Here is a 56,777-nt window from a genome sequence, read left to right on the forward strand (position 1 = left end):
GAAGACGGCCAAGACGCACCACCGGCCAGTCAGCGCATTCCTTCTAACCTACCCGATATACTGCGACGCAAGCTGGCAAAGCACACCGTGAATGGCGGACAGTACATTGAATTGCGCACCCAGCGAGCCTTGTCGGTGGCTTCTACCACCGATGGTCGTTATTACTTGCGAGTAGCCGATCAAAGCAAACCCGTGACCGGTGATGATGTGATGCGCTTAGCCAGCGAACGTTCTGCTTTGCCCTGGGAAACGCACACCACCCTGAACGTGCCGCGCACCGAAGCAGATGAAACCAAACTCGGCAAGTGGTTACAGGCTCTTCGCATATCTGACCGGGTTAAGGCCTCCGTCAAAGAAAAAACCAACGATGAACTGCTCGATCACTATCAGCTCACGCATGGGACACTGCTGACTAACCTGGGCTTTCTATATCAGCGCATCGGCAGGGAAATTCACCCCAAGCAGGTCAGGCGCGCACTGGAAAGCCTCATCGAGCGCGGTGAAGTCCGCTTTGAAGGCGACAACCGCTGGCGGCGATACTGGGCGATATCATGACCGCGCTATCGAACCTATCGAACCTTATCGACCTTCACTGGGCGATAGAAAATGGGCGATACGCCGGCTCGAGCCCAATGAATCAAAGGGTTCTATCGGCCACGGGCGATAACCACTTGGCGATAGAACCAACCCTTAGCGCGGGTATGGCTTTGGCACCAGACCGAGCCTATCTGCCGGGATTGCGCAAACGACTGACTAACCCCTGCTCATTGGCCCACGGCCAAAACTACAGCACTTCGAAGCTATCGAATTCGAGAAGGAAACACAGGATATGAACAAGCAACAACTGGCCGCCAAAATCTGGGAATCCGCCAACCAGATGCGCTCCAAAATTGAAGCAAACGAATACAAAGACTACATACTCGGCTTTATTTTTTACAAATACCTTAGCGACCAATTAGTGCAGTTTGTCACCAAAGAAGGCATGACCGCAGAAGACATTAAAGCCCTAAGCGAAGAAGACCCTGAAGCCGTCGAATTTATCCAAAGCAATTTGGGTTATTTTATTAGCTACGACAATTTATTTTCAACATGGGTAGACCCTAAATCAGACTTTGACGAATCTAACGTGCGCGATGCGCTCTCAGCCTTTAGCCGCTTAATTTCACCCACTTACAAAAAATTATTTGAAGGAATTTTCACCACGCTGGAAACAGGCCTGAGCAAACTCGGTGAAAGCGCAGGCAAACGCACCAAAGCCATTAGCGACTTACTACACCTGATTAAAAGCATTCCCATGAACAATAACCAAGGTTATGACGTACTGGGTTACATCTACGAATACTTAATTGAAAAATTTGCAGCCAATGCCGGTAAAAAGGCGGGTGAATTTTATACCCCGCACGAAGTCTCGGTACTCATGTCGCACATCATCGCTCACGAGTTAAAATACAAAGACACCCTCGAAATTTACGACCCTACCAGCGGCTCTGGTTCTTTGCTCATCAACATTGGCGAAGCCGTGGCGCAATACGCCAAAAGCAAAGACAACATCACATATTATGCCCAAGAGTTAAAAGCCAACACCTACAACCTAACGCGCATGAACCTAATCATGCGTGGCATTAAAGCCAGCAACATCAAAACCCGCAATGGCGATACTTTAGAAGACGACTGGCCCTACTTTGATGAAAGCGACCCACAAGGCTCCTACAACGCTTTATATGTCGATGCCGTAGTGTCTAACCCGCCTTACTCACAAGGCTGGGATTCCGCCCATAAAGAGAGCGACCCGCGCTACTCGCGTTTTGGCCTGGCCCCAAAAACCAAAGCCGATTTTGCCTTTTTGCTGCACGACCTTTACCACCTAAAGCCCGATGGCATTATGACCATTGTATTGCCCCACGGCGTGTTATTCCGTGGCGGTGAAGAAGGGCAAATTCGCAAGCAGTTAATTGAGAGCGACCACATAGACGCCATTATCGGCCTGCCCGCTAATATCTTTTTTGGCACTGGCATTCCTACCGTTATTTTGGTACTCAAGCAAAAAAGAAAAAATAACGATGTATTGGTGGTCGATGCCTCCAAACACTTTATAAAAGAAGGCAAAAACAACAAGCTGCAAGCAAGCGACATTAAACGCATTGTTGATGCGGTGATTCACCGTGAAAATATCGATAAATTCTCTCAAGTGGTTGAAAAGCAAATCCTGCGTGACAACGGCTACAACCTGAATATTCCCCGCTATGTGGATTCTTCCGCTGCCGCCGAAAGCTGGGATTTACACGCCACCATGTTAGGCGGCATTCCCAACAGCGAAATCGCAAGCCTTAAAAACTACTGGCAAGCCCTGCCACAACTGCACGCAGCCCTGTTCACGCCCAAATCCGCCGCTTACAGTGAATTGGCCATAAAAAAAGAGGCGGTGAATGCCACTATTACCCAGCACCCACAAGTGGCTGCGTTTATTAATACTTACAACCAAGCCTTTAAGGGTTTTGACGATTATTTAAACACTACCCTTATTCAAGGCTGGGCGGCCGTTAACCGCAACCAGCAAGAAGCACAATTAAGTGCCGAGTTATTTGGCCGACTTGCGCCTATTGCGTTAATCGACAAATACCAAGCTTACCAACACCAGAATAACCAGTGGCAAACCATCAGCGCCGATTTGGAAATGATGCAAACCGAGGGCTTTGCCGCGACTAAACAAGTGGATGCCAACATGGTGACCAAGAAGAAAGATGGCAAAGATACCGAGGTACAGGAAGGCTGGAAAGGCCACATAATGCCGTTTGATTTAGTACAACAAACTTACTTAATCGAAGACTTACACGCCTTAGAAAGCCAGGAAACAAAACTAGCAGAGATCACATCTCAAATTGAAGAGATAATTGAATCGTTTACAGAAGAAGAAAAAGACTCACCAATACTCAATGACAAGAATGATGCCTTTGTAAAGCCCGAACTAACCAAAAAGCTTAAAGAAATATATGCGGATGTTGATTCAGAAGAAATCCGTGTGCTTAACCAATATCTTGAATTACTCGACAATAAAGCGAAAAAACCAGAGAAACTTGAGTTCATCGAAAAAAACCAGCAAGTTCAATGGGGCAAAATTGAATCAAGTAAAGACGGTACATTTGCTAAGGCTAAGGCAAATGGTTTTTTACACACTCTGAGAGCTGAGTTTGAATTTGATCAAAAAACTTACGAAGGTAAAGTCGTTAAGGCCGATCAGTTATTACTAGACCAAGCCGAGCTTAAAGCCGATGTAAAAAAGAAAGCGATGGCACTGCACATAAAAACCAAAACCACCATAGAAGGTTTAACCAACGAACAAGTGAATACATTGCTGTACCTAAAATGGATTACTCCATTAAGCCGCGAACTCGCCGCGATGCCGAGCGCGGTCATCACCCAGCTCACCACAAAAGTACAAGCCCTTGCCGATAAATACGCTGTCACTTATTCGCAAGTGGCCAGCGAGATTACCAGCATCGAGCAGAAACTGACTAGAATGATGGGCGAACTCACCGGCGATGAGTTTGATATGCGGGGCTTGGCCGAACTCACTAGCTTGTTGAAGGGCGAATAAGATGAGTGTAGATAAGGTGCCTGAGCTTCGCTTTGAGGGGTTTAGTGGGGAGTGGGAGGAGAAAATATTGGGCGAGCAGGTTCAGTTAGAAAATGGATTCGCTTTTCAAAGTAAATACTTTAAAAAAAGCCCCACTGAAGTCATAGTTCTTACGCCAGGCAGCGTAAATATTGGCGGTGGATTTCAAGCAGGCAAAGGTCAATACTACGATATAAAACAGGAAGTTTCTCCTAGGTATATATTCAAACCTGACGATATGTTCATAACTATGACAGACTTGACTCCAACAGCTCAAGCCTTGGGATTTCCGGCGATAATCCCAAGAGATAATTACACATACCTTCACAATCAACGGCTTGGCAAATTAGTTGGATTCAAAGGTGATTCAGGTTTTTTGTATAGTTTATTGCGCACTACAAAAAAACAAAAAGAAGTTGTGTCAACTTCTTCAGGGACGACAGTAAAGCACACCTCGCCTGATAAATTTTTGAATCGCTTTTGTTTCTTCCCTAAAAACGAAGAGCAAATCCAGATAGGCGACTACTTTCAAAAGCTCGACAGCCTAATCGACCAACACCAACTAAAGTACAAAAAGCTCAGCAATATTAAAAAAGCCATGCTGGAACGCATGTTCCCCAAACAAGGCGAAACCATTCCAGAAATCCGCTTTAAAGGGTTTAGTGGGGAATGGGAGGAGAAAGAGCTAGGTGCATTAGCTGAAATTGTTCGCGGCGCAAGCCCTCGGCCTATTGAAGATCCTAAATGGTTTGATAGAAATTCAAGTGTTGGCTGGTTACGTATTAGAGATGTGACCGAGCAAGATGGGCGTATTCACTATTTAGAGCAGAGAATCTCAAAGCTTGGTCAAGAAAAAACTCGTGTATTGAGTGAAAAGCACCTGCTTTTGAGTATAGCCGCGAGTGTTGGTAAGCCTGTAATTAACTATGTTGAAACTGGCGTTCATGATGGCTTCTTGATATTTAAAAAGCCTCGCTTTGAACTTGAGTATATGTATCAGTGGTTAAAATCGTTTGAGGAAAGGTGGCAACAATATGGCCAGCCGGGCAGCCAAGTCAATCTAAACTCCGACATTGTTAAGAGCCAGCTCGTAACTATCCCTTCAAATGAAGAGCAACAGGAAATCGGCAACTACTTCCAAAAGCTCGATGCACTTATAAAACAACACCAACAACAAATCACCAAGCTCAACAACATCAAGCAAGCCTGCTTGAACAAAATGTTTGTCTAGCAGGGAGCGCCACCATGACCACCTTTAAAACCGAAGCAGAATTTGAGCAGGCGTTTATTGAGGTACTCACCCACAAAGGGTGGGAGCCTGAAATTTTAAAATGCAAAACCGAAGCCGAGTTACTGCAAAACTGGGCGGATATTTTATTTGAAAATAACAAACAAAAAGACCGCTTAAACGGTGTGCCGCTCACCACCAGCGAAATGCAGCAAATTATTGAGCAAATAAAAGAACTCAAAACACCGCTAAAACTTAACGGTTTAATTAACGGCAAAACCGTCGCCATTAAGCGCGATAACCCAGCAGATGCATTGCATGTGGGCAAAGAAGTCAGCCTAAAAATTTACGACCGCCAAGAAATAGCCGCTGGCCAAAGCCGTTACCAAATTGTGCAACAACCCAAGTTTGAACGCGGCAGCCAGTTGCGTAACGACCGCCGTGGCGATGTGCTGTTACTCATTAACGGTATGCCGGTGATCCATGTGGAGCTAAAGCGCAGCGGCATTCCGGTCAGCCAAGCGGTGAACCAGATTGAAAAATACAGCGCCGAGGGCATTTTTAGCGGACTGTTTGCGCTGATCCAAGTCTTTGTGGCCATGGAGCCAAACGAAGCCAAATATTTTGCCAACCCCGGCATGGATGGCAAATTTAACCCGGACTACCAATTCAACTGGGCAGATTTTAATAACGAGCCAGTCAACCACTGGAAAGACATTGCCTCCACGCTACTCTCTATCCCCATGGCGCATCAGCTGATTGGCTTTTACACCGTAGCGGATGATACCGATGGCGTACTTAAGGTCATGCGCAGTTACCAGTATTACGCCGCCAATGCCATCTCCGATAAAGTGGCAAAAACCAACTGGCAGCAACTGGGCAGTATTAGCAATAACCCAGAGCGTTTGGGGGGCTATGTGTGGCATACCACCGGCTCTGGCAAAACCATGACCAGCTTTAAATCTGCGCAACTCATTGCCCAATCAAAAGATGCCGATAAAGTGGTGTTTTTAATGGATCGCATTGAGTTAGGCACCCAATCACTGGCGGAATACAACAATTTTGCCGGCGATGGCGAAGAGGTACAGGCCACCGAAAACACCGATGTACTCATTACCAAACTCAAAAGCAGCGACCCCGCCCAAACCTTAATTGTTAGCTCGATTCAAAAAATGAGTAATATTTTTGAAGCGATAGATGATGAAGGCACGGCCACTAACGCGGCGGATATTGAAAAAATCCGCGCTAAACGCTTGGTGTTTATTATTGACGAAGCGCATCGCTCCACCTTTGGCGATATGCTCATCACCATCAAGCGCACCTTTCCCCGCGCGTTATTTTTTGGCTTTACCGGCACGCCCATTCAAGAAGAAAACGAAAAAAGCGGCAATACCACCAGCACCGTATTCGGTAACGAACTGCACCGTTACAGCATTGCCGATGGTATTCGCGATGGCAACGTGCTGGGTTTTGACCCGTATAAAGTCAGCACCTTTAGAGACAAAGACATTCGCCAAGCAGTAGCCCTTGAACAAGCCAAAGCCGATTCCGTTGCCGATGCGATGGAAACCCCGGCCAAAAAGCAAAAGTTCAATCACTTTATGAATGACGTACCTATGGCCGGCCATAAAGACGCCACTGGCAAGTACCATAAAGGCATAGAAGACTATGTGCCTAAAACTCAATATTTAACCGAGCTCCACCAATCCAAGGTGGTGGATGACATTCTGCAAAATTGGGACGTACTCAGCCAAGCCAATAAGTTTCACGCTATTTTGGCCACCAACAGCATTGCCGAAGCCATTGATTATTACCGCCGCTTAAAAGCCGCCAAACCCGAACTTAAAATATCCGCTTTGTTCGACCCCAACATTGATAACGACGGCAGTGGCGACCGTGGCCCCACCTTTAAAGGTGACGGCTTAGAAGAAATTATTAGCGACTACAATGTGCGTTACGGCCACGATTTTGATTTTGCTAAGCACGCAGCCTTTAAAAAAGATTTAGCCGCCCGCCTTGCCCATAAAAAACCTTATGAGCGTATTCATACCGAACCTGCAAAGCAGTTGGATTTGCTGATTGTGGTAGATCAAATGCTCACGGGGTTTGACTCCAAATGGCTCAACACCTTGTATTTAGATAAGGTGATTAAATACCAAAATATTATTCAGGCCTTCTCGCGCACCAACCGTTTATTTGGCCCCGACAAACCCCACGGCACCATTCGCTATTACCGCTACCCCCACACCATGGAGCAGCACATTAACGATGCGGTAAAACTCTATTCCGGCGACCGCCCCATTGGTTTATTCGTGGATCGCCTTGACAGCAACCTTGAAGCCATGAATGAACTGGCGACAGAGATTACCGAGTTATTTGTAAATAGCGGCGCGCAAAATTTTGAAAAACTACCTGAAGATGCTGCCGCTTGCGCAAAATTTGCCGATTTATTTAAAACCTTTAACCAGCATTTAGAAGCGGCCAAAGTGCAAGGCTTGCATTGGGATAACCTTACCCACCCCAGTGGTGAAAATAATGAACGTGAGGTAACACTGGCGATAGGCGAACAAACCTATTTAAGCCTTGCTCTGCGCTATAAAGAATTGGCCAGCAAAGCTGAAAGTACTGGTAGTAGCGGTGGCGACGTGCCCTTTGATATTAGCGGTTACCTTACTGAAATTGACACTGGTAAAATTGACTCTGATTACATGAACAGCCGCTTTGATAAATACTTAAAAGAGCTGAACCAGCACCAAGATCAAGCCAGCATTGAAAACACACTAAACGAGCTGCATAAGTCGTTTTCATCGCTCACTCAGGTTGAACAAAAATACGCTAAATTATTCTTGCATGACTTGCAGCGCGGCGATGCGCAATTAAGAGAAGACTACAGTTTTAGAGACTACGTCAACGATTACAAAGGTAACGCGGAAAATGCGCGATTAAACGCGGTAGTGAACGCCTTAGGTCTAGATAAAAACCTGCTTACAGCATTAACGGCATACAATGTTAACGAGAAAAACCTAAACAACTTTGGCCGTTTTGATGCGTTAAAAGAAACAGTGGACAAGGCGAAAGCCAAAGCCTATTTTGAGAAAATAGACGGCGTGGCTATACCGCCCTTTAAGCTGAACATACGCATTGATAAGTTTTTAAAACTGTTTATTTTTGCACAAGCGGATGAAATTTTAATCGATATACCTGCCCAGTTAGCTGATCGTGCTGCCGCCTCAGTACCTACACCTTTGGTTTTGGGTTCGGTAAAATTATTTCAGGCCTCCCAAGTGTCTACACTTGAAAATACCCAGGAGTTATGCAGTATCACCTTTAGAACAGAACTACCTTATGAGGATAATCCTGCATCATTACTCACGACAGGTTGTTATTCAGAATTAAAAGCACTTGGTATTGTTTCGTCGGGCGTGTTAGATGCAACCATTGTCGCCCTTCTTGAGCTTGAACTAACCACAAAAGAACTGGAACTACCATTATACGAAGAAGGAAAAAGTGGCATAGTCTGGGCACTGAAAGAGGCGCGAGAAGGTAGCGTTTACAACGAATTCATGGCCTATGCCGTGCAAGTGATAGGTGATGAAAGCCTTCGAACCTACATTGAAAGTGGCATCTACGATGTTGCCAAAATGGGTTTTGGCGCAGCGTTTATTTCATTACCCAAAGTTTTAATCGCAAAATTAAAGAAAGAACGAAGAATAACGCAAGCACTGAATACAGAAAACAAGTCTATTAAAGCCGCGGTAAATGTGGTTGATTACCGAATTAACCCCAAGTTGGCAGAGAGATGGAAAGTCAATGTGCATTAATGCCAGAGAGCTCGCCATACTAAGGAAGCAGTTTTCACCATGTAGCTCGAGCCAGACCTACGCGGCCGCCGCTGAGTCCAGTCATCATGGAGCGGCTGTCTGGATCGGTCAGTGAGACCTGTTTATCCGGCGACTCATTGAACTGGGTTTCGATAGCTTGAAGCTCCTTCATTTGAGTTTTGAGCTTGGCGATTTTCTCTTCCAGCCGCACGGCGCTGGGCTCGGTAGCTGTGGGTTATTGCCCATCGGCAGTATCGAGTGCCGCCAGGTAACGATTGATACTCGATTCAATTTCTTCCATGCGCCGTTTCAGTTTGGCGCTGGTGAAATTGCGGTCGCGGTTGTTGACTGCTTTGAATTTACCGCCATCGATGGCAACCAGATTTTCTCCAAACAATCCCAACTGCTGACACAGCACAACGAACTGGCGACAGACGCCTCGGATGGCCTTGCTGCTTTCTTTTCGGAAGTTGGCGATGGTCTTGAAGTCCGGCATCAAACGTCCGGTCAATCACATCAGTTCGACGTTACGTTGGGCTTCTCGCTCCAGCTGTCGGCTCGACTGGATGCGGTTGAGATAGCCGTAGATGTAGATCTTCAGCAAGATCGCGGGGTGGTAAGCCGGCCGGCCAGTATCAGCTGGGATGGCACCTTCAAAACCCATATTGACCAGGTCCAGTTCGTCGACGAAGACGTTGACTACGCGGACCGGATTGGTATCGCTGACGTATTCGTCGAGGCTCTCGGGAAGTAAGGTGCCTTGGCCTCGATGTTCACCTTGGATAAAGCGCTTCATGGGCGATCCCAGCGATGAAATCCTCAGAAATCATAGCAAGGGTTCGCGAAGGCGTTTTTACACACTCTGGGCCGAAAGTGGCCAATCGTGAACGGCTGCTACTTTTTTTAGATAAACGCAGCCTCGATAAACACTTCCAGCGCCTTGTCTTCAAGTATTTCGATAGAGAAGTGCCCGAAGCGCTTTGGCAACCAGATGATACGTGCCCCACACGGGGATTGCAGATTCGCGCGAGCCAATGGCGCTCCATTTTCGTCTTCAGGCTGAACACCGGCGACCATCAATTCGTCATAGGCTTTTTCGATGTCCGGTGTTGAGTAACAGTGGCGGTAAATCATCCGTTCACCCGAAGAGTCCAAAAGCCCCTTCAGATTCCCCGCCAACGGTTTGACCAACATGATCGATCAGCGCAATCGCCTAGTGAAAGGGCAGCCCCCCGTTCCCAGATAAGCGTTTTGGAGATGCTGGCGTTGAGGATGTGTGCGTAGTAAGCACAGGCTTCCTCAAGATTCTTGACCAGTACATCTATGTGACTGAACTTCAGATCCATTGCATAGCTCCTGTCGAAACGGCACCCATCGTAAACACGACAAGGCGTGTTAGTTCGTCAATGAGTGGCCGATTCTGGCCGGTCTCAGTCTGTCGCCACCTTCATCTTCGGATCGACCGCAGCCTTTATCCCGACAGCTGTAAGAAGATCACCGCTTAATATGGATGCGAAGCAAGGTTGGCAAATCGATTACAAGGGGGTCAATGGAATGCCATTTTGTGAGGTATTCCAATTGGTATTCCGATCAAAATACAAAATAAAAATTAATGATAATAATCAATATTATAAAATGCAGTTTCAGATTACCCCGGCCCAACAAAGCCCGCCTTGTGCGGGCTTTGTTGTTTCTGGCACTAACACTAAAGCTCATGCCCCAACCGCCTATGACTCAAAGAGGCGCAGAGTCTCTTTCTTATGTACGAAACGTCCTAGTTGCGCCGAACCACTTGAATCGGGAGTTCCTGCTGACTAGCCTCGATCTGTCACCGAACATTCGATGGCCGGGTTTAGCAGCTCGATGTTGACTAGGCGTTTGGAGTTACGCCATGAAAAAGCTCATTCCCAATCAGCCCAAAGCACCCGTCCGCAACGGCAGAAACCCTGAACTGGACTTGGCCAACAAACAGATCCTTCAGAAACTGGCTCTCCAACCTACAGACGAGCCTCTGGCCAAATCCATCAAACACACCACAGGCATCCCAGTTAGCTGCGATTCATTGTTTGCCATCCGAGAAGGCATCAGCGCCGAAGAAGCTTTGCTCCACGTCTCCCTGCTGCTGAAAAACGCCGAAGAAGTTTCCGATGAAATCACCGAACGCGGCAGCGGTATCGAGCGCGGTCTGATCTGGTCCCTGGTGCACTCGGTGGAGATGGCGCGGGCGGTGGTGGATGCCCTGCTCGATGGCAGTCCCCCTATACCCACACTGAAGTAGAACGCCCTACGAAAGCACGGCGCGGCAGCACGATCCGCCGCGCTGCTGCTTGATGATGAGGGGCTTCAGCGCTCCGACATCACCACCATCACTTCCGCATCCTCATCCCCTTCCGCCAGATAGATATGGCCAATGCTGCTGTTGAAGTAGGCAGTCTCCTGCGGGCCAATGCTCACGGCTTCCCCAGTCTCGAACTGAATCCGCACCCGCCCCGACAGCACCAGGGCGAATTCCTGCCCGGGGTGGCGGATGTAATCCTCGAACTGCTGCAGATCGCGGGCAAAGATTCGCGCGTACATGGGGGTCATGCTGCGTCCGGGGAAGTCGCCGGCCATGGGGTGGTAGTCGTAGTTGCCGGTGCTGTAGCCGGGGGCGTCGGCGATGGTGGTGCTGACCACGGTCGGTTGCACCTGGGCGCTGCTGGTCTGGATCAGGTTCGGCGCCGGGGTGAACAGTTGGGCGATGTCGACGCCCAGGGCGCGGGCCGCGGCGGCGAGTTTTTCGTAGCTGACCGAGACTTGGGCCAGTTCCATTTTCGACAGGGTCGACAGCGCCACGCCGGAGCGTTCCGAGAGCTGCTTGAGGGTCAGCTTCTGGGTTTTGCGGATGCTCCGCAGGCGGGCGCCGACCTGGGTCCGGTCGATCAGTGGATGGGCGTGGGAGCTCGAGGCGGGCTGGGCTCGGTCGGAACTCATTGAGGTTCTCTGTCAGGCAAATAAGGGCAACCGCGACGCAGGCCGGGGCAAGTGGCGAAATATTAACCCATGACCCCGGGTTGACTGGAAAATTCTCATATCTTACATTTCTCGTATGTGAGAATTTTGACCCCTGTCATTTCCCAGCGATTCAGGAACCCCGGCATGCACGACACCCAATGCTTCGACTTCGTCATCATCGGCGCCGGTATTGCCGGTGCTTCCCTGGCTTATCGTCTGGCCGGGCAGGCCAGCGTGCTGGTGCTGGAGCGTGAATCGCAGCCGGGCTATCACGCCACCGGGCGCTCGGCGGCGATGTTCATGGAGGCCTACGGCACCCCGCAGATCCAGGCTCTGACCCGCGCCAGCCGGGCGTTCTACCAGCGGCCGCCGCAAGGCTTCTGCGAACACCCGTTGATGGAGCCCCGTGGCTGCCTGTACGTCGCCAGCGAGGAACAGCTGGAGCAACTGCAGCAGACCTACGACGAAACTCGCGCCCGCTCCGCCAATGTGCGCCTGATCACTGCCGAGCAGGCCCTGGCCCTGGTGCCCTGCCTGCGCCCCGACGCCGTTGCCGGGGCGATGCTGGAAACCGCCGCCCAGGACCTGGACGTGCACGCCCTGCACCAGGGCTTTCTGCGGGCCATGCGCCGGGCCGGTGGGCAGCTGGAGTGTGGCCTACAGATCGCCGAAGCCAGCCGCGAAGACCGCTACTGGAACCTCAAGCTCAGCGATGGCCGTTCCCTGCAGGCGCGCAATCTGGTGAACGCTGCCGGTGCCTGGGTCGATGAGGTGGCAGAGCTGTGCGGCGTGGCCCCCATCGGCCTGCAACCCTGCCGGCGCAGCGCCTTTACCTTCGATGGCCCGCCGGATGAGGATTTCAGCCGCTGGCCGGCGGTGATCGGCATCGACGAAAGCTTCTACTTCAAGCCCGACGCCGGCCAGTTGCTCGGTTCCCCAGCCAATGCCGACCCGGTGCCGCCCCAGGACGTGATGCCCGAAGAACTGGACATCGCCACCGGCATCTACCACATCGAGAACGTCACTTCCCTGAGCATCCGCCGCCCGCGCCACAGCTGGGCCGGCCTGCGCTCCTTCGTCGCCGACGGCGATCTGGTGGTGGGCTGGGATGACAGTTGCGAAGGCTTTTTCTGGCTCGCCGCCCAGGGCGGCTACGGCATCCAGTCGGCGGCCGGCGTCTCGCAACTGGCCTGCGCCCTGCTGCTGGGGCAACCGGTCCCCGAAGAACTGCTGAGCCAGGGCGTCGATGCCCAGGCCCTGGCCCCCGCTCGCTTGCGTTAACCCACCCAGCCCAAGAGGCCCTTGCCATGTCCACTGATATCCAGCGTTACCCCAGCCACCTGCCCTACCCCTTCTCCCGGGCGATTCGCGTCGGCGGCTTCCTGTTCCTCTCCGGCCAGGTGCCGATGAGCGCCGAAGGCGCAGTGGTGCACGGCGACATCCGCGTGCAGACCGAAGCCGCCATGGCGCGCATCGGCGAAACCCTGGCCGCGTGCGGCGCCAGCTTCGACCAAGTGGTGAAGAGCACCGTCTGGCTCACCGACATGCAGCACTTCGCCGGCTTCAACGAGGTCTACCAGCGCCACTTCAAGAACGGTTTCCCGGTGCGCTCCACCGTCAGCGCGCAACTGGCGCTGGGGGTCGATGTCGAGATCGAAGTCCAGGCCTGGGTCGGCGAAAGCTGAGTCACCCGCCCCAGTCCTCAAGTGCGATGCCCAGGACCGCCACGGCAATGAATGCCGGGAGGGTCCACCCCACATAACAACAACAAATCGAGGCTAATCGTCATGAAAGAAAGTCTGAAGATCGCCGGCGCCTTCGTCGGTGTGATTGTCGGCGCGGGGTTCGCCTCCGGTCGCGAACTGCTGTTGATGTTCGTCGACTTCGGCGTCTGGGGCCTGGCGGGCGCGGTGGTCAGCGCGGCGCTGTTCACCTTCCTCGGCATGGCCCTGGCAAGCATGGGCAGCCGCCTGCGGGCGACGTCGCACAAGGACGTGGTGCAAGCCCTGTGCGGCAAGCACCTGGGCGCCCTGGTGGACCTGATGATCACCTTCTTCATGTTCGCCGTGACCGTGGTGATGCTGGCCGGCGGCGGTGCCCTGCTGGAACAGCAGTTCGGCATTCCAGCCATTGCCGGCAGCGTGCTGGTAACCCTGATCGTGGTCGCCATCGTGTGCCTGGACGTGCACAAGGTCATCGGCATGATCGGCGCGGTGACGCCCTTCCTGATCGTCACCGCCGTGGGCGTGGCCCTGTATGGCGCCGCCACACGCGACCTGAGCTTCGGCGAACTCAATCAACTGGCGGCCAAGCAAGAAGCCGGTGCCAGCCACTGGCTGCTGGGCGCCTTGCTCTATGTGTCCTACAACATCGTGGCCGGGGTGCCGATCCTGGCAATCATGGGCGGCGCAGCCAAGGGCGAGAAACAGGCAATGTGGGGCGGCATTTTCGGCGGCGCACTGCTGGGCCTGCTGATGCTGGTGATGAGCCTGGGCCTGCTGTCGCGCCTGGACAGCGTGGCGGACCTGCCGATGCCCATGCTGTCGATTGCCAGCGAAGTCTCGCCAGCGCTTGGATTGCTGATGGCGCTGATCATCTTCTGCATGATCCTCAACACCGCTGTGGGCACCTTGTACTCCTTCTCCGCACGGCTGTTGCCGGCGGGCACCCGACAGTTCCGCCTCGGCTCAATTGCCGCCGGCGCCCTGGCGTTTGTCGGCAGCCTGGTGGGCTTTATCAGTTTGGTGGGACAGGTGTATCCGTTCTTCGGCTACCTGGGGTTCCTGCTGATTGCCGCGGTGGTAATCGGCTGGCTGCGGCCACGGCGGCTTGTGGTGGCGTAGCCCTTAAGCGGCCCTGCGCGACGGATCAGGCACCTGGCGTTTATCCCAGGTGCCTTTTTTGTACCTTGAACACAGAACCGCCCAACGCTGAAAACCATTGCTACAGCTTCACCCGCCAGCCAAAACGGGTTTGAACTAGCCTTGGAAAGGCTGCCCGGCATGCGCCTCAACTACTCAGCGTCGAACGCATTCAGCCGGCTCCAGGCGCTCATGACTGCGCTTATCCAGGCACCGCATAACAAAACAAAAGTGTTGTACAGTAGCGACACCCAGACCATAAGGCGAGGTGATGAAGTTCAGCGAGTTCAGGCGATGGTTGAAAGCCCAGGGCGTGCGTTTCGAAGCCGGCAAAGGCAGCCACTTCAAAGTCACGGCACCGAATGGCAACAGCACCCTCTTTGCGGACCACGGCAGCAAGGAAATGCCCGAGCCGACCCGCAAGGCGATCATCAAGCAACTGGGTCTCTGAACCGCCACGCCTGCCTGAGTCAAGGATCACCCGCCGGGAGCCGCCCCATGTACAACTATGCAATTCGCTTTGAACAGGATACCGCGCCAGGTATCGCGGTCTTCTGCCGCGACCTTCCAGAACTCAACAGCTACGGGAACGACCGGGAGCACGCCATCGCGCAAGCCATGGATGCCGTCGACACCACACTGTCCCTCTACGTCGATCAACGGCGGCCTATTCCTCAAGCAACCCCGGCACAAGCGGGTGAGCATGTGCTGCACCTGCCCACAATCACCGTGGCCAAGATCGCCCTGTGGAACACCCTGATGGAACGCAACATGCGCAAGGCCGACTTGCGTCGCCTGCTTGGCGTCGCCCAGGTCCAGAGCGATCGCCTGGTGGACTTCCTGCACACCTCCAAGATCGAGCAACTGGAAAATGCCCTGGCAGCATTGGGCAAGCGGCTGACGGTATCGGTAGAAGCGGCTTAGCAACATCGGCATGCACATGCCGATTTCATGGTTTGGTCAATCGGCTCAAACAAGCATGTCCGGTGCCTGCTGCTTTGTAGGAGCGAGCTTGCTCGCGAAAACCCCAAAAGCGCCGCGTTCCCTCAGCGAACCCGCGTTATCGTTGACGTCCATCGCGAGCAAGCTCGCTCCTACAAGGTGGCGCACGGTTCAGGCAAACCGACTGCCCTTGAGCGCCTTGAGGAAGGTGTAGGACGCATGGTTGAGGGTTTCTCGCGGGGCGGTGATTACGCTCACCGAGCGCACGATGCGCTGGTCTTCCAGGCGCAGGAAGTTCAGTTGATCCCCCGCCGCCGAGCGACTCAGCAACTCCGGTAGCAGGGTCACGCCCATGCCCTGGGCCACCAGCGCCAGCAACGAGGTGGTGTTTCTGACGCTGAGGGTCGAGTGGTCGCGGATGTGCCGGAACTCGGCGGCGTTGATCTCGGCCCCCAGGCCGCTGTTGATGAAGTGCTGCCCGTCCAGGTCGCTCCAGCGCAGCGGGCGCACCAGGCGGTTGAGGGGGTTGTCGCTGGCGCAGACTACGCAGAAGGCGTCGGAGAACAGGAAGTCCTGGTCGATGTTGGGGATGCTCGCCGGCACGGTGCCGATGCCGATGTCCACCTCACCACTGAGCACCGCTTGCACCACCCGTTCGGAATCCATGTCGCGGATGTCCAGGTGGAACTGCGGGTGCTGTTCATGGAATTGCTTGAGCAGCGGCGGCAGCAGGGTGATGGCGAAGGACGGCACCGCCGCCACCCGCACCAGGCCGGTCTCGGCCTTGGCGTAGGTCTTGATGGTGCTGATGGTGCGGTCGAAATGCGCCAGTTCGCGCTGGGCTTCCAGCAGCACGAAACGCCCCAGGGGGCTGAGCTGGTTCTTGCGTTCGCCCTCGAACAGCGCGCCGCCCAGTTCTTCTTCCAGTTGCTTGAGCGATAGCGACACCGCCGCCGGTGTGCGGTGCAGGCGCTGGGCGGCCTGGGTCAGGCTCTGGCTGGTGGCCACCGCGACGAAAAACTGCAGGTTGGAGATCTTGATGCTCATGGCGGCGCGTCCTGCTGGCAAAGGCAAAGATTAAATTTTACTTAAACAAGCTTAAAAATTATTAGATTTACTTAACACAAGGCCGACTCATAATCCTCCCAGAACCGCACAAAGGCAACGCCCCGCCCGGCGTGCCGCCCTGGAGGAATTCATGAGTCAGAACCATCACAACTACATCGCCGGCCAATGGCTCAAGGGCGCCAGCGAGATCGAGAACCGCAACCCGTCCGACACCCGCGACCTGATCGGCCTCTACGCCCAGGCCTCGCGGGCGCAGTTGGACAGTGCCGTTGCCGCCGCCGGCGAGGCCCAGCGAACCTGGGCCCGCAGCGGCATCGAGCAGCGCTACAAGGTGCTGATGGCCATCGGTCAGGAACTGATGAACCGCTCCGTAGAAATCGGCCAGACCCTGTCCCGAGAGGAAGGCAAGCCACAGGCCGAAGGCGCCGGCGAGGTGTACCGCGCTGGGCAGTTTTTCACCTACTACGCCGCGGAAACCCTGCGCCAGCTGGGCCAGACCGCCGACTCGGTGCGCGACGGCATCGAGATCGACATCCGTCGCGAGCCCATCGGTGTGGTGGCGATCATCTCACCATGGAATTTCCCCATGGCCACCGCCTGCTGGAAGATCGCCCCGGCCCTGGCCTTCGGCAACGCCGTGGTGTGGAAACCGGCCAACCTGACCCCGGCCAGCGCGGTGATTCTCAGCCAGATCATCGCCCGCCAGGACCTGCCCAAGGGCCTGTTCAACCTGGTGATGGGCGCCGGTTCCGAGATCGGCCAGGCGCTGATCGAGCACCCGGGCATCAGCGCCATTTCCTTCACCGGCTCGGTGGACGTGGGCAAGGGCATCGCCGCCTCGGCCGCCGCCAACCTGACCAAGGTGCAGCTGGAGATGGGCTCGAAAAACGCCCTGGCGGTGATGGACGACGCCGACCTCGACCTGGCGGTGAGCTGCGCGGTGAATGGCGCCTTTGGCGGCACCGGGCAGAAGTGCACCGCCTCCTCGCGGCTGATCGTGCATGAAGGCATCCACGATGCCTTCGTGGAGAAACTGCTGGCGGCGACCCAGGCGCTGAAGGTCGGCCACGCCCTGGAGGCCGGCACCCAGATCGGCCCGGTGGCCAGCGCCGCGCAACTGGAAGCCAACCTGACGAACCTGCAACTGGGCCAGCAGGAAGGCGCCGAACTGCTCACTGGCGGCCAGCGCCTGGAGCTGCAAACCCCCGGCTACTACCAGGCACCGGCGCTGTTCATTGGCGGCAGCAATGCCATGCGCATCAACCGCGAAGAGCTGTTCGCACCCATCGCCTGCGTGATCAAGGCCGGCAGCTACGAAGAGGCGCTGAGCCTGGTCAACGACACCCGCTTCGGCCTCACCGCCGGCATCATGACCCGCTCCCTGGCCCGCGCCAGCCACTTCCGCCGCAACGCTCGGGTCGGCTGCGTGATGGTCAACCTGCCCACCGCCGGCACCGATTACCACGTGCCCTTCGGCGGTCGTGGCGACTCCAGCTACGGCCCGCGCGAACAAGGCCGCTCGGCGGTGGAGTTCTATACCCATGTGAAGACCGGCTACATCGCCGCCGGGGCACCGCTATGAGCCTGCCCCAGACCTTCGCCGGCCGCGGCCCGCGCATCGATGCCATGCAGTACGACAACTGGTCGGAAAAGGTCTTCCAGCAGATGCGCGAAGGCGGCGTCGATGCGGTGCACGTGACCATCGCCTACCACGAGACCTTCCGTGAAATGGTGGCCAATATCGAAGCCTGGAACCGCAGGTTCCAGCGCTACTCGCACCTGATCCTGCACGGCAAGTGGGCCAGCGATATCGCCCTGGCACGGCAGACCGGGCGCACGGCGATCTTCTTCGGTTTCCAGAACCCTTCGCCCATCGAGGACGACATCGGCCTGGTGGAAGTGGTGCACAGCCTCGGCGCACGCTTCATGCAGCTGACCTACAACAACCAGTCGCTGCTGGCCACCGGTTGCTATGAACAGGAAGACCCGGGCCTGACCCGCATGGGCAAGCAGGTGGTACGGGAGATGAACCGGGTCGGCCTGGTGGTGGACATGTCCCACTCCGCCGAGCGCTCGACCCTGCAAGCCATCGAGCACTCCGAACGCCCGATCGCCATCACCCACGCCAACCCGGCGTTCTGGCACGCGGCGCTGCGCAACAAATCGAACACCGTGCTCAAGGCCCTGGGCCAGAGCGGCGGCATGTTCGGCTTCTCGCTGTACCCGCACCACCTCAAGGACAAGAGCGCCTGCAGCGTGCAGAGCTTCTGCGACATGATCGCGCGCACCGCCGAGCTGATGGGCGTCGAGCACCTGGGGCTGGGTTCGGACCTGTGCCAGGACCAGCCCAACAGCGTGGTGGACTGGATGCGCGTCGGCCGCTGGACCCTGGACGTCGACTACGGCGAAGGCTCCAAGGCGCAACCGGGCTTCCCCGACCAGCCGACCTGGTTCCGCGACAACCGCGATTTCCACAACATCGAGTCGGGCCTGCGCGCGGTGGGCTTCAGCACTGCTGACGTGAGCGCGGTGATGGGCGGCAACTGGCTGCGTTTCTTCGAAACCCAATTCATCCCGGTCCAGGCACAGGTATGTGCCGCCGAACCCACCTCCGATATCGCGATTTGAGGCCCCCGCACCGTTCAAGATTGTCCTGAAGTCCAGCCTGACAAGGGTCTTCGCCAAGCACTAACAACAACAAATGCGCCCATAACAATTATTAGCGATCGACAACTCTCTACGGAGGCACAATGGAAATTCCAAGCGAAGTCAAAGCGGGGATCAACACCCGTTCGCTGCGCGGCAGCGCTGCTGGAACCCTCGATTGGCCGATTTTCTGGATCAGCGGTGGTTTCTTCCTGCTGTTCCTGATCATTGCCCTGATTGACCTGAAAACCCTGTCCACCCTGATCGGCGGCGCCTTTGCCTGGAGCACCCGGTTCTTTGGCCTGTACTGGCAAGTGCTGATGCTGGCGACCTTCGGCGCCAGCCTGTACATCGGCTTCACCCGCCTGGGCCGGGTACGCCTCGGTGGCGTCAACCAGCAGCCGAGCATCAGCACCTTCAACTGGGTGTCGATGATCATGTGCGCCCTACTGGCCGGTGGCGGCGCCTTCTGGGCCGCGGCCGAGCCGATGATGCACTTCATCGCCCCGCCGCCCTACTTCGGCGCTGTGGCCAAGACCGACGGCGCCGCGGTGGCCGCACTGTCGCAGTCGTTCCTGCACTGGGGCTTCATGGCCTGGGCGGTGCTCGGCAGCCTGCTGACCGTGGTCTACATGTACCTGCACCACGAGAAAAACCTGCCGCTGATGCCGCGCACCCTGCTCTACCCGTTGCTCGGCAAGCGCGCCCTGAAAGGCCCGATCGCCGTGTTCGCCGACGCTTCGGCGATCATCGCCGTGGTCGCCGGGACCATCGGCCCGGTGGGTTTCCTCGGCCTGCAGATCGCCTTCGTCCTGCACTCGGTGTGGGGCGTGCCCAACACCATCATGGTCCAGGCCATGGTGATTCTCTCGGTGACGGTGATCTACACCCTGTCCTGCGTCGTCGGCCTCGGCGGGCTGCGCCTGGTGAGCAAGGTCCACGTCTGGCTGATGCTGGGCCTGGCGGCGTTCCTGTTGATCTTCGGCCCGACCCTGTTCCTCAGCCAGACCTTCGCCCAGAGCCTGGCGCTGCACGTCACCAGCTTCTTCCAGACCGCCCTGTACCGCGACGACAGTTCCTGGCTGAACAGCTGGACCCTGTTCTATTGGGGCTGGTTTATCGGCTACGCGCCAATGATGGGCATCTACGTGGCCAAGGTCTCCCGTGGGCGCAGCATTCGCGAAGTGATCACCCTGATGTCGGTGGCCGCACCGTTGATCACCATGCTCTGGTTCACCCTGGTGGGCGGCACCGGAATGGGTGTTGAATTGCAGTCGCCGGGCAGCGTGATCAGCCACGGCGTACAGCCCGAGGCGCTGCTGCTCGGGGTCGCCCAATCGATGCCCTTGCCGAACCTGATTTCCGCGCTGTTCCTGTTCCTCAGTTTCTTCTCGGTGGTCACCAGCGCCGGTTCCATGTCCTACACCGTGGCCATGGCCATCAGCAGCGACCACGGCGAATCTCCAGCTTGGCTGCGGGTGTTCTGGGGCGCGGGGATGGGCCTGGTGGGGGCGACCCTGATCACCCTCGGTGAGGGCGGCATCAGTGCCTTGCAATCCTTTATCGTGATCACCGCGGTGCCGGTATCACTGCTGATCCTGCCGGCGGTCTGGGACGCGATCCGCATCGCCCGGCAAATGGCCCGCGACCAGGGGGTGATCTGAATGAACCTGCGACCACCCACCACCGTGATGAAAGCGGCGCGCCTGGGGGCCTTCCACCAGTCACGACTGTCGTTCATGCGCCAGTTGCTGCGGCGCCTCAAGGCTGAAGACTGGCAGTTCCAATGCTCGCTGTGGACCCTCGACAGCCAGGGTGTGGGCCGTGCGGTATACACCGCCAGCGGGCCCCAGCGCAGCTACAGCCTGGTGGCCTTCGCCCACGACCTGGACCCGGCGCTGCGCTCGGACCGGGTGATTGCCACCGCGTGGGATGCCACCTTCGCCCTGTTCGACGGCATCCCCGATGCCGCCGACCTGGACCGCCTGGAAGCCAATGTGCCGAAGCAGGAAGCCGGACGCATTTCCTCCAGCGAGCTGTGCATGGCCCGGGCCAACCGCTCGGTGCGGCTGTTCGAGCATGTGGTCCAGGCCCTGGCCGAGGGTCGTCAGCCCCAGCGCGAATTCATCGACGAAGTCGGCTACCTGATGCGCACCACAGCGGTCTATGGCAGCGGCAAATTCGGCGCGGCGGACCGTGAAAGCATCGCCGAACGTGCGGAACTGTCGGCACCGTTCCAGGCAGAAATGCTCACGGTGTTCCTGATCCGCGCCTTCACCCTGGACCTGGTGGAACACCTGGCCCGGGCCCGGGCGCCTCGACAGGCCGTGCCCCTGACGCCGCAACTGCGCCGCTGCTTCGGTATCGGCAACTCCACCGGGCTGGGCATGGCGCCATTCCTGCTCAATCACCCGGTGCTGTTGAACAACTGGGTGCGAGCCCGGGAAACCGCCCTGCAACGGGTGCGCGCGGTGCGCCAACCGTCTTCGGGAGAACGGCGGATGTTCACCGAGTTCCTGGCCCGGGCCCAAGCCGGTATCGGCCACTGGCACTCCGAGCATGAACTGCAACACGGGCGCATCCTGCAATTGCAGGGCGACCTGATTCGCCTGGAGCAGCACCTCGCCAGCGGCATTCTGCAGCAGGATTCGCCTTGGGATGCCCTCTACCGCTGGGCCGAGAACACCCTGTCGCTGGAAGCCCAGGAATGCCTGGTGTCCTTGCTGCTGGAACCTTACGGATATCTGGTAGATGAACTGGGCGAGCGCATGCAGGCTGACGAACAACTGAGCTTCGGCATCGATGGCGGCATGCCGCTGAGCCGACTGCGGCAGATCCTCGCCGAACACTACGCCTGGGTCGCGGCCATCGATTTTTCCAGCGCCAACAGCCGCGCGCTGTTCTGGTACGTCTCCGAGGAAAAGCTCGAGCCACGGATCGGCCAGCGCTTTGCCGAACCCGGGGAAGAACTGGAGCAACCCCTGGCAGTGGCCCGAGACATTGCCCAGTTGCAGGCCGCGCTGCAGCCCTGCGCCGGCTCGCAGACGGTGGCCGGTTTCCTGCTCCAGCACCCGCAGCATCGTCATAGCGTACGTCGGGTGCAGTTGGCGCCGGCGTTTCCCTACGCCGATATCCAGGACAACCTGATCGACCAGACGCTACTGCCCATCGACCTGCTGCGCTGCAAGCTGTCGTTCTTCGGTGCCACCCACTTCGATCCACGCTCGGATCGCTGGGTGCGTATCACCCTGTTCCAGAACGCGCCCTTCCCCCATGAACTGGGCCAGGTAGCCGCGGACGACTGGTCCTACCCAAGCCTCGACTGCCAGGAGCACCGCCGTGAATGCCTCGTTGAATGAAATCGAAAGCCTGTGCAAAAAGGCCGCCCGTGGTGCCGGCCTGACCTGGGGCCTGGCGGAGGAAGCCGGCAAGGCCGCCCGCTGGCTGACGGCCCATGGCCTGGACGGAGCGGCAATTCTGGCCGCCCAACTGCAACAGGATGACGGCTGTAGTTATCCACAACTGGCTCCCCAGGTGGACGCCGGCACCTGGCAAGTGCCGGGGCACTGGATGTGCCCGTTGATTGCCGGAGCGACCCTGAGCGATCACGGCTACCTGCTGCGCGACAACGCCCCGCTGCAGCTCGACGAGGTGGCGCATCCACAGTTGCTGCTGCCCTTTGTCAGCGTCACCGCGCGGCAATTGGAACTGGCACTGGAGCTGTCCTGGGACAACTGCCAAGTGCTTTTCGACTGCCGTGGCGCGGCTTTCATGCTGCAGGCGGACGGCCTCGACGCGCCCCATGCGGCCCGAGTCAGCTGCACCCGCGCAACCGGCACCGGCGAATTCAAGCATCCCCTCGGCGGCCCGCTGCCGCTGCTGAACGCGACGGTGCAAGACGCTCTCGAACAGTTGGCTGCACGCACCTACGTGCCCGCTTCGGAAGCCTCGCGCCTGCTGGGTGCCGGGGCTGGCCTGAGCGACAACAACTGATCTTTCCACACTTGAATAAACGGACGTTTACATGAGCTCATCCATTCAGCGAATCGGTACCACCCCACGTTTCAGCGAAGCGGTTATCCACAACCAGACTGTCTACCTGGCAGGCCAGGTGTCGCAGTTGGTCGAGGGCGACATTCGTGCCCAGACCGACGACGTGCTGCAACAGATCGATACGCTGCTGGCCAAGGCCGGCACTGACCGGAGTCATCTGCTCAGCGCGCAGATCTGGCTCAAGGACATGGCCGACTACGCGGCCATGAACCAGCTCTGGGATGCCTGGCTGGCCAATGTGAAGGCACCGGTGCGGGCCTGTGTACAGGCACCAATGGCCAAGCCCCACTACCGGATCGAAGTGCTGGTGATTGCCGCGCAACAGGCCTGAGTCACTCAACCGAGCAATGGGTCCTGACTCCCTCAGGGAGCCAGGACTCGTTCCATGATCAGGATCAGCTCTTCATCCTCATACTGTTCACGTACCCGGACAAAACCCAGGCGTGCATAAAAACCTTCGGCAGTGACCGATGAGGGCACCACCAGCAGGGCTACTCCGGCACTGCGCGCGGCCTGTTCAACCCTTGCCATAAGCTGTCGGCCGATTCCACAGCCATGATGCCGGGGATCAACGAACACCGAGCGTACCGCGCGCCCATCGAGGCTGGCGGTGCCCAGCAACCGCCCACCGAGCAGGGCCACGAACATCTGCCGACGCTGCATCAGGAGCCGGATCGCATCAGGAGTGAAACTGCCTTTGACTCGCTCGATCACGCTCGGCGGATAGTCCTTGGCATTGCTGGTGAACAGGGCCGCCAGGATCACCTGGCTCACCCGAACAGCATCGGCCTCTTCGGCCGGACGAACTTGACAGTGCATGACCGCTCCCTGGCTTAAGCCCTGACGGAAAAGCCAAAAATACGGTTCGCCGGCCTACCTGCCAAGGGTTTATTGCAGCTGGAAAACCCAACAAGGATTGTCATTCAAACGCCCTTCGTACACCGGCTGCTGGCTCTCCAGCGAGGTGCCCTGGAGCAGCCCCAGATCCTTGCGTGCGACAATCACCCAGGAACCGTGAGGCAGCGCGTCCAGTTGCCCGGGATCGTCGCCCCTGACAAATAACGGCTGCTCGTCGTAGTCCAGGTTCATCATGTAGCGTACGGCCCAGGTGTCCTGGCCCAGGTTGAAGAACACCAGCGGGCCGTGTTGCTCTGCCCGCAGGCGCTCCACCTGGGTAACGAAACCCAAGGTGTCGAACTGCAAGTCCTTGGCTGGGTCCACCACCGCCACCAACAGCACCCACTGCGCCACCAGGGCCAACCCGCTCAGCAGCACCAGCCTGCGGCCCAGATTCGCCACACTCTTGCGCCAGTGATACAGCGCCAACAGTTGCAACAACGCGAACACAGCAATCAGCCACGCCAGCGACACCGGCGGCCAGTAACCATGCTTTTGCCAGCTGTGACGCAGGACGAACAGCACCACGATGCACAGCCCCGGCAGCAGCCCGACCAGCCACAGGTAGGCGCTGCCTACCTTGCCCAGCCAACCCTTGGCGTTGAGCAAGCCAAAGGCGGCGACTGCAGCGAACATCGGCACCATGGGCAGGATGTAATAGGCACGTTTGAAGTGCGGCACCGACAGCCCCAGCAGAATCATCAGACCGCAGGCCCCCAGGCGCAGTACCAGGCGCAACTGCGGCTCGACATGACGCCGGGACCATTGGCCACGCAGCGCCCAAAGCGTCACCAAGGCCAGGGGCACTACGGGGAAATAACGGTACAAGGCCAACTGGAAGTAGAAGAAGAACGGCTCACCGCTTTCATCCAGGCGACCGCCCACCTGCATGCTGTAGACCTGCTGGACAAAGGCCTCGCCGCCACTGATGTAGGCCAGTTTCATCAGCGCCCACCAGCAGGCCGCCAACAACAGCAAGCCACTCAGGCCATAGCCAAGCACACGCATGAGCAGCACCCGCCGCGCCTGCGGTGTACGACAGTCCCCCAGTAGCCAGTAGATGCAAACCACGCCACAGACTTCCACCAGCCCCAGCGGTCCACGAATGGCAAAGGCCAATACCAACAGCGGCAGCACTGCCAGTTGCCGCAGCCGGGAGCCCAGTTGTTCGCCGCGGTGCAGCAGGTAGAAGGCCCCCAGGCACAGCAGGGAAACCATCTGGTCCAGGCACACCGAGCGGGACTTGTCCAAGAGCTGGCTGGTCAGGGCCGTGAGCAACACCGAAAGCAGTGCCCAGGTGCGCCCCAGGGGTGCCAGCAAGCGATACAGCAGCGCCAGCACGCCGGCAGAGGCCAGAGAAGTGGGCAACACATTGGCCAAGTGATTGGGAGCACCGAAGGCCTGGGCGAACAGATAACTGAAGAACGTCGCGGTGCCCGGGTAATCCGGGTAAGGCTGACCATAGGTCGTGGGAAACAGGCTGGCGCCGTGGCGGAACATCTCCTGCATGAACAGCGCCCAACGGCCGTCGAATCCCTGGGGCTGCTGGTCCCAGATGCCACCGGTGAACAACAACAGCGCAACCAGGAAAACACCCCAGGATTCCACACCGATACGATTTTCTCGAACCATTTTCGCCCTACCAGAAAGTGCCGCGCCAAGACCCGGCCTGAGGGTGAGCATGTTGCCGGGGCGACTCCTGAACAGTTCCTGAACAGTCATGAGAAAACCTGAAGCAACCTGCGCTGCACATGGAGATGGCGCCTGCAGCCAAGCTTTCAGACCTCGACACGCCTTCCCCAGGCCCACCGCCAATTGATCTGCCCCACCACCAGTGCCAGCAGAATCAATGCCATGGAAATCCCCTCATCGACCTCTACCCGCTGCCCCACGATCAGCACCGAACCCAGCGTAGCGAACAGCGGAATCAGCAACGACAACGGCGCCACCCGGGAGACCGGATACTCGCGTAACAACAGATTCCAGCCCCAGTAGCAGAAGTGCGTCGCCGCAAATACCTGGAACATCAGGGACAGGATCGCAGTGCCGGACACTTGCCCGGCCAACTGCCGAAACGGCGCCGCCCCATGGCTCATCCAGGTCAGTGCCAACAGTGGCAGCGGCGCAAACAGGCTGGCCCAGACCACAAAGGCAAACACCTCCCGAACCCCGCAACGCTTGATGATGACGTTGCCCACACTCCAACTGAAGGCGCTGACCAGCAGCAACGCGTAGCCCAGGCTGGTGGCCTGCCCGGGACTGTTGCCGATGATCCGCAACAGCCCCCACACGGCAATGCCCATGGCCAACAGCTGTTGCAGGCGCAGGCGCTCACCGAACAGCAACACGCCCCAACCCAGGGAAAAAAAGGCACTGAACTGCACCAGCAGGGAAGCCGTTCCCGGCGCGACACCCTGTTCGATCCCAAGGTTGATCAACGCCCACATGGCCACCCCGAAAATCAGGCCGTAGGCCGCCAGCCAGCTGAACGCCACCTGCGGACGTGGTATCAACAATACCCAGGGCAAGGCTGCCAGAGAAAATCGCAAGGCCGTGAGCAACAAGGGGTCGACGCTGGCCAACCCCAGCTTGGTAATAGGAAAGTTCAAGCCCCACAAGGCGGTCACCAGCAGGGCCAGGAGCAGGTGTTTTTTCTGCATGTCGCACGGTCCACAAAAAGCGGCCATGGGTAAATCCCGGGCCGGAGCCGAACTATCAGCGCAGAGCATCCTGGCCCGCTTGCAGTATCAGGTCAGATATCAGTAAATTCGGGCCATGCGCCATATTGATATCGACCCCTACGAAAATACCCCTCGGGATGCGGTGGTCACCGCCAATGACTACGCCGACGGTCAGCACTTCGCCGAGCACCAGCATCGACGCGGACAGTTCGCCTACGCCGCCTCGGGGGTAATCAGCGTCTTTACCGACCAGGGTAACTGGGTGGTGCCGCCGCAACGGGCCATCTGGGTGCCGGCCGGCGTGTCCCACGCCATGCACATGAGCGCGCCGGTGACCATGCTCAACACCTACGTGCGCGCCCGAGCGGTGCGCCGGCTCGGCTTGCCCGGGCATTGCCAGGTGGTGGAGGTGTCCGAACTGCTACGGCAATTGCTGCTGCGGGCCATGGACATCCCGGCTCTGTATGCCAAGGACGGGGTGCAGGGTCAGGTGATGAACCTGCTGCTGCATGAAATTGCCGCGATGGCGCCACTGCCTCTCAACGCCCCGCTGCCATCCGAGCCGCGCCTTGAAAAAGCCTGCCGCGCACTGCTGGAACAACCGTCGTTGGAGCTGGGGATTGATGAAATGGCCCGCCGCGCGGGGATGAGTCGCCGCACGTTCACCCGCCTGTTCCGGCAGCACACCGGTATCAGCTTCGTCGAGTGGCGCCAGCAGGCTTGCCTGCTGGCGGCAGTGGTGCGGCTGGGCCATGGCGACCCTGTCACCCTGGTCGCCACCGACCTGGGATACAGCAGCCCGAGCGCGTTCAGCAGTGTGTTTCGCAAGGTATTGGGCGAGACACCCAGCCGTTATTTTGCCCAGGACCGGGTCTGAAAAGACCCGAGCCCGGCAGCGAGTCTGCCAAGCTGGATCTACGAACCTGTGCGCTACAGAAACACGGCGGAGAACATTCCCAACGCGCCCAGGCAGAAGCCGATCAACGCGCCCCTACCGGGTGCCTGCTGGAACAACGCCCAGATCACCAGCGGCTCCAGGAGCAGCAGCGAGGTCACCGAGACCACGGTGATGATCCAGATATCGCCAACCGCCACATACCCCAGCCAGTAGGCCGCCAGCAGGCAGATACCGCCCAGGCACATGATCAGCACCGGCAACGCCAATTCGGCACCCGAGGTGTTGCCGGAATGGGCCAGCCGCGCCACCACCACTTCACTGTAGATGGCACAGAACTCGCCCAGCACCATCAGCCCTACAGCAGAAACTCCGAGTAATTCTTTGGACATGTGACAAACCCCTTCGTATTGAGAGCCCGATTTTTCAGCTCCCAGGCATTGATCGCTCCGCTGACGGAGCCTCCATCACGATGCGCAGGGGTACGAGGCAACTCGGTCATAGTCAGGAACTTGAACATGTCCATCTCCTTCTGGGTGGGTGAGGCAAACCGGGCCAGTGGACTGCCGGTGGGCCGCTGTCTGTATAAGGGATTTCCTGCCCCGGCGTCATCCGCCCTGAACATTCACCGCGAAAAAACCACGCAAACTCCACAATCAAAAAGCCTCGCTGCCGATAGCCTGGGTCCGGTCATCCTCAGCTTGAAGCCATTACCAGCATGCCCCAGCCGTCCAGATCTCTTCGTACCGTTCAGCCCTCTGACTGGGTCGCCACCTATTTCATCAGTGTCGCGACGCTGGCCGTGGCCCTGACGCTGTTGGTCAGCCTGTTAGTGCAGCTCGGCAGCCGGGACCCGTGGAGCAGCCTGCCCAATGCGCTGATTTTCAGCGTGGTGGTGCTGCTGGTGAGCGTGGTGGTGATAGGCGCCGTCGCCGCCCTGCCCTGCCTCCTGTTCTTCTGGCTGGCCCAGCGTTACACATGGCGCCACCTGTGGATCTACCTGTTGGGCGGAGTCCTGGCGGCCCTGCCCGCCATTCCCTTGGTGGTGAGCCTGTCCCCCGGTTTTTTCAACCTCCCTTACGGCATCAACATCCTTGGACGCTATTCGCCGCTGGCGCCCTTGTTCGGAGGTTGCGGGGCCTTTCTGGGAGCGATGTTCTGGTGGCTCAGCGGGCGGCACCTGCGCTGACTGCCGCTGCGTAGGAGCCGGCTTGAACGGGCAAAGAAACGCCCCATGACCTTGACCAGACCACCCACCTTTCGAAGCGATTTCCCCATGCCCCCAGCCCCTCCAACCCTTCGCACCGTACAACCTGAAGACTGGTTCGCCGCCTACTTCATCGGCGTGACGGCCCTGGCCACATTCCTGGCCGTGCTGATCATGCTGATGATGCTGGCCGGTGCCGGCCCCTTGCACTGGGCCGTGATCCTCCAGGTGCTGTTCATGGGCCTGCTGACCCTGGTGTTCAGTGGCATGGTGATCGGCATTCTCGCCCTCCTGCCCTGCGTCCTGTTCTTCTGGCTGGCCCAGCGTTTCGCCTGGCGCCATGTGCTGATCTATCTTTTCTGCGGTGTATTGGGCGCCATGCCGACCATTCCCGTGGTGGAGAGCCTGTTCCCTTCCAGTTTCTACACCGATCCACCCGATGAAGAACCGACACCCGACACCCTGGCCAGGTACTTGCCGATAGCGCCGCTGTTCGCCTTTTCGGGGGCCTTCATGGGCGCAGTATTCTGGTGGCGCAGTGGACGTCACCTGCGCAAACCGCAGGCGCAGGAGCCTGAAAACTCAACGCAAGTCCCGCTACCGCCGTCGCAGTAGGCGCCCGCTTGCCAGCGAAAAGACCCGCAGATTCCACGCAGGCCTGAGTGCCGCATTCGCTGGCAAGCCAGCATCTATTCAATGGAGGTGTGGCGGACGCCATCCTGCGAATCACGGGCCACCACCACCTTGCCCAGCAGGCCGCCCTGCTCCACTCGCTGGTGGGCCCGGCGCAGGTTGTCCACGGTGAAGGGGCTGAATACCTCGCTCAAGGTGCAGCGGATGACTCCCTGGTCCAGCAACTGTGCCAGGCGCTGGAGAATATGATGCTGCTCGATCATGTCCGAGGTCTGGAACAGCGCCCGGGTGAAGACCATTTCCCAGTGCAGGGACACGCTCTTGCTCTTGAGCGGCACCGCATCAAAGAAGTCGTGATCGTCGATGAGCGCGATGTGCCCATGGGGCGCAATGATCTCGGCCAACTCGGCAAAGTGCTGCTCGGTGTGAGTCAGCGCGGCAATATGGGTCACTGCGGGCAGCCCCAGGCGGGCCAACTGCTGTACCAGCGAGCGCGAATGATCCAGTACATGCTGCGCTCCCAGTTCCAGGCACCACTGGCGACTGTCCGGCCGTGAAGCCGTGGCGATCACCGTCATCCCGGTCAACTTGCGGGCCAGCTGAATCAGCACCGAACCCACTCCTCCAGCGCCGCCGACAATCAACAGCGTGCCTTGCGCAGAGCAATCACCGGGCACCCTTCCCAGACGCTCGAACAACAATTGCCAGGCGGTCAGCGAGGTCAGCGGCATGGCCGCCGCCTGGGCAAAGGACAAGCTTGCGGGCTTGTGCCCCACCAGTCGCTCATCGACCCGATGCAGTTCGGCGTTAGCCCCATCCTGGGTAAAGGTGCCGGCATAGAACACTGCATCCCCGGGGCTGAACAGCGTCACCCCGCAGCCCACCGCCTGGACCACGCCACAGGCATCCCAGCCGAGGATGCGCACATCGTCCGGCACCTGCACCTTGCCCGCGCGAACCTTGGTATCCAAGGGATTGACCGACACCGCGTGCACAGCCACCAGCAGGTCATGGGGGGCGAGTATCGGCTCGGCCTGATGCACTTCATAAAAGGCTTGGGGATGGGACAGGTCCGAACCCGGGAGGTAGGCGATGGCCTTCATTGCAGAGCTTCCTTGACGACTCAAAGCGCCTACTTAAATCCCTCACGCCGTACTCGCACAAGTAGGGTACTTTTGCGTACCTGCTACGCAAAAGGGCCGTCAGGCAATGAAAAACAAGCACTATCAGGACATTCCCGGGTGTCCGGTGGAAGTCACCCTGGACCTCATCGACGGGCGTTGGAAAGGTGTGATCCTGCATCAACTACTGGCCAACGACTTCCTGCGTTTCAACGAGCTGCAACGCCGCCTGCCTGGGATTTCGCAGCGCCTGCTGACCAAGCAGCTGCGTGACCTGGAGGCCGCGGGCCTGGTATCACGCACGGTGTACGCCGAAGTACCGCCACGGGTTGAGTACCGCCTGAGTGCAGAAGGGCATTCCCTACAGCCGGTCATCGAAGCGCTGTCGGCCTGGGGCCGCGGACGCATCAGCCGGCAACAGCCACACCCGCCGTCAGTCACTGCGCCACTGCCCCTTGCCTGACCTCGGCCTCCGGCAACAGGCAGCCCTTGGCCAGCCACCGGCACTGACGCAGCCAGTGGTAACGCTGCTCCGGCGTACCGCGTTCGTCGTAGAAGACCAGGCGCAACTGGTCCTGGGTGAAATCCAGCTTGCTGAAACCCGCCCGTGAATCGCTGAACTGGCTATCGGTCATGATGTGGGGCATCTCGTAGAGTTTCTGCCCGCCAGCACCGGAAATCACCCAGGCCGGTTCTCCGGTTTGCAACAACAATTGCTGATTGTGCTCATGCCCAGACAGATAGAGATCGACCTTGTTGCGCTGCAACGCCGGTAACAGATCCCGCAGCAGTTCCTCATCATTGCCATGCTTGCCGGCATTACGCAGCGGATGATGGGCCGCCACCACTCGCCAGATCGGTTGCGGGCCATCCAGGCTAAACGCCTGCTCAAGAAACGCCACCTGCTGCGTCATCGCCTGCCGAGGCGCAGCAGTATCGAGGAACACCACCCGCAGCAAGGGACGGCCCTGGGCCTGGCCAAAATCCTTCACATAGTAGCGGGCCGGCATTTGCCAGCGCCCCGAACCTTTGTGCTGCTGGCTGTAGTCGAGTTCGACCTGCTGCGACTCCGGGTAATCGTGGTTGCCCAGCACCGCGTAGAAGGGTACGCGATTGAGCCAGTGCCCCCAGTAGACTCGCTCGAACTTGAGCTGCCAGCTCATGTCGCTGGTATCGCTCAAAGGCGGCCCATAGAAGTTGTCGCCCAACAGCACCACCAGATCCAGGCGCCGATCTCGGGCAGCGACTCGTTCCATGGCCTGGGCTACCCGCCATTGCTGCAAGGCACCACTGCCCTGATCGCCAAGGGCAATCAGCGAAATGTGCTCGGGGAGCGACTCGGCAGGCGATACGAAGGGCGCTGGCGAGGTGATCAACCACCCCCCCAGTGCCAGGCCAAGCGCCACCAGCAGGCACAATAGACCCAGCAGCCAGGTACGCTTTCTGAGCGGTTCCACGGCCGGCATAACCGCAGCCTTATTCTTGTATGGCGGTTTCAAGGACGATCTACTCTAAGGGGCGAAGGAAAGGATCGAGGTGTATCCACACTAGACCACAATCCTTGTTCACAATTTGTTAAGACAGACCCCCGTATACTTTCGCGCTTGCCCGCAGACTGTTGCCTGCGCCCCTCGATCTGGTGGCCAAAAACCCATGTCACGACCCGCACCGTTGTTGTTCCTGCTTGCTTGCCTGCTGTTCTTCTTCGCCTTGGGCAATCACCAGCTGCAAGGCTCCACCGAAGCCCGGGTCGCCGGCATCGCCATGGAAATGCACCTGGACGACGACTGGGTCACGCCGCGCCTGTTCGGCACGCCATTCCTGGAAAAACCGCCGCTGAGCCTGTGGCTCGACGCCGGCGCCATTCGCGCCTTCGGTGGCACGCCCCTGGCGGTACGCCTGGCTTCGGCCTTCGCCGGCCTGTTCAGCGTGATGCTGCTGTACGCCATGCTGCGCCGCTTCGGGCGGCCAGCCACCCTGGGGCTGGCCGCCGGGCTGATGCTGGCGACCATGGCCAGCTATTGGAGCAACGTGCGCGGCGTGGGCGAGGATGCACTGCTCAGCCTCGGGGTGACCCTGGCCCTGCTGGCATTTTTCCAGGCCCAGCGCCGCCAGGCCGAACAGCAGCCGGCACCGCTGGCCTGGCTGGCCTTCGCCGGCGGGATCGCCATTGCCACCCTGAGCAAGGGAGTACTCGGCCTGGCCATGCCAGGGGTGGTGATCTTCGCCTACCTGGTGGCCGTGAGCCTGATCGACAAGCGCTTTGACCTTGGCCAATGGCTGCGCCCCGGCCTGTGGACCCTGTTGGGCCTGGTGCCCCTGGCGATCTGGCTGTACATGCTCTATCAACGGGGTGGCCTGCAAGCCCTGGGGGAATTGCTGTGGACCAACAGCGTCGGACGTTTCGATGGCTCCTTTGAAGAGGCCGGGCACTACGAACCCTTCTATTACTACCTGGCCAAGCTGCCCCAAGCCTTTTTACCGTGGAACATCCTGGTCTACCTCGGCCTGTGGCACTTTCGTAAAAGCCTGGTGAAGAACCGCTACCTGTTGTTCTTCACCCTCTGGCTGCTGGCGCAGTTCGCCTTGCTATGCCTGGCTTCGAGCAAGCGCACGGTGTACCTGATGTCCCTGACCCCGGCGGCAGCCGTGCTGGCGGCGGAATATGGCGCGGTGCTGTACCAGCGCCTGGGCCAACGTGCCCAGGGGACTGGTTTGTGGAGTGCCGTGGGACGCCGGCGCCGAGGCCTGGTTGTCACCCTCATGGGCCTGATGATCGGCGGTTACCTGGCCGGCGCTCAATGGGCCGCGCCCAAGGCTGATCGTGAACTGTCCTTTGTCCCGGTGACCGACCAGATCATGGCATTGCAGGCCAGCGGTCATCAGCTGGCGCTGTATCAGGCCAATGAGCGCATCGCCGGGGCCAGCGTGTTCTACACCCAGAGCCTGCTCAAGGACCTGCAGAGCGAAGAACAACTGCTGGCGTTTCTGCGTGAGTCGGCCCAGCACGTGGCCGTGCTCGGCGGTGCCGAAGCGCCCAAGCCGCCGCTGCAGGTGCAGAAAATGCTGATGGTGGGACGCCAGGCCTACTACTTCGTCAACCTGCCCCCGGCTGGCTGAAGCAAAAAAACGGCACCTGGATCAGGTGCCGTTGGTTGTTCCAGGCCAGGAACAATCCCAGCCTTGGTACACGCTTACTGAGGGTTCTTCAGCGTGACCACGGCCCCCTGCACATTGCCTCCTTACCCTTGAACCCTTTCCTGCTGATACCCGCCTGCTGCCCTTGAAACCATGACTCCAGCCCAACCACGGGCGTTTCCCCCAAGGAGTCAGTCATGACCATCACCGTTGTCAGCACCACCCTGAGCCATGCCGTCGCCCAGAAAACCTTCGACGACGCATGCAAGTACCTGCGTCAGTCCGACCTGGCCAACTTCCTCCTCGACGAGTTGCTGGGCGTCAAGGATGACCTGCTGGTGGAAGTCACCACTTCCTCGGCGGCGGACAAAGTGGACAGTTGGACGCCACCCGCGTCCAACTCGCCCCACCAGGCCGGAAGCGTCATCTGGAACCTCAAGTCGCGGATCTACGCCATCGAGAAAAAATACAAACAACCGGACCTGAGCAACTTTCAGAAATTCCTCGCGCTGTTCTCCGGTGATCGGGTCGAACGCCTGTCTCCCGCCCTGGTGCTGATGCACGAACTGGGGCACGCCTGCCAATTCCTCACCAACAAGGTCGAGTTCCGTCGCCAACTGGCAGCCAGAAACATCCTCGAAGTGGAAAACATCAACGTCAACGCCATCGAAAACACTGTGGCCAAGGAACTGATGGAGAAAAACAACAAGGAAGGCCTGCGTTGGGACTATCTCGACGCCCGCTGACCGTTCACCCCGGCGGCGCGCAGTCGCCGGGGTGCCTTTCCTGCAATCTGTTGCGGGCCCTTCGCGGCCTTGAAAAGGAGTTCCTCCTCATGTTGATTCTGCGTTCACTGATCATTGGCCTGAGCCTGTTCGCCGGCGCCGTCCACGCCCTGGAAACCAGCAATACCTCCACCACCACTCTGAAGGCCTACGCCACCACCCTGGGCGAGGCGGCAGGCAACAACCAGTGGCAACAGCTGTGGAAACGCTCTCGGGACAACGGTGTATTCAACCCCCAGGGTGAACAACCGCGCTTCACCGTCACCCAGGACAAAGTGCCGGACATGGCCCGCACCACCCTGAGCAGCGCCACCAGTGTCACAGCGCAAGACACCACCCAGGCGCTGTACCGCTATGAGTTTTCCGCAGCCATCGGTACTGCGGCCAAACAGCCACTCAAGGCCCTGTGCCTGCTGGTGGACTGGCGCACCCTGCCCGCTGGCACCGCCCCCAATGACTCAAGCCATATGGGCAGCGTGAGCCTGCTGCAAATCTTCCCCTGCCCCTGAACCCAGTCGCCGCCCAAGCCCAAGGCCTGGGCGGCAAGCGGCTAGGGTGCGAGCTGCGAGCCCAGCAGATTGGCCTCCTTGCACCGGCGGGGGGCGTAGCGGTCTCCGAAATTGCGCAGGTTGGCCAGGGCACTCGGCCAGTCACGGGCCACCACCTGGGCCCAGAACTTCGGTGTGCGGCTGGCCAGGTCGCCGTACTGGAACGCCACCGACGCGATCACCGTCTGCATCGGCGCCGGCAACTGGGCAAAGTCCACCCCGCTGGCCTTGAGATAGCGCGCCGCCAGGCGCTCGACAAAGGGCGCCTTGAACGCCTCATCGATCAGCTCCGCCTCACCACTGCTGATACTCAAGGGCCGGCCATCGAGGAAGTTCTTCGCCTCCATCCCGGTCAGCCCCAGGTAGGGTTCCAGACGCTGCAGCAGGTCCGCGGGCAGGTTGAGCGCCTGCATGTCCTTGAGTTTGCGTTGCCCCAGGTCGAAACCGGTGCCCACCGTGACCCCGCTCTTGCTGTTGGCCGCATCGGGCACATACCCCTGGGTCTTGGCAGCGCCCTCGAGGGCGGCGATGAAACTGAAATCAATCGAATAGCGTGACATGGGAATTTCCTCATCCTTTTGAAGAAAAACCAGTGCATCACCAGCGACCAATACAGCATCAGCCTGTAATAGTTCCCACTAATAGGGGGGAAATTTCCCACTGAACAGAGGACGAGACACCTCCTTAGGATCAAACCGGCCTTATCCATCATTCCAAGGAGGTAACAAATGGACGTGAACGACCTCAACCTTATCGATATTCGCCAGCTGCCCCACTCGCTGCAGGCCCTTGTAGATTGCATCGGCCTGGAAAATGCCTACCGCCTGACCTGCGAATACGGGGGCCGCCCGAAATACATTCCCAAGCATGCCGAACGCACTTCCCTGGCCCTGATCCTGCCTCCCGATGCCCTCAATGCCCTGATCGAACGCTTCGCCGGACTGGCCCTGGAAATCCCCAAGGCCGACCACTTCTGCCGACAGATCCGTAACCAACACATCCAGCTGGAAAGCCTGGGGGGCATTTCGCGCAGCGTCCTGGCGGACAAGTACGGCCTGAGCCTGCGGCAGATCGGCAACATCCGCCGCCTGGAGGCCATCATTCCCCGGTAATCGATTCCCGCTGAATCAATCACCACGGTTTTCTTAAGTTGCAGGGGCGCATTTCGCGCAGCGAAGAACAAGGAGAAACACCATGGCAGATATCGATAAGGGCCTGATCGGCGGCGTGATTGCCGCTCTGCCCCTGGACAAGATGATCACCGGTCCGCTGATGGCAATGATCCAGGCGCAGGTCGCCGCGAGCAAAGCCTATGCGGACTTCCTGATGGGGGTGTGCATCCAGAACGGCCAGGCGGTTTCGGTGCAGTTCGACTACGACGAGACCCTGGTGGATGACCAGGGCGTCTACAAGGGCACGGTGAAGAAGACGATGCGCATCCCGCTGCTGGCGGCCATCAGTCACCCCAACATCACCATCGAGGAAGGTTCGATCGAGTTCGAACTGACCATCAGCCAGATGGCCGAGGACACCAGCTCCAATGAAGCCTCCGGCAGTTTCGAGGCGAAGATGGGCTGGGGCCCGTTCAGCGTTTCGGTCAAGGGCGCGGCGAGCCACAAATCGACCCAGACTCGCAAGACCGATACTCGAGCGCGCTACGCCATCAGCACCAAGATCGTCCGTCAGGATCCACCGGAAGCCCTGATGCGGGTAATCGACTTCCTCACTGACGCAGCCACCAAGCCGATCATGTTGCCGGGAGTAACCGCCAGCAAGGACACCGACAAACTGTCTCGGGACAACGCCCTGACCAACCCGGTCAACCCGGCCACCGCCAAGAAAGCCGACGGCTCCGCAGCTGCCGGAAAAAACCCGTAAGGCTGATCTGTCCCCCCTGCAACCGCCCCGCCGCTCCGGTGGGGCACCTTAGCCACCGAACAAGGAGCGTGATCCATGGCGTTTTTTTCCCGCCGCAAGGAGCCCATGTCCGCCAGCGACCTGAGCCATATCACCCGTGGCATGCACCAGGCTGCGGCCGCCACCCACAACCTGATCGCCCAGCAATACATCAAGTTGTTCGACCAGTTCTTCGACTACAACGTCAATGACCTGGGCACGCCGATGAAGGCCAAGATGGTCGAGGTGGCGCTCAACGAGCAGCACATCATCAACGTTCCGCTGATTGCCCTGGTATCGCCCAAGGGCCTGGCCCTGCACAAGATGACGGTCAATCTGTCGGTGCGCATGCAGGGTACGGAACTGCAGAAGGCCAGCCACGACCTGGAGAACGGCGAGCTGCAGAGCGAGAAGTTCTTCGTCACCTTCGGCAACGGCAAGCGTGAAGGTCAGGAGCGTGACCCGGACGAGGTACAGATCAGCATGGAGTTTCGCAACTGTGAGCCGCCGGAAGCGATCCAGAGACTGATCGAAGAGTTCACCAACCTGATCAGCCCGCAGCGGATCTATGAAGGTCCTGCACCGGCCGACAACCCGCCCGCCGAGCAAGACCTGCTGGCCCCCTGAACCTCATCCCATGACGCACCTGGCTGACCGCGACGGCCAGCCTCCGGGAGCAACGGATAGCACTCAGGGCTTGAGGTTGACCGAACGCCAGTCACTGGCCTCGATCATCCCGAGCATCTTCGGTGCACCGTTGAGGGTGTCGGTGGAAACGAACAGGGAGGCACCGTAGCCCAGGGTCGGGGTCGCCAGCTTCAAGTCCTTTTCCAGTTGCGCCATGCATTCGCTGTGGGTCACCAGCACCAGGTTGCGCCCGGCGACCTTATGCGCCAGCACGTCGCGCAACATGCTGTTCTTGCAGTTGAACAGCCAGTCATCGCCACTGCTGACCTTGCTGAACATGTAGCTCGCGGTCTGCGCGGTACGGGTCAGCGGGCTGTTGTAGATATCGGCACGCTCAAGGCCCAGGTGCTCGAACTGGGCACCCAACCCCACCGCCACTTCCCGGGCCCGGTCGGTAATACCGTCGGCCGGCCCCAGGCAGGCGGCATTGGAGTGATCACAGCGCTCCACATGGCGCACCAGCACGATCATCTCGCCCTTGGCCCACCCGGCCGTCAGCGCGTTGATCCCGACCACATTGCCGTGGGCCAGATCGGGCACCGCCGCCGGCTTGAACACCCACAGACTCAGGGGGATCACCAGAAGTACCGCCAGCAGCAACGCCAGACGGTGCTTGTAGCGCATCAGGCTGCTGATCAAGAGCGAGCGTTTGACCAGCGGAAAAACAAGTCTTGTAGCCACTGTCCAGCCGCCCCTTTGCGAATGATTAGATGTGTTGAGCAGCTCGTGCCGAGACTACAGAACCCTGATGACAATTGAGCACTGCCCAGAACCTTGGGCAGCAACCGGCCTGACTCTAGGTTCGTGGGCGTGGCAGAGCGGTGAAATGAATGTGAAAAAAAGCTCAACGGAACGGCGCTTCATCCCGCAAAATAACCGTTCATCGGCTAAAACATTGTCCTGGCGCAATACCGACGAAATCGTTTCAGCTATGGCACATCCCGCCGATACACCCCCTACAAAACACCTTGCTGGTCACCAAGAACAACAATCTTCCAGCCAACTTAGATCAAGAAGCGCTACGTTCCTGGAGGAATTCAATGAATAGTTGGTTTGCCAACATAAGCGTCAACCTTAAGCTCGGCCTGGGTTTCGGCCTGGTCCTGGCCCTGACCACCATACTGGCACTGACCGGCTGGACCAGCCTGGGCAAGCTGATCGACCGCAGCAACTGGATGAGCGACATCACCCAGCTCAACAACGGCCTGACCAAGCTGCGGGTCACTCGCCTGCAGTACATGCTGGCCAATGGCGACGAAACCGCCGCCCAGGGCGTGCAGAGCACCCTGGATGATTTCAGCGCCCACCAGAAAAAGCTCCTGACCTCGTTCCAGAGCCCGATCAGCATCAAGCTCCTGCAAGGCCTGGGAACGACCATCAGCGCCTATCAGGACTCGCTGAACAAGATGCGCAACGCCTACCGCACCGGCAATGCTGCGCGCCAGGCCATGAACCAGAATGCCGAACTCGCCAATGACTTGATCAACGGGATCAACACCCGGGTCAAGCAGATGCCCCTGAGCGACCAGCGCTTCGAGCAGTTCCAGGCCATCACCCAGGCCAAGGAAGCCTTCCAGCTGGCCCGTTATGAAGTGCGCGGCTACACCAGCACCAACAACCCGAGCACCGAACAGAAAGCCTTCACCCAGCTCAATGCGGCGATTGCCGAAATGGGCCAGCTCAAGGCCCATTTCAGCAGCACCCAGAGTGATGCCCTGCAACAGCTGGAAGCGGCCCTGACCGACTACCGCAGCTCGCTGCAGGCCTTCAAGGTGGCCTTTAACGACGCCCTGCAGGCGCGCAAGGAAATGACCGACCAGGGCGCCGACATCGTTGACCGCAGCGACGCCCTGTACCAGTTCCAGCTGGACCAACGCGACATCGAAAGCGTCCAGGCCCGTAGCCTGCAATTGATCAGCACCCTGCTGGCCCTGCTGGTGGGTGTACTGGCCGCGGTGATCATCACCCGGCAGATCACTCGCCCGCTGCGCGAAACCCTGGCTGTGGTGGAGCGCATTGCCTCCGGCGACCTCACCGAAAACCTGCGAGTCACCCGCCGCGACGAGCTCGGCGTACTGCAACAAGGCATCGTGCGCATGGGCGTGACCCTGCGCGAGCTGATCGGCGGTATCCGTGACGGCGTGACCCAGATCGCCAGCGCCGCTGAAGAGCTGTCTGCGGTGACCGAAGAAACCAGCGCCGGGGTCAACAGCCAGAAAGTCGAGACCGATCAAGTGGCTACCGCCATGCACGAGATGACCGCCACCGTGCAGGAAGTCGCGCGCAACGCCGAAGAAGCCTCCCAGGCCGCAGCCGCCGCCGACAGCGAAGCCCGCCAGGGTGACAAGGTGGTGGCCCAGGCCATCGAGCAGATCGAGCGCCTGGCCAGCGAAGTGGTGCGCTCCACCGACGCCATGACCGTGCTGCAACAGGAAAGCGACAAGATCGGCAGCGTCATGGACGTGATCAAGGCCGTGGCCGAGCAGACCAACCTGCTGGCGCTGAACGCCGCCATCGAAGCCGCCCGAGCCGGTGAAGCCGGGCGTGGTTTTGCCGTGGTGGCCGACGAAGTGCGGGCCCTGGCCCAGCGCACCCAGAAGTCCACCGAAGAGATCGAATTACTGGTGGCCGGCCTGCAGAACGGCACCCAGCAAGTGGCCACGGTGATGAACAACAGTCGCAGCCTGACCGACAGCAGCGTCCAGCTGACCCGCAAGGCCGGCGCCTCGCTGGAAAGCATCACCCGCACCGTGTCCAACATCCAATCGATGAACCAGCAGATCGCCGCGGCCGCCGAGCAGCAGAGCGCCGTGGCCGAAGAGATCAGCCGCAGCATCATCAACGTGCGCGACGTGTCCGAACAGACCGCCGCAGCCAGCGATGAAACCGCCGCCTCCAGCGTCGAGCTGGCCCGCCTGGGCGGCCAGTTGCAGATGATGGTCAGCCACTTCCGCGTCTGATCCCTGGCGCGCCCTTCGCCGGCAAGCCGGCTCCTACACGGCTTCGTAGGAGCTGGCTTGCCAGCGAAAGGCGCCAATCCCTCGCGCCGAGCATTTACACCCATCAGGGTTTGCCCTTACCTTTCCCGGTCTCCGTCCTGCTGTCCGAAGGATTCGTCGCCAGGAACCCGCGCATGCCCAGCCTCGGCTTTACCTCGGTCCCGCCCCTGCTCAAATATCTGCTGTATGCGGAGCAGCTGGGTATTGCCACGGCGCCGGCGCTGGCGGCGGCGGGGCTACAAGCCGCGCAGTTGAACGACACCAGCCTGCGCCTGCCGATGGAAGTCCACGAACGGTTGCTGGACTACTTCTGCAAGCATTCCGGCGATCCGTTGTTCGGCCTCAATTCGGCGCGTTTCGTCAAACCCAATTCCTGGAACGTGCTCGGCTACATCACCATGAACTGCGCGACCCTGGGCGAAGCCATGGGCCGCATCATGCCGTTCGAAAAACTGGTGGGCGACATGGGCACCAGTCGCGCCGAGGTGGTCGCTGAGCACGTGCGGCTGATCTGGAGCTGCCGCCATCAGCGTGCGGATATCCGCCGGCACCTGGTGGAGAACGTGCTCGCGTCCTGGCTGCTGTATGCACGCTGGATCGCCGACTCGGCCATGTCCCCCAGTGCGGTCTGGTTCGAGCACGCGCTGCCGGAAAAGACCCAAGCGGCGCAGTACGAAGCGCTGTTCGGCTGTCCGGTGCTGTTCCAGCAGCCCTGCTCGGCCTTGGTGGCGCCGTTGGAATACCTGCAGATGCCCCTGCGCCAGGCCGATGCGCGCCTGCTCAAGACCCTGGAAGAACATGCCCAGGCGATGATGGCATCCCTGGCCGATGCCCCCCTGGCGTTGCAAGTGCACAATGTGCTGCGCCAATTGCTCAAGCACGGCCTGCCGCGCAAGGAACAGGTGGCGGAACAATTACAGGTGTCGGTGCGCACCCTGCAACGCCAGTTGCAGCAGGCCGGGACTTCGTATCAGCAGATTCTCGATGACCTGCGCCAGGAGCTCGCCGAGCACTACCTGCGGCACAGCGAGCTGTCGATCCAGGGCGTTTCCGATTGCCTGGGTTTCACCGAGCCACGCTCGTTCCACCGCAGTTTCAAGAGCCGTACCGGGCTGACTCCCGGCCAGTTCCGCCAGGCAGCCGTGGCCGCCGGCAAGGCCTGAAATCAGTCAGACGCTGATCGCGTTGGTGAACACCAGCCGATTGCCGAACGGGTCGCTGATGGTCATGTCCTGGCTGCCCCAGGGCATGGCCTGGATCTGCGGATGGGAAAAGCGGTACTGCTTGGCCAGCAACTGCTGCTGGAAGGCTTCCAGTTCATCGGTTTCGATACGCAGCGCGGCACCCGGCGAGCAATCGCCATGATGCTCCGAGAGGTGCAACACGCACTCCCCTCGCGACACCTGCAGGTACAACGGAAAGTTGGCTTCGAAACGATGCTCCCAGTCGAGGGAGAACCCCAGGAAGTCCAGGTAAAACTCCCGGGCCTTGGCTTCATCGAAGATCCGCAGGATGGGGGTGGTTTTGCCAAAGCTCATTGCGCGACTCCCTGACTGAAAAAAACCGACTGTACAGGCGGCGATGCTCAACACTTCGGCGCTGCCCCGGGTTTCTTTAATATCACGAAGCCATAACTGCAATGAAGTTCATCCCGTCAGCCGGCGCGGGTGAACCCCTGGCGCAAGTCGCCCTGACGCACGAGGAAGCGGCCCAGGCGCCGACCATTGGCCTGGCCTTCGGCATAACTGCACACGCCGTTGACCCAGACTCCATCGATGCCTTCTGCCGCTTGCTGGGGGTTCTTGAAGTCGGCCACGTCACGCACTCGTGCCGGGTCGAACAGCACCAGGTCGGCCCAGTGCCCTGCGCGAATTTCACCGCGCTGCTGCAAGCCGAAACGCGCCGCCGAAAGCCCTGTCATCTTGTGCACGGCGGTATGCAGCGGGAACAGGCCCAAGTCACGGCTGAAGTGCCCCAGCACTCGGGGAAAGGCACCCCATAGCCGGGGATGGGGGAAGGGATCTTCCGGCAGGCCATCGGAACCGATCATCGACAGCGGGTGAGCGAGGATGCGCCGCACATCGTTTTCATCCATGCCGTAGTACACCGCACCCGCCGGTTGCAGGCGCTCGGCGGCGGCCAGCAGGCTAACGCCCCAATCGGCGGCGATCTCGCTCAGGTCACGACCGCCCTGCGCCGGGTGCGAGGTCGACCAGGTGATGGTGATGCGATAGGCATCCGTAACTTGCTTGAGGTCCAGGGTCGAGGAACTGGCGGCATAGGGATAACAATCGCAGCCCACCGGATGATCCTTCGCCGCCTGCTCCAGGGCCGCCAGCAGTTGCGGACTGCGGCCCCAGTTGCCGGCGCCGGCGCACTTGAGGTGCGAGACGATCACCGGCGCCTTGGCCGCGCGACCGATCAGAAAGGCTTCATCCATGGCCTCCAGCACCGGCTCGAATTCACTGCGCAGGTGGGTGGTGTACACCGCGCCGAAGGCCGTCAGTTCCTGGGCCAGTTGCACCACTTCATCGGTGTCGGCACAAAAGGCGCTGGCGTAGGCCAGCCCGGTAGACAAGCCAAGGGCACCGTCCTCCAGGCTGTCGCGCAATTGCTCGCGCATGGCCGCGATTTCCTCCGCCGTCGCCGTGCGGTACAGGTCCATCAGGTGATTGCTGCGCAACGCCGTATGCCCCACCAGCGCCGCGACATTCACCGCCGGGCGAGCCGCATCCACCGCCGCGCGGTAATCGCGAAAACGCGGGTAGGCGAACATCGGACGCTCGCCCAGCAGGTTCATCGGATCCGGCGGATCGCCCTTGAGGCTCACCGGCGCGGCACTGATCCCGCAGTTGCCGACGATCACCGTGGTCACCCCCTGGCTGAGCTTGGGCAGCATCTGCGGCTGGCGAATCACCACCGTGTCGTCATGGGTGTGCACGTCGATGAAACCGGGGGCCAGCACCCGCCCGGCCGCGTCGATCTCTTCCCGGGCGCTGGCGGCAGACAGATCACCAATGCATTGGATACGGCCCGCGTCGATCGCCAGGTCGGCGCGGTAGCCGGGACGGTTGCTGCCGTCGATGATCAAGGCATTGCGGATCAGCGTGTCGTAGCGCATGTCAGTCTCCCAGGGGCAGGCAGTCGGCGCCGCCACGGTAATGGTCCAGGGCCAACTTGATCCGTCGCAGGCGCTCCTGGTTGTCGTCCGGCAAGGCCAGGGCCAGCTCGGTGGCCAGGACGTCGATGGCCAGCAGCATGCCGTAGCGGGCGGCAGTGGGTTTGTAGATGAACGAGGTTTCGGCGCTGTGCAGGGGCAAGACTACATCGGCCAACTGCGCCAGGGGCGAGTCGGGCAAGGTGATGGCGAGGATTCCGGCGCCGTAGCTGCGGGCCAGGGCTATCGCATCCAGCAGCTCGGGAGTGATGCCCGTCAGGGAGCAGGCAATCACTGCATGTTGCGGCCCCAGGGCGGCAGCGGTGACCCGCATCATTACCGGGTCGTGGCAGGCGGCGATGGCATACCCCAAACGCACCAGGCGCACCTGCAGTTCATCGCTGCACAGGGTCGAACAGCCGCCGGTGCCGAAGGCGTGGATCATCCGCGCCCGCCCCAGCAAGCGCACCGCGTCAGCAAACTGCGCTTCCTCGAAACCAGCCAGATGCTGGTGCAGGGCCGACTCGATATCGCCGACGATCTGCCGGTAGAAAGCCGATTGCTCAGGGGCTCCGGCCGGGTCGAGAAAACGGCTGCCGACCCCACTGGCCTGGGCCAGTTGCAGGCGCAGCTGGCGCAAGTCGCGACAGCCGACGCTGCGGGCGAAACGTGACAGGGTGGCGGGGCTGACTTCAGCGCGCCGGGCCAGTTCGTCGAGGCTGGCGGATGCCGCGAACCCGACATCGTCGAGCATCAATCGGGCGATCCGCCCTTCCCCGGCGCTGAGCAGATCCAGGCGCGAGCGGATCTGATAAAGAATGTCCATCTACAGCAGCTCCGCGAGTACCAGGGTCAGGCCGAAGGCGATCACAGAGATCAGCGTCTCCAGCACGGTCCAGGTCTTGAAGGTTTGAATGACGGTCATATTGAAGTATTCCTTCACCAGCCAAAAGCCGCCGTCGTTGACGTGGGACAGAATCACCGAGCCAGCACCGGTAGCAATCACCAGCAGTTCCGGATGGGGATAACCGAGGCCGACGGCCACCGGTGCTACCACCCCCGAGGCGGTGGTCAAGGCCACGGTAGCGGAACCGGTAGCCACCCGCATCAGCACCGCGAACAACCAGCCCATCCACAGCGGCGACAGCTGGAACTCATGGGCCAGGCCAACGATCTGATCGGTCACTCCGGAGTCGATGAGAATCCGGTTGAGACCGCCGCCGGCCCCTACCAGCAAGGTGATGCTGGCTGTCGGTGCCAGGCATTCGTTGGTGAACTTGAGGATCGCCTCACGGTTGAAACCCTGGGCCAGTCCCAAGGTCCAGAAGCTCACCAGAGTCGCCACCAGCAGGGCGATCACCGAGTTGCCGATAAACAGCAGGAACTGATTGAGACCGGTGCCTGGCACGGCGATCTGGTTGGCCCAGCCGCCGATCAGCATCAGCACCACCGGCAGCAGGATGGTGGCCATGGTCAGGCGGAAACTCGGCAGGCGCAGGCGCGGCTCACGAGCGATGAACTGCCGCTCCAGTGGGTTCTCTGCCGGCAGGTGAATGTGCGGCACGATGAAGCGCGCATACACCGGGCCGGCAATGATCGCCGTGGGCACGCCGATCAACAGCGCGTAGAGCAGGGTCTGCCCCACCGACGCCTGATAGGCCTGCACCGCCAGCATTGCCCCTGGATGCGGCGGCACCAGGGCGTGAACCACCGACAGCCCGGCAACCATCGGCAAGCCCACCATCAGCAGCGAGACCCCGACCCGCCGCGCCACAGTGAAGGCAATCGGCACCAGCAGCACGAAACCCACCTCGAAGAACAGCGGCAGGCCCACCAGGAAGGCAATGCACACCATGGCCCAGTGTGCGTTGCGCTCACCGAAGCGATCGATCAAGGTCCGCGCCACCTGGTCTGCACCGCCGGATTCGGCCATGAGCTTGCCGAGCATGGTGCCCAGGGCCACCACCAGGGCGATGTGGCCGAGCGTCTTGCCGACCCCGGCCTCATAGGCACCCACCACCCCGGAAGGCGGCATACCGGCCATCAGCGCCAGGCCGACAGATACCAGGGTGATGACAATAAAGGGGTTCAAGCGATAGCGAGCGATCAACACGATCAGCGCAATGATCGCGACTGCGGCGTAACCCAACAGCCAATAACCCGTTGCAGGAGCCATGGCGTCCTCCTTGAAAACAGCGTCACTTTAGAATGGTTGTGAAATTCTTTAATCACTTAACGAAGTGATATTCAAACCCAGTGAAACTAATTTTCGTAAAGAGGCCGGCCTTGTCGTGAACAGCTAAGTGATGGGCCATGAAATGAAAATAGGCAGCGGGTATTTTCATCCGCTACAGCGAACCGCTGGCCCATTGGTTTCAGTCGTGTTGCACCCGGGCGCGCTTGAGCAACTTCTTGCAGCGCTCCGACACATGCAACACCCGCAGGTGCTTGCCGGCCTTGGCGTAACGCTCACGCAGGGTGTTCAACGCCGCAATGGCCGAGTAGTCGACGAAATTCAGATGACGACAATCAATGGTCACCCGCAACGGATCATTGGCCGAGTCGAACTGGTTGAGAAACGCCGTGGTGGAAGCGAAGAACAAGGTCCCGTGCAACTGATAGAGCTTGCTGCCATCGGCCTCCAAGTGACTGTCGGCATATAGCTCGCGGGCCTGCTGCCAGGCGAAGTTGAGGGCGGCGATGACAATGCCGCAGAACACCGCGATGGCCAGGTCGGTGAACACGGTAATCACGGTGACCGCGAGGATCACCAGCACATCGTTGCGCGGCACCTTGTTGACCACCCGCAGGGAGGCCCAGGCGAAGGTCTGCTGCGCCACCACGAACATCACCCCCACCAGCGCGGCCAGGGGAATGCGCTCGATCAGCGGCGACAGGAACAGCACGAACAGCAGGATCAGGCCGCCGGCCACAGCGCCGGACAAACGCCCGCGGCCGCCGGAGCTGAGATTGATCACGGTCTGGCCGATCATGGCGCAGCCGCCCATGCCGCCGAACATCCCTGAAACCATGTTGGCCGCACCCAGGGCCACGCATTCGCGGTCCGGGTAACCACGACTCTCGGTGATTTCATCGGTGAGGCTCAGGGTCAGCAGGGTTTCCAGCAGGCCGACCATGGCCATCAGGAATGCGTAGGGCGCGATGATGCCCAGGGTTTCAGCGGTCCAGGGCAGATTCGGCCAGGCCAGGCTCGGCAAGCCGCCGGCAATATGCGCCATGTCCCCCAGGGTGCGGGTCGGCAGGCCCAGCAGGTAGACCAGCAGGCCGACGCCGAGGATCGCCACCAGGGCCGGCGGCACCGCGCGGGTCAGCCGTGGCAGCAGGTAGACGATTGCCATGGTCAGCGCCACCAGCCCGGCCATCAGATACAACGGCGAGCCGCTGAGCCAAACCCCACCGCTCTTGAAATGCTCCAGCTGGGCCAGGGCAATGACGATCGCCAGGCCGTTGACGAAGCCCAGCATCACCGGGTGCGGCACCATGCGCACCAGCTTGCCCAGGCGCAGCAGGCCGAACGCAACCATGATCAAACCGCCCAGCAGCACGGTGGCCAGTAAATACTGCACCCCGTGTTGCACCACCAGGGCGACGATCACCACGGCCATGGAACCAGCAGCCCCGGAAACCATGCCCGGCCGGCCGCCGAACAGCGCGGTCAGGGTGCAGATGAAGAAGGCGCCATACAGCCCCATCAACGGATTGAGGTGGGCCACCAGGGCAAAGGCGATGCATTCGGGGAGCAAGGCGAACGAGGTGGTAAGTCCGGCCAGGACATCGGCACGCAGACGTTTTGCTTTCATGATTGACCTGATGGGCGGGCCGGCAGACGGGCCCTGGGGAGAGCGGGAAGAAGTCGGGGAATGTTACGGAATTGAGCCGCCGCCGACCAGCCGGCCGTCGCAGCCTGCACAAGGAACTGTAGGAGCTGGCTTGCCAGCGAAGAGGCCGCTCGATTTGGCGCCAGGCTGGCGGGCCCTTTCGCCGGCAAGCCGGCTCCTACAGGGGTTCAACGGTTATTTGACGACCTTGCCGACACCGCGGCCGCGTGGGTCGGAAGCGGTTTCAAGCTGGGTGCCGTTGACCCGGATCGCCTGGATATCGCCCATCTCCCAACCCTGGTCTTCCAGGGTGTAGCCCATGGTTTTCAGCTCATCGGCAACCTTGCCGGTGAGCGGCGCGTAGGCGTCGAAGTAGATGGTGTCCTTGGGCAGCAACTGGTGATGCACGCGCTGCGCGGCCACGGCTTTTTCCAGCGGCAGGTTGTAGTCATAGAGATTGTTCAGCACCTGGAAGATCGAGGTGAAGATCCGCGAACCACCGGGGGTGCCCAGCACCAGGGTGACCTTGCCGTCGCGGGTCACCAGGCTCGGACTCATGGACGACAGCATGCGCTTGCCGGGGGCGATGGCGTTGGCATCGCCGCCGACCACGCCAAAGGCATTGGCCACGCCGGGCTTGGCGCTGAAATCGTCCATCTCGTCGTTGAGCAGGAAACCCGCGCCCTTGACCACCACGCCGCTGCCGTAATCCCAGTTCAGGGTGTAGGTGTTGCTCACCGCGTTGCCCTGGGCATCGACGATGGAGAAGTGCGTGGTCTGGTGCGGCTCAAGCCCCGGGCGCACCTTCTCGGTAGGCGAGATGGCGTTGGGGTTGACCTCGGCGGCACGTTTTTTCAGGTACGCAGGATCGGTTAGTTGCTTGACCGGCACTTCGGAAAACGCCGGGTCGCCGAGGTAGTCGGCACGGTCGGCGAACACTCGCTTTTCAATTTCCGCCAGCAGGTGAATGTACTTGGCCGAGTTCAGTTCGACGCCCTTGAAGTCCGCTGCGCGGTCTTCCTTGATGCTGATCAACTGAGCCAGGGCGACCCCGCCGGAACTCGGCGGTGGTGCGGTGTACAGGGTGTTGCCACGGAAGGTCACCTGCAGCGGCTGGCGCCATTGGACCTTGTAGTCCTGCAGGTCCTGCTTGCTGATCAGGCCTTTGTCGGCCTGCATCTGCGCCACCAGCAAGTCGGCGGTCTTGCCGCTGTAGAACTCCTTGGCGCCCTGGTCGGCAATCCGTTCCAGGGTCGCGGCCAGCTCGGGCTGACGGAAGGTTTCACCCGGCTTCATGCTGCCGAAGTAGTCACCAAAATTGGTGGTGCCGTTGAACAGCTTCAGCGCATCCTCGCGATACTGGTACTGCTTGTCGGCGACCTTGAAGCCGTTTTTCGCATAGCCCACTGCTGGCGTGAGCAACTCGCTCCAGGGCAGCTTGCCGAACTTCTGGTGCGCCTCCCACAGGCCCATCACGGTTCCCGGGACCCCGGCAGCACGGGCACCCACCAGGCTCAGGTTCTCGATCACCTCGCCCTTTTCATTCAGGTACATGTTGCGGGTCGCGGCCTTGGGCGCGGTTTCCCGGTAATCAAGGAAGTAGGGTTTGCCGTCGATGTACATGGTCATGAAACCGCCGCCGCCGATATTGCCGGCCTCGGGGTAAGTCACGGCCAGGGCAAAGGCCGTGGCCACTGCGGCATCCACCGCATTGCCGCCTTTCTTGAGGATCTGCGCCGCGACATCGGCGCCGTACTGATTCGGCGCAGCCACCGCGCCGCCTTCCAGGGTCACGGCGAAGGTCGAACTGCTGGCGGCGATAGCGGCCGTCAGGGCCAGGGTCTTGAACAACAGGATGCGCATAAGGTCCTTCCTTTTCTTGTTATCGAACGGGAAGAACCTTAGGCCCGGGGCCAAGGTTTGAGCAATCGCCAATCGCGGTACGCCCGTCCCAACCTGCAACCACCGAGTGATGCAGGCGCGGGTTTGTGTGGGAATCGGGTTGTGTAGGAGCTGGCTTGCCAGCGAAGGCGCTCTCAAGCCCGAAGCCAAATCCAAGGCCCCCTTCGCCGGCAAGCCGGCTCCTACAAGGGCTGCGTTGCCAAAACAATCCGCGGCACTCACTGTAGGAGCTGGCTTGCCAGCGAAGACGCTCCCAAGCCCGGAGCAAAATCCAAGGGCCCTTTCGCCGGCAAGCCGGCTCCTACAAGGGCTGCGTTGCCAAACAATCCGCGGCACTCGCTCACTGTAGGAGCTGGCTTGCCAGCGAAGGCGCTCTCAAGCCTGAAACCAAATCCAAAGCCCCCTTCGCCGGCAAGCCGGCCCATGCAATAGAAGGGGGAAGCGCGGGAGTCAGCCCTGGAACTCCGGGTTGGCGTAGTCCGCCAGCTTGCCCTGGATGAAATCGAGGAAACACTGGATACGCAGGGCCAGTTGCGAGTTGCGGTAATACACCGCGTTGATCGGCTGGCGATAACCGCTGTTGAACGAGGCCAGCACCGGTTGCAGCTGCCCGGCGCGGATGTCATCGATGGTCATGAAGTGCGAGAGACAGGCAATCCCTTGCCCCGCCAGCGCCAGGTGCCGCAGGGTTTCCCCGCTGGAGGCGCTGATGCCTGGCTGGATCTGCCAGCGGTCGCCGTGCACATGGCGCAGCGGCCAATGGTTGAGGGTCTCGGTCTGGGTGAACCCCAAGAGTGTGTGGTTGGCCAGTTCCGCCACGCTTTGTGGTGTTCCGTGCCGGGCCAGGTACTCCGGGCTGGCAAGGATATGCAGCGGGCTGCAACCCAGGGAGCGGGCATGCAGGGTCGAATCCGCCAACACGCCGATACGGATCGCAATGTCGGTGCTCTGTTCCAGCAGGTCGATGATCAGGTCGTTGCTGTTGAGCTCCAACTGGATATCCGGGTACAGGCGACGGAACTCGGCCACATAAGGAACGATGGCATGCAGCATGAACGGTGACGCCGCATTGATCCGCAGGCGCCCTGACGGATTGCGCTGGCGGGAGGAGAGCCGCTCTTCGAGTTCATCCATCTGATCAAGGATCAGCTTGGCCTGCTCGAAGAAATAGCGCCCCTCCTCGGTCAGGTCCATGCGCCGCGTAGTGCGGTTGATCAACGTGGTATCGAGCTTGGCCTCCAGCCGCGACAAGGTGCGGCTGACCGCCGAAGGGGTCTGTGCCAATTGCTCGGCGGCGGCGGAAATCGAACCGCACTCGATGACGCAGACAAAGACCTGCAATTCGTCGGATCTGGCTTTCACATGAGTCCTCTGTCAGCAGTGGATGGCACCCACAAAGCAAGTGATCCGCTTCAAGGCACTCAATAGTAGCCGGATTCAGTCTTTGAGATTGAACACCGCCTTGAGGTGTTCTTCGTAGCGCTGAACGTCGCCTTCGATGTTCGGGCGCTTCATCACGTCGACACAGAGGAAGGTCGGCAGGCCGCTCATGCCGAGGAACTGATTGGCCTTGTGGAACGGGAAATACACCGCGTCCACGCCCTTGGCTTCGAAGAAGTCGCTGGGGTCGTCGAAAGCCTGCTGCGGTGCGTTCCAGGTCAGCGAGAGCATGTACTGCTTGCCCTGGATCAAGCCGCCGCTGCCGTACTTCTGCGAAGCGTCGGAACGGGTCCGGCCGTCGCTGGCGTAGAGGCTGCCGTGGCCCTCGGTGAAGACTTCGTCGATGTACTTCTTGACGATCCACGGCGCGCCCATCCACCAGCCAGGCATCTGGTAGATGATCACGTCGGCCCAAAGAAACTTCGCCACTTCTTCCTGGACGTCGTAACCCGCATCGATGTGGGTGACCTTGACGTCCAGGCCGCCACGATCCAGCACCGCCAGGGCGGTATCCTGCAGGGTCGCGTTGTAGCGGCCATCGGAGTGGGCGAACTGTTTGGCGCCATTGAGCAGCAGTACTTTTTTCATGATCCAGCCTCATCGGGAACAACCCGTTGCGCATCGGTGGCGGCGGGCTGTGAAGATTGAAAACGATGGCGGCAGGTTAATCAGGCAAGGGCCGGAGAATAAGCCCGGGTTGTTCAAAATACATTTGACTCAAACGCACGAATCGATAGCGGATTGTTGCCTTAGAATTTTCACTCCCTTCCAACGCAGCGAGTGCTTTCAGCATGTCCACGCCCCAGGCCTTTATCCTTCACGCCAAGACCCGTCCCGAGCGCGCCGACGCTTTCGCAGCCTTCTTCCTCGGGCACGTTGCGGCCAGTCGCGCCGAAGCAGGCTGCATCGAATACCACATGCTGCGGGACCGGCAGGACCCGAGCCTGTTCATTTTCTATGAAGTCTGGGCCTCGCCGGAGGCGCTGGAGATCCACTCCAGCCTGCCGCACATGCAGCAGTTCCTCGACGCCCGCATGGACTATCTGCAGCAGGACTTCGAGATCCGCGCCATCGACATGCTCAGCCCGGCCGCAACTGGCCGCTGAGCAGAAGGTCTAGCCGCTGATCAACAGATGCCCGCCCAGCAGGCCCAGGCCGATAAAGAACGCCCGCTTGAACAGCAAGGCACTGATGCGCTGGCGCAGCCATTGCCCCAGCCACATGCCCAACAGCGCCGGGGCCAGGGTCAGCAATGAAGCCCCCAGCTCGGCGCTACCCAGGGCACCGCGCCAGAGCAATCCGCCGGCCAGGGCCAGGGTCGAGACGGTGAACGACAGGCCCAGGGCCTGCACCAGTTGATCCCTGTTCAAACCCAGGGCCTGCAGATAGGGCACTGCCGGAATCACGAACACCCCGGTGGCAGAGGTGATCACTCCGGTGACCAGCCCGCACAGCGGCGCCAGCCAGCGCTCCTGGGCCGCCGACACCCGCAGGGTCGGCAACAACAGACCGCTCAGGGCATACAGCAACAAGGCCGCGCCCAATCCCCGCACCACCCAATGCCCGCCATCGATCCCCAGCCACAGGGAACCGGCCCCGGTGCCGACCAAGATCGCCAGCAGCATCGGCCACAGGCGCTTGAGCAAGGCCGGCAGATGCCCGCCAAAGGCCAGTTGCCAGAGATTGGTCAGGGTCGCCGGAATGATCAGCAAGGCTGCAGCCTGCGCCGGAGCCATAGCCAGGCCCAACAGCCCCATGGCAATGGTGGGCAGCCCGAGACCGATCACCCCCTTGACCATGCCGGCCAGCACAAAGGTACCGATTACCAACAGTGACAGGGTGATTCCGAGGTTCTGATAAAACGCGAGTGAGCTGTTCATGGGCCTATCCTGCGCCCTGCTCGCCACGCTGAAAATCTGCCATATACTGAGCCAGCCTCTTGCCAGGAAATAGGCAGATACAAAAACTTATTGCCAATACATCCGTAGGAGCTGGCTTGCCAGCGAAGGCGTTTCCAAGGCCTGTGCAAAACTTCAGGGCCCCTTCGCCGGCAAGCCGGCTCCTACGAAAAACCTATTGCCGATACATCCGTAGGAGCTGGCTTGCCAGCGAAGGCGTTTCCAAGGCCTGTGCAAAACTCCAGGGCCCCTTCGCCGGCAAGCCGGCTCCTACGAAAAAACTATTACCGATACATCCGTAGGAGCTGGCTTGCCAGCGAAGACGTTTCCAAGGCCTGTGCAAAACTCCAGGGCCCCTTCGCCGGCAAGCCGGCTCCTACGAAAAAACTATTGCCGATACATCCGTAGGAGCTGGCTTGCCAGCGAAGGCGTTTCCACGGCCTGTGCAAAACTCCAGGGCCCCTTCGCCGGCAAGCCGGCTCCTACGAAAAAACTATTGCCGATACATCCGTAGGAGCTGGCTTGCCAGCGAAGGCGTTTCCAAGGCCTGTGCAAAACTTCAGGGCCCCTTCGCCGGCAAGCCGGCTCCTACACCGACCCGGTTCCCCGAGGGAGGCTCCATGCACTTCGATCTGATCGACCTGCGGCTGTACCTGAACATTCTCGAGGCCGGCAATATCACCGCCGGTGCCACTCGCAGCCATCTGTCCCTGGCCGCCGCCAGTGCCAGAATCCGCGCCATGGAAGCCTCGCTGGGCATCGCGTTTCTCCAGCGCGGACGCCGGGGCGTCAGCCCGACCGCCGCCGGCCAGGCCCTGGCCCAGCACGCCCGGACCCTGCTGCTGTACGCCGACCACCTGCAACAGGACCTCGCCGAGTACGCCAAGGGGGTCAAGGGCCAGGTGCGCCTGCTGTGCAATACCACTGCCCTGAGCGAGTACCTGCCGGAGGTGCTGGCGGACTTCCTGCACAGCCAGCCCCATGTGGATATCGACCTGCAGGAACTGCCCAGCCAGCGCATTACCCACGCCCTGCGCCAGGGCGCGGCGGAGCTGGGCATCGTCTCCGACGCCGTGGACACCCAGGGGCTGATGACCCGCCCGTTTCGCGACGATCCCCTGGTGCTGGTGATGCCCCGGGAACATGCCCTGAGCAGCCAACCGAGCCCGAGTTTCAGCGACACCCTGGCCCATGACTACGTCGGCCTCGCCAGCCACAGCGCCCTGGCGGTGTATCTGGAAGAGCAGGCCCTGCACCTGGGCCGACGCATGCAGTTGCGGATTCGCGCCGAGGGGTTCGATGCCCTGCTGCGCATGGTGGCCCGTGGTGCCGGGCTGGCAGTGGTGCCCCTGGCCGCGCTGCAGCGCAACCCACACCTGGCGCTGCAAGCCCGGCCCTTGAGTGAGGCCTGGGCCCGGCGCCGGCTGCTGCTGTGCGCCCGCGACTTCGAGGGCCTGCCGCTGTATGCCCAGAGCTTGTGCCTGGCACTGCAGGCACCTTGACTCTCCCCTTAGGGGCAGACCTTAGCCTTGGGGTTTGTTCCTCAAGGACCACGGCAATGAGCAAACGCATCCTGGTGATTCTCGGCCACCCTTCGCGCCACAGCCTGTGCGCGGCATTGAGCGAGCGCTACATGAAGGCGGCGCAGGACGCCGGTCATGAAGTGCGCCAGCTCAGGCTCGGCGACCTGCACTTCGATCCGGTGCTGCGTGAAGGCTATCGTCAGATCCAGCCCCTGGAAGAAGACCTGCAGCAGGCCCAGGCCGACATCCTCTGGGCCGAGCACCTGACCTGGGTCTTCCCCATCTGGTGGGGCGGCATTCCGGCGCTGATGAAGGGGTTTCTCGACCGTGTGCTGCTGCCGGGCTTCGCCTTCAAGTACCGCCCCGGCAAAGCCTTCCCGGAGCAACTGCTCAAGGGCCGCACCGCCCACCTGCTGGTGACCATGGACACCCCGCCCTGGTACTTCCGCTGGTTCTACCGCATGCCCGGCCTGCAGCAGATGCGCCGCACCACCCTGGCCTTCTGTGGCATCAAGCCGTTGCGTACCCTGACCTTTGGTCCGGTGCTGGACGCCAGTGAAGAACGCAAGGCCGATTGGCTGATGCAGGCGCAGTACCTTGCCAGGCAGTGAATCCGCCGGATAATGCGCAACGCTGTCTGCCCGCCACCCGGTACCGAAAAGGAGTTTTCATGTACATCGGCCAAGCCGCGCAACTGTCCGGGACCACCATCAAGAGCATCCGCCATTACGAGGCTATCGGCCTCTTGCCCGAGGCGCCCCGCCAGGGTCGCTACCGGCTCTATGACGCCCAGAGCGTCGAGCAACTGATGTTCATCAAGTGCGCCCAGCAACTGGGTTTCAAGCTCAAGGAATTGCAGCAGGTGTTCGTCACCCACAAGGGGCAGGCCTTTCCCTGGGACCGGGCCCAGGCGGCCCTGGCGCAGAAGAAGCGCGAACTGCAACAGCAGATCGATGACTTGCAGCAGTTGCAGGGCCGGCTCGAAATCTTCGAGACCAGCCTGCAACAAGCCCGCGAGGAGTGCCCCCTGGGCAGCCTCTAGCAGGTCGTTGAGAAAGGAGCAGAAAAATACATTCCGATAGAAAATTCAATTATCAGTGACGCCAATCAGGCTCAGCGGCTCGCACGAACAAGTCCGCTGGCACCGTCCAAACCTCCGGACTCGCTCCACCAGCTCCGCCCTTGGACGTTCGGATGCAACTTGGGGCACCAAACCAAACTGCGATGTGCTCCTCGGGGACATTTGGATCCCCCTCAATGCCGACCACGACCGCAAGAAGGCCGTCTAGCTCGACTAAGTCACCACGTTGCCAATTTGTCATGCGCAGCACCTTTGAAGGCTTTCGATTTTCAAGTCAGCTCATTCGTCGCAAGCGCGACACTCACCACAACTCAAGTCGGGGATGGCTGCCACCACCCAGCGATTCCGTCCAGGCGGATCACATTGTAAGCCGCAAAAGCCCAGGTGACCCAGCCTCGCACGGTGGCGAGACCTAACCACCCTCCTTGCGCCGGAAGCTCTTATGCGAGGCCCATGCCTCCAACAGCGTGCCATCGACCGAGAAGTGCTCGTCGCTGACCAGCTCACGCATCCGCGCTAACAGCACCGTATGCTCAAAGAACCGTTGCGCAATCTCGCCATCGAACAACCGATCCCGGTTGAACGAGAACGTGGAGTGGTCCCACACCGAGTCGTTCACGTTGAGCCCAACGCACCAACGGAACAGCAGGTTGTAGTCCATCTGTTCCATCAGCAGTCGCTCACTACGCACGCTATACACAACCTGCAACAGCGATGCCCGGAGAATCCGCTCCGGCGGAATCGACGGCCGCCCAGCGTCCGCATAGCGGGTGTCCAGCAGATCGTTCAGCTCGCGGAGAATCGTATCGACCAGGATGCGAAGCTTACGAATGGGGTGATCGGCCGGTACACGGGCCTCCACCGATACGTACGAGAACACGCCAAGCTGCTGGACATCCGGGAGGCGTGGCCTCAGACCTCGGACAATCCGGCGACCGTCCTCGGCTTACGAAAGCACAGGTAGTAGACCAGGGTCAGCAACAGCAGGAACGGCACCCCGAACACCAGGGTCATCCTGAACGCGTCGGTGAAAAAGGTGGTGATCATCACCGCGCCCATCAGCACCAGCCCCAGCAGGGTGCTGTAGGGAAACAGGCGCATGCGGAACGACAGCTGCTGCTCGCCGTGACGTTGGTGATAACGGCGGAAACAGTAGTGGGTGAGGAAGATCATGAACCAGGTGAAGATCGCGCCGAACATCGAGATCGCCATCATCAGGGTGAA

General features: G+C 59.9%; 52 protein-coding genes and 5 pseudogenes (2 of these 57 running past the window's edge). 34 read left to right on the forward strand and 23 right to left on the reverse strand.

Features of this window, described 5'->3' with window-relative positions:
* The 4 genes from GV819_RS09400 to GV819_RS09415 all read left to right on the forward strand — a co-directional run.
* Window positions 1–555: the 3' portion of an AlbA family DNA-binding domain-containing protein gene (locus GV819_RS09400; protein ID WP_161755783.1), read on the forward strand. It extends 135 nt beyond the left edge of the window; only the last 555 of its 690 coding nucleotides appear in the window; its start codon lies beyond the left edge, outside the window; it ends in the stop codon at window positions 553–555.
* Window positions 556–829: 274 nt separating this feature from the next.
* Window positions 830–3,595, forward strand: a complete 2,766-nt coding sequence (locus GV819_RS09405) for a type I restriction-modification system subunit M (RefSeq protein WP_161755785.1) — start codon at window positions 830–832, stop codon at window positions 3,593–3,595.
* 1 nt (window position 3,596) lies between these two features.
* On the forward strand, window positions 3,597–4,844 hold the full coding sequence (locus tag GV819_RS09410) for a restriction endonuclease subunit S (RefSeq protein ID WP_161755787.1): 1,248 nt from the start codon (window positions 3,597–3,599) through the stop codon (window positions 4,842–4,844).
* Window positions 4,845–4,858: 14 nt separating this feature from the next.
* Window positions 4,859–8,662, forward strand: a complete 3,804-nt coding sequence (locus tag GV819_RS09415; protein WP_161755789.1) for a type I restriction endonuclease subunit R — start codon at window positions 4,859–4,861, stop codon at window positions 8,660–8,662.
* Between the two features lie 67 nt (window positions 8,663–8,729).
* Here the strand turns inward: GV819_RS09415 and GV819_RS09420 are convergent.
* Both GV819_RS09420 and GV819_RS09425 read right to left on the reverse strand, forming a co-directional pair.
* A pseudogene (locus GV819_RS09420) lies at window positions 8,730–9,458 on the reverse strand (transposase); the annotation flags it as partial.
* 107 nt (window positions 9,459–9,565) lie between these two features.
* Window positions 9,566–10,008, reverse strand: a pseudogene (locus GV819_RS09425) (VOC family protein).
* Between the two features lie 545 nt (window positions 10,009–10,553).
* Here GV819_RS09425 and GV819_RS09430 point away from each other — a divergent pair.
* On the forward strand, window positions 10,554–10,940 hold the full coding sequence (locus GV819_RS09430; protein ID WP_161755791.1) for a hypothetical protein: 387 nt from the start codon (window positions 10,554–10,556) through the stop codon (window positions 10,938–10,940).
* A gap of 65 nt (window positions 10,941–11,005) precedes the next feature.
* On the opposite strand, the gene GV819_RS09435 is transcribed toward GV819_RS09430, so the two are convergent.
* Complete coding sequence (locus GV819_RS09435) at window positions 11,006–11,635, reverse strand: helix-turn-helix domain-containing protein (protein WP_161755793.1); 630 nt, start codon at window positions 11,633–11,635, stop codon at window positions 11,006–11,008.
* 165 nt (window positions 11,636–11,800) lie between these two features.
* On the opposite strand from GV819_RS09435, the gene GV819_RS09440 reads away from it, so the two are divergent.
* The 5 genes from GV819_RS09440 (at window position 11,801) to GV819_RS09460 (ending at window position 15,441) form a co-directional block, all read left to right on the forward strand.
* Window positions 11,801–12,937, forward strand: a complete 1,137-nt coding sequence (locus GV819_RS09440; protein WP_161755795.1) for an NAD(P)/FAD-dependent oxidoreductase — start codon at window positions 11,801–11,803, stop codon at window positions 12,935–12,937.
* A 26-nt stretch (window positions 12,938–12,963) separates the two neighbouring features.
* Window positions 12,964–13,341, forward strand: coding sequence for a RidA family protein (locus GV819_RS09445; protein ID WP_161755797.1), 378 nt, complete (start codon window positions 12,964–12,966; stop codon window positions 13,339–13,341).
* A 102-nt stretch (window positions 13,342–13,443) separates the two neighbouring features.
* Window positions 13,444–14,499 carry a YkvI family membrane protein gene (locus tag GV819_RS09450; protein WP_161755799.1) on the forward strand — a complete coding sequence of 352 codons (1,056 nt, stop codon included), beginning with the start codon at window positions 13,444–13,446 and terminating at the stop codon, window positions 14,497–14,499.
* Window positions 14,500–14,788: 289 nt separating this feature from the next.
* Entirely contained in the window at window positions 14,789–14,968 is a 180-nt protein-coding gene (locus GV819_RS09455; protein ID WP_161755801.1) for a type II toxin-antitoxin system HicA family toxin, read from the forward strand.
* A gap of 47 nt (window positions 14,969–15,015) precedes the next feature.
* Window positions 15,016–15,441 carry a type II toxin-antitoxin system HicB family antitoxin gene (locus tag GV819_RS09460; protein WP_161755803.1) on the forward strand — a complete coding sequence of 142 codons (426 nt, stop codon included), beginning with the start codon at window positions 15,016–15,018 and terminating at the stop codon, window positions 15,439–15,441.
* A 189-nt stretch (window positions 15,442–15,630) separates the two neighbouring features.
* Here the strand turns inward: GV819_RS09460 and GV819_RS09465 are convergent, their stop codons facing one another.
* Window positions 15,631–16,506: a LysR family transcriptional regulator gene (locus GV819_RS09465; protein ID WP_161755805.1), complete on the reverse strand. Its 876-nt coding sequence runs from the start codon at window positions 16,504–16,506 to the stop codon at window positions 15,631–15,633.
* Window positions 16,507–16,657: 151 nt separating this feature from the next.
* Between GV819_RS09465 and GV819_RS09470 the strand changes: the two genes are divergently transcribed.
* From GV819_RS09470 to GV819_RS09495, 6 genes are all read left to right on the forward strand, one after another.
* A complete protein-coding gene (locus tag GV819_RS09470) occupies window positions 16,658–18,109 on the forward strand; it encodes an aldehyde dehydrogenase family protein (protein WP_161755806.1) in 1,452 nt (483 codons plus the stop codon).
* Complete coding sequence (locus GV819_RS09475) at window positions 18,106–19,155, forward strand: membrane dipeptidase (RefSeq protein WP_161755808.1); 1,050 nt, start codon at window positions 18,106–18,108, stop codon at window positions 19,153–19,155. The genes GV819_RS09470 and GV819_RS09475 overlap by 4 nt, the downstream gene beginning before the upstream one ends.
* Window positions 19,156–19,277: 122 nt before the next feature.
* Window positions 19,278–20,837, forward strand: coding sequence for a BCCT family transporter (locus GV819_RS09480; protein ID WP_161755810.1), 1,560 nt, complete (start codon window positions 19,278–19,280; stop codon window positions 20,835–20,837).
* The gene (locus GV819_RS09485) at window positions 20,838–22,532 is read left to right on the forward strand and encodes a hypothetical protein (protein WP_161755812.1); all 1,695 of its coding nucleotides are present in this window, start codon (window positions 20,838–20,840) and stop codon (window positions 22,530–22,532) included.
* Complete coding sequence (locus tag GV819_RS09490) at window positions 22,513–23,166, forward strand: DUF3726 domain-containing protein (RefSeq protein ID WP_161755813.1); 654 nt, start codon at window positions 22,513–22,515, stop codon at window positions 23,164–23,166. Before GV819_RS09485 ends, GV819_RS09490 begins: the two co-directional genes overlap by 20 nt.
* 31 nt (window positions 23,167–23,197) lie before the next feature.
* Window positions 23,198–23,557 carry a RidA family protein gene (locus tag GV819_RS09495; protein WP_161755814.1) on the forward strand — a complete coding sequence of 120 codons (360 nt, stop codon included), beginning with the start codon at window positions 23,198–23,200 and terminating at the stop codon, window positions 23,555–23,557.
* 32 nt (window positions 23,558–23,589) lie between these two features.
* Here GV819_RS09495 and GV819_RS09500 read toward each other — a convergent pair whose 3' ends face one another.
* From GV819_RS09500 to GV819_RS09510, 3 genes are all read right to left on the reverse strand, one after another.
* Window positions 23,590–24,045 carry a GNAT family N-acetyltransferase gene (locus GV819_RS09500; RefSeq protein WP_161755815.1) on the reverse strand — a complete coding sequence of 152 codons (456 nt, stop codon included), beginning with the start codon at window positions 24,043–24,045 and terminating at the stop codon, window positions 23,590–23,592.
* Between the two features lie 69 nt (window positions 24,046–24,114).
* Window positions 24,115–25,755, reverse strand: a complete 1,641-nt coding sequence (locus tag GV819_RS09505) for an ArnT family glycosyltransferase (RefSeq protein ID WP_161755816.1) — start codon at window positions 25,753–25,755, stop codon at window positions 24,115–24,117.
* 146 nt (window positions 25,756–25,901) lie between these two features.
* Window positions 25,902–26,783 (reverse strand): EamA family transporter, encoded by an 882-nt coding sequence (locus GV819_RS09510; RefSeq protein WP_161755817.1) that lies wholly within the window; start codon window positions 26,781–26,783, stop codon window positions 25,902–25,904.
* 115 nt (window positions 26,784–26,898) lie between these two features.
* On the opposite strand from GV819_RS09510, the gene GV819_RS09515 reads away from it, so the two are divergent.
* Window positions 26,899–27,681, forward strand: coding sequence for an AraC family transcriptional regulator (locus GV819_RS09515; RefSeq protein ID WP_161755818.1), 783 nt, complete (start codon window positions 26,899–26,901; stop codon window positions 27,679–27,681).
* Window positions 27,682–27,734: 53 nt separating this feature from the next.
* On the opposite strand, the gene GV819_RS09520 is transcribed toward GV819_RS09515, so the two are convergent.
* Complete coding sequence (locus GV819_RS09520) at window positions 27,735–28,052, reverse strand: hypothetical protein (RefSeq protein WP_161755880.1); 318 nt, start codon at window positions 28,050–28,052, stop codon at window positions 27,735–27,737.
* A gap of 365 nt (window positions 28,053–28,417) precedes the next feature.
* Between GV819_RS09520 and GV819_RS09525 the strand changes: the two genes are divergently transcribed.
* Complete coding sequence (locus GV819_RS09525) at window positions 28,418–28,888, forward strand: hypothetical protein (protein ID WP_161755819.1); 471 nt, start codon at window positions 28,418–28,420, stop codon at window positions 28,886–28,888.
* A gap of 87 nt (window positions 28,889–28,975) precedes the next feature.
* Window positions 28,976–29,521, forward strand: coding sequence for a hypothetical protein (locus GV819_RS09530; protein WP_161755820.1), 546 nt, complete (start codon window positions 28,976–28,978; stop codon window positions 29,519–29,521).
* Between the two features lie 74 nt (window positions 29,522–29,595).
* Here the strand turns inward: GV819_RS09530 and GV819_RS09535 are convergent, their stop codons facing one another.
* Window positions 29,596–30,642, reverse strand: coding sequence for a zinc-binding alcohol dehydrogenase family protein (locus tag GV819_RS09535; RefSeq protein ID WP_161755821.1), 1,047 nt, complete (start codon window positions 30,640–30,642; stop codon window positions 29,596–29,598).
* Window positions 30,643–30,748: 106 nt separating this feature from the next.
* On the opposite strand from GV819_RS09535, the gene GV819_RS09540 reads away from it, so the two are divergent.
* Window positions 30,749–31,123, forward strand: coding sequence for a winged helix-turn-helix transcriptional regulator (locus tag GV819_RS09540; RefSeq protein ID WP_161755822.1), 375 nt, complete (start codon window positions 30,749–30,751; stop codon window positions 31,121–31,123).
* Here GV819_RS09540 and GV819_RS09545 read toward each other — a convergent pair.
* Window positions 31,098–32,117, reverse strand: a complete 1,020-nt coding sequence (locus tag GV819_RS09545) for a metallophosphoesterase (protein ID WP_368668884.1) — start codon at window positions 32,115–32,117, stop codon at window positions 31,098–31,100. The two genes, GV819_RS09540 and GV819_RS09545, sit on opposite strands and share 26 nt — an antisense overlap.
* 196 nt (window positions 32,118–32,313) lie before the next feature.
* Here GV819_RS09545 and GV819_RS09550 point away from each other — a divergent pair, with 196 nt between their 5' ends.
* The 3 genes from GV819_RS09550 to GV819_RS09560 all read left to right on the forward strand — a co-directional run bounded on the left by GV819_RS09550 (window position 32,314) and on the right by GV819_RS09560 (window position 35,092).
* A complete protein-coding gene (locus GV819_RS09550; RefSeq protein WP_161755824.1) occupies window positions 32,314–33,780 on the forward strand; it encodes an ArnT family glycosyltransferase in 1,467 nt (488 codons plus the stop codon).
* 215 nt (window positions 33,781–33,995) lie between these two features.
* The gene (locus GV819_RS33145; RefSeq protein ID WP_256667426.1) at window positions 33,996–34,544 is read left to right on the forward strand and encodes a hypothetical protein; all 549 of its coding nucleotides are present in this window, start codon (window positions 33,996–33,998) and stop codon (window positions 34,542–34,544) included.
* Window positions 34,545–34,633: 89 nt separating this feature from the next.
* Window positions 34,634–35,092 (forward strand): hypothetical protein, encoded by a 459-nt coding sequence (locus GV819_RS09560; protein WP_161755825.1) that lies wholly within the window; start codon window positions 34,634–34,636, stop codon window positions 35,090–35,092.
* A 41-nt stretch (window positions 35,093–35,133) separates the two neighbouring features.
* On the opposite strand, the gene GV819_RS09565 is transcribed toward GV819_RS09560, so the two are convergent.
* Window positions 35,134–35,691 (reverse strand): pesticin C-terminus-like muramidase, encoded by a 558-nt coding sequence (locus tag GV819_RS09565; RefSeq protein ID WP_161755826.1) that lies wholly within the window; start codon window positions 35,689–35,691, stop codon window positions 35,134–35,136.
* A 168-nt stretch (window positions 35,692–35,859) separates the two neighbouring features.
* Here GV819_RS09565 and GV819_RS09570 point away from each other — a divergent pair, with 168 nt between their 5' ends.
* The 3 genes from GV819_RS09570 to GV819_RS09580 all read left to right on the forward strand — a co-directional run bounded on the left by GV819_RS09570 (window position 35,860) and on the right by GV819_RS09580 (window position 37,654).
* Window positions 35,860–36,243 (forward strand): transcriptional regulator, encoded by a 384-nt coding sequence (locus GV819_RS09570; protein WP_161755827.1) that lies wholly within the window; start codon window positions 35,860–35,862, stop codon window positions 36,241–36,243.
* 82 nt (window positions 36,244–36,325) lie between these two features.
* Window positions 36,326–37,009 (forward strand): DUF2589 domain-containing protein, encoded by a 684-nt coding sequence (locus GV819_RS09575; RefSeq protein ID WP_161755828.1) that lies wholly within the window; start codon window positions 36,326–36,328, stop codon window positions 37,007–37,009.
* A 75-nt stretch (window positions 37,010–37,084) separates the two neighbouring features.
* On the forward strand, window positions 37,085–37,654 hold the full coding sequence (locus GV819_RS09580) for a DUF2589 domain-containing protein (RefSeq protein ID WP_161755829.1): 570 nt from the start codon (window positions 37,085–37,087) through the stop codon (window positions 37,652–37,654).
* Between the two features lie 63 nt (window positions 37,655–37,717).
* Here the strand turns inward: GV819_RS09580 and GV819_RS09585 are convergent, their stop codons facing one another.
* Window positions 37,718–38,395, reverse strand: coding sequence for a histidine phosphatase family protein (locus tag GV819_RS09585; protein WP_161755830.1), 678 nt, complete (start codon window positions 38,393–38,395; stop codon window positions 37,718–37,720).
* A 67-nt stretch (window positions 38,396–38,462) separates the two neighbouring features.
* On the opposite strand from GV819_RS09585, the gene GV819_RS09590 reads away from it, so the two are divergent.
* The 4 genes and pseudogenes from GV819_RS09590 to gliR all read left to right on the forward strand — a co-directional run bounded on the left by GV819_RS09590 (window position 38,463) and on the right by gliR (window position 41,876).
* Entirely contained in the window at window positions 38,463–38,762 is a 300-nt protein-coding gene (locus GV819_RS09590; RefSeq protein WP_161755831.1) for a hypothetical protein, read from the forward strand.
* A 127-nt stretch (window positions 38,763–38,889) separates the two neighbouring features.
* Window positions 38,890–39,816 (forward strand): annotated as a pseudogene (locus tag GV819_RS33700) (methyl-accepting chemotaxis protein); the annotation flags it as partial.
* A 144-nt stretch (window positions 39,817–39,960) separates the two neighbouring features.
* Window positions 39,961–40,674 (forward strand): methyl-accepting chemotaxis protein, encoded by a 714-nt coding sequence (locus GV819_RS33705; RefSeq protein WP_434738425.1) that lies wholly within the window; start codon window positions 39,961–39,963, stop codon window positions 40,672–40,674.
* A 173-nt stretch (window positions 40,675–40,847) separates the two neighbouring features.
* Entirely contained in the window at window positions 40,848–41,876 is a 1,029-nt protein-coding gene (gliR, locus tag GV819_RS09600; RefSeq protein ID WP_161755833.1) for an AraC family transcriptional regulator GliR, read from the forward strand.
* Between the two features lie 6 nt (window positions 41,877–41,882).
* On the opposite strand, the gene GV819_RS09605 is transcribed toward gliR, so the two are convergent.
* From GV819_RS09605 to GV819_RS09640, 8 genes are all read right to left on the reverse strand, one after another.
* Window positions 41,883–42,251, reverse strand: coding sequence for a glyoxalase superfamily protein (locus GV819_RS09605; protein WP_161755834.1), 369 nt, complete (start codon window positions 42,249–42,251; stop codon window positions 41,883–41,885).
* 116 nt (window positions 42,252–42,367) lie between these two features.
* The gene (locus GV819_RS09610) at window positions 42,368–43,834 is read right to left on the reverse strand and encodes an N-acyl-D-amino-acid deacylase family protein (RefSeq protein WP_161755835.1); all 1,467 of its coding nucleotides are present in this window, start codon (window positions 43,832–43,834) and stop codon (window positions 42,368–42,370) included.
* A gap of 1 nt (window position 43,835) precedes the next feature.
* The gene (locus tag GV819_RS09615) at window positions 43,836–44,696 is read right to left on the reverse strand and encodes a MurR/RpiR family transcriptional regulator (protein WP_161755836.1); all 861 of its coding nucleotides are present in this window, start codon (window positions 44,694–44,696) and stop codon (window positions 43,836–43,838) included.
* A complete protein-coding gene (locus tag GV819_RS09620) occupies window positions 44,697–46,046 on the reverse strand; it encodes a gluconate:H+ symporter (protein WP_161755837.1) in 1,350 nt (449 codons plus the stop codon).
* A 199-nt stretch (window positions 46,047–46,245) separates the two neighbouring features.
* A complete protein-coding gene (locus GV819_RS09625) occupies window positions 46,246–47,691 on the reverse strand; it encodes a SulP family inorganic anion transporter (protein ID WP_161755838.1) in 1,446 nt (481 codons plus the stop codon).
* Between the two features lie 213 nt (window positions 47,692–47,904).
* Window positions 47,905–49,572: a gamma-glutamyltransferase gene (gene ggt / locus GV819_RS09630; RefSeq protein WP_161755839.1), complete on the reverse strand. Its 1,668-nt coding sequence runs from the start codon at window positions 49,570–49,572 to the stop codon at window positions 47,905–47,907.
* A gap of 489 nt (window positions 49,573–50,061) precedes the next feature.
* Window positions 50,062–50,973 (reverse strand): LysR substrate-binding domain-containing protein, encoded by a 912-nt coding sequence (locus GV819_RS09635; RefSeq protein ID WP_161755840.1) that lies wholly within the window; start codon window positions 50,971–50,973, stop codon window positions 50,062–50,064.
* A gap of 75 nt (window positions 50,974–51,048) precedes the next feature.
* Window positions 51,049–51,639 carry an NAD(P)H-dependent oxidoreductase gene (locus GV819_RS09640; protein WP_161755841.1) on the reverse strand — a complete coding sequence of 197 codons (591 nt, stop codon included), beginning with the start codon at window positions 51,637–51,639 and terminating at the stop codon, window positions 51,049–51,051.
* A 203-nt stretch (window positions 51,640–51,842) separates the two neighbouring features.
* Between GV819_RS09640 and GV819_RS09645 the strand changes: the two genes are divergently transcribed.
* Window positions 51,843–52,157 carry a putative quinol monooxygenase gene (locus GV819_RS09645; protein WP_161755842.1) on the forward strand — a complete coding sequence of 105 codons (315 nt, stop codon included), beginning with the start codon at window positions 51,843–51,845 and terminating at the stop codon, window positions 52,155–52,157.
* Between the two features lie 9 nt (window positions 52,158–52,166).
* Here the strand turns inward: GV819_RS09645 and GV819_RS09650 are convergent, their stop codons facing one another.
* Window positions 52,167–52,931, reverse strand: a complete 765-nt coding sequence (locus GV819_RS09650) for a sulfite exporter TauE/SafE family protein (protein ID WP_161755843.1) — start codon at window positions 52,929–52,931, stop codon at window positions 52,167–52,169.
* Between the two features lie 638 nt (window positions 52,932–53,569).
* On the opposite strand from GV819_RS09650, the gene GV819_RS09655 reads away from it, so the two are divergent.
* Genes GV819_RS09655 through GV819_RS09665 form a run of 3 tightly spaced genes read left to right on the forward strand, consistent with a single transcriptional unit; the run spans window position 53,570 to window position 55,514 of the window.
* Entirely contained in the window at window positions 53,570–54,451 is an 882-nt protein-coding gene (locus GV819_RS09655; RefSeq protein ID WP_161755844.1) for a LysR substrate-binding domain-containing protein, read from the forward strand.
* A 56-nt stretch (window positions 54,452–54,507) separates the two neighbouring features.
* Window positions 54,508–55,083 (forward strand): NAD(P)H-dependent oxidoreductase, encoded by a 576-nt coding sequence (locus tag GV819_RS09660; RefSeq protein WP_161755845.1) that lies wholly within the window; start codon window positions 54,508–54,510, stop codon window positions 55,081–55,083.
* Between the two features lie 59 nt (window positions 55,084–55,142).
* Entirely contained in the window at window positions 55,143–55,514 is a 372-nt protein-coding gene (locus GV819_RS09665; protein ID WP_161755846.1) for a MerR family transcriptional regulator, read from the forward strand.
* Window positions 55,515–55,971: 457 nt separating this feature from the next.
* On the opposite strand, the pseudogene GV819_RS09670 reads toward GV819_RS09665, so the two are convergent.
* Window positions 55,972–56,469: pseudogene (locus GV819_RS09670) on the reverse strand (transposase); the annotation flags it as partial.
* Window positions 56,456–56,777: pseudogene (locus GV819_RS09675) on the reverse strand (amino acid permease); its annotated part runs 1,092 nt beyond the window's last position; the annotation flags it as partial. The pseudogenes GV819_RS09670 and GV819_RS09675, both read right to left, overlap by 14 nt.

Source organism: Pseudomonas sp. Fl5BN2 (genome assembly GCF_009908205.1).
GTDB lineage: Bacteria > Pseudomonadota > Gammaproteobacteria > Pseudomonadales > Pseudomonadaceae > Aquipseudomonas.

Coding starts and splice junctions, on each gene's coding strand:
- GV819_RS09405 (WP_161755785.1), top strand. CDS start 830: ATGAACAAGCAACAACTGGCCGCCAAAATCTGGGAATCCGCCAACCAG.
- GV819_RS09410 (WP_161755787.1), top strand. CDS start 3,597: ATGAGTGTAGATAAGGTGCCTGAGCTTCGCTTTGAGGGGTTTAGTGGG.
- GV819_RS09415 (WP_161755789.1), top strand. CDS start 4,859: ATGACCACCTTTAAAACCGAAGCAGAATTTGAGCAGGCGTTTATTGAG.
- GV819_RS09430 (WP_161755791.1), top strand. CDS start 10,554: ATGAAAAAGCTCATTCCCAATCAGCCCAAAGCACCCGTCCGCAACGGC.
- GV819_RS09435 (WP_161755793.1), bottom strand. CDS start 11,635: ATGAGTTCCGACCGAGCCCAGCCCGCCTCGAGCTCCCACGCCCATCCA.
- GV819_RS09440 (WP_161755795.1), top strand. CDS start 11,801: ATGCACGACACCCAATGCTTCGACTTCGTCATCATCGGCGCCGGTATT.
- GV819_RS09445 (WP_161755797.1), top strand. CDS start 12,964: ATGTCCACTGATATCCAGCGTTACCCCAGCCACCTGCCCTACCCCTTC.
- GV819_RS09450 (WP_161755799.1), top strand. CDS start 13,444: ATGAAAGAAAGTCTGAAGATCGCCGGCGCCTTCGTCGGTGTGATTGTC.
- GV819_RS09455 (WP_161755801.1), top strand. CDS start 14,789: ATGAAGTTCAGCGAGTTCAGGCGATGGTTGAAAGCCCAGGGCGTGCGT.
- GV819_RS09460 (WP_161755803.1), top strand. CDS start 15,016: ATGTACAACTATGCAATTCGCTTTGAACAGGATACCGCGCCAGGTATC.
- GV819_RS09465 (WP_161755805.1), bottom strand. CDS start 16,506: ATGAGCATCAAGATCTCCAACCTGCAGTTTTTCGTCGCGGTGGCCACC.
- GV819_RS09470 (WP_161755806.1), top strand. CDS start 16,658: ATGAGTCAGAACCATCACAACTACATCGCCGGCCAATGGCTCAAGGGC.
- GV819_RS09475 (WP_161755808.1), top strand. CDS start 18,106: ATGAGCCTGCCCCAGACCTTCGCCGGCCGCGGCCCGCGCATCGATGCC.
- GV819_RS09480 (WP_161755810.1), top strand. CDS start 19,278: ATGGAAATTCCAAGCGAAGTCAAAGCGGGGATCAACACCCGTTCGCTG.
- GV819_RS09485 (WP_161755812.1), top strand. CDS start 20,838: ATGAACCTGCGACCACCCACCACCGTGATGAAAGCGGCGCGCCTGGGG.
- GV819_RS09495 (WP_161755814.1), top strand. CDS start 23,198: ATGAGCTCATCCATTCAGCGAATCGGTACCACCCCACGTTTCAGCGAA.
- GV819_RS09500 (WP_161755815.1), bottom strand. CDS start 24,045: ATGCACTGTCAAGTTCGTCCGGCCGAAGAGGCCGATGCTGTTCGGGTG.
- GV819_RS09505 (WP_161755816.1), bottom strand. CDS start 25,755: ATGGTTCGAGAAAATCGTATCGGTGTGGAATCCTGGGGTGTTTTCCTG.
- GV819_RS09510 (WP_161755817.1), bottom strand. CDS start 26,783: ATGCAGAAAAAACACCTGCTCCTGGCCCTGCTGGTGACCGCCTTGTGG.
- GV819_RS09515 (WP_161755818.1), top strand. CDS start 26,899: ATGCGCCATATTGATATCGACCCCTACGAAAATACCCCTCGGGATGCG.
- GV819_RS09520 (WP_161755880.1), bottom strand. CDS start 28,052: ATGGTGCTGGGCGAGTTCTGTGCCATCTACAGTGAAGTGGTGGTGGCG.
- GV819_RS09525 (WP_161755819.1), top strand. CDS start 28,418: ATGCCCCAGCCGTCCAGATCTCTTCGTACCGTTCAGCCCTCTGACTGG.
- GV819_RS09530 (WP_161755820.1), top strand. CDS start 28,976: ATGCCCCCAGCCCCTCCAACCCTTCGCACCGTACAACCTGAAGACTGG.
- GV819_RS09535 (WP_161755821.1), bottom strand. CDS start 30,642: ATGAAGGCCATCGCCTACCTCCCGGGTTCGGACCTGTCCCATCCCCAA.
- GV819_RS09540 (WP_161755822.1), top strand. CDS start 30,749: ATGAAAAACAAGCACTATCAGGACATTCCCGGGTGTCCGGTGGAAGTC.
- GV819_RS09550 (WP_161755824.1), top strand. CDS start 32,314: ATGTCACGACCCGCACCGTTGTTGTTCCTGCTTGCTTGCCTGCTGTTC.
- GV819_RS33145 (WP_256667426.1), top strand. CDS start 33,996: ATGACCATCACCGTTGTCAGCACCACCCTGAGCCATGCCGTCGCCCAG.
- GV819_RS09560 (WP_161755825.1), top strand. CDS start 34,634: ATGTTGATTCTGCGTTCACTGATCATTGGCCTGAGCCTGTTCGCCGGC.
- GV819_RS09565 (WP_161755826.1), bottom strand. CDS start 35,691: ATGTCACGCTATTCGATTGATTTCAGTTTCATCGCCGCCCTCGAGGGC.
- GV819_RS09570 (WP_161755827.1), top strand. CDS start 35,860: ATGGACGTGAACGACCTCAACCTTATCGATATTCGCCAGCTGCCCCAC.
- GV819_RS09575 (WP_161755828.1), top strand. CDS start 36,326: ATGGCAGATATCGATAAGGGCCTGATCGGCGGCGTGATTGCCGCTCTG.
- GV819_RS09580 (WP_161755829.1), top strand. CDS start 37,085: ATGGCGTTTTTTTCCCGCCGCAAGGAGCCCATGTCCGCCAGCGACCTG.
- GV819_RS09590 (WP_161755831.1), top strand. CDS start 38,463: ATGACAATTGAGCACTGCCCAGAACCTTGGGCAGCAACCGGCCTGACT.
- GV819_RS33705 (WP_434738425.1), top strand. CDS start 39,961: ATGCACGAGATGACCGCCACCGTGCAGGAAGTCGCGCGCAACGCCGAA.
- gliR (WP_161755833.1), top strand. CDS start 40,848: ATGCCCAGCCTCGGCTTTACCTCGGTCCCGCCCCTGCTCAAATATCTG.
- GV819_RS09605 (WP_161755834.1), bottom strand. CDS start 42,251: ATGAGCTTTGGCAAAACCACCCCCATCCTGCGGATCTTCGATGAAGCC.
- GV819_RS09610 (WP_161755835.1), bottom strand. CDS start 43,834: ATGCGCTACGACACGCTGATCCGCAATGCCTTGATCATCGACGGCAGC.
- GV819_RS09615 (WP_161755836.1), bottom strand. CDS start 44,696: ATGGACATTCTTTATCAGATCCGCTCGCGCCTGGATCTGCTCAGCGCC.
- GV819_RS09620 (WP_161755837.1), bottom strand. CDS start 46,046: ATGGCTCCTGCAACGGGTTATTGGCTGTTGGGTTACGCCGCAGTCGCG.
- GV819_RS09625 (WP_161755838.1), bottom strand. CDS start 47,691: ATGAAAGCAAAACGTCTGCGTGCCGATGTCCTGGCCGGACTTACCACC.
- ggt (WP_161755839.1), bottom strand. CDS start 49,572: ATGCGCATCCTGTTGTTCAAGACCCTGGCCCTGACGGCCGCTATCGCC.
- GV819_RS09640 (WP_161755841.1), bottom strand. CDS start 51,639: ATGAAAAAAGTACTGCTGCTCAATGGCGCCAAACAGTTCGCCCACTCC.
- GV819_RS09645 (WP_161755842.1), top strand. CDS start 51,843: ATGTCCACGCCCCAGGCCTTTATCCTTCACGCCAAGACCCGTCCCGAG.
- GV819_RS09650 (WP_161755843.1), bottom strand. CDS start 52,931: ATGAACAGCTCACTCGCGTTTTATCAGAACCTCGGAATCACCCTGTCA.
- GV819_RS09655 (WP_161755844.1), top strand. CDS start 53,570: ATGCACTTCGATCTGATCGACCTGCGGCTGTACCTGAACATTCTCGAG.
- GV819_RS09660 (WP_161755845.1), top strand. CDS start 54,508: ATGAGCAAACGCATCCTGGTGATTCTCGGCCACCCTTCGCGCCACAGC.
- GV819_RS09665 (WP_161755846.1), top strand. CDS start 55,143: ATGTACATCGGCCAAGCCGCGCAACTGTCCGGGACCACCATCAAGAGC.